54 protein-coding genes, 1 rRNA gene and 1 pseudogene (1 of these 56 only partly in view) are annotated in these 55404 nt (G+C 71.9%); 18 read left to right on the top strand and 38 right to left on the bottom strand.

Annotated elements, in window-relative coordinates:
• Together folP and ACIGZJ_RS34240 are read right to left on the bottom strand one after the other, a co-directional pair.
• Positions 1 to 51: the 5' portion of a dihydropteroate synthase gene (gene folP, locus ACIGZJ_RS34245; protein WP_396460936.1), read on the bottom strand. 855 nt of this gene lie to the left of the window's left edge; the window shows 51 of its 906 coding nt (coding positions 1-51); its start codon is at positions 49 to 51; its stop codon lies beyond the left edge, outside the window.
• 109 nt (positions 52 to 160) lie between these two features.
• A complete protein-coding gene (locus tag ACIGZJ_RS34240) occupies positions 161 to 1999 on the bottom strand; it encodes a phosphatidylglycerol lysyltransferase domain-containing protein (RefSeq protein WP_396460935.1) in 1839 nt (612 codons plus the stop codon).
• A 375-nt stretch (positions 2000 to 2374) separates the two neighbouring features.
• Between ACIGZJ_RS34240 and ACIGZJ_RS34235 the strand changes: the two genes are divergently transcribed.
• Both ACIGZJ_RS34235 and ACIGZJ_RS34230 read left to right on the top strand, forming a co-directional pair.
• Entirely contained in the window at positions 2375 to 3532 is a 1158-nt protein-coding gene (locus ACIGZJ_RS34235) for an alpha/beta hydrolase (protein WP_396460934.1), read from the top strand.
• A gap of 194 nt (positions 3533 to 3726) precedes the next feature.
• Positions 3727 to 4515, top strand: a complete 789-nt coding sequence (locus tag ACIGZJ_RS34230) for a ferritin-like domain-containing protein (RefSeq protein WP_396460933.1) — start codon at positions 3727 to 3729, stop codon at positions 4513 to 4515.
• A gap of 46 nt (positions 4516 to 4561) precedes the next feature.
• Here the strand turns inward: ACIGZJ_RS34230 and folE are convergent, their stop codons facing one another.
• The 6 genes from folE to dacB all read right to left on the bottom strand — a co-directional run bounded on the left by folE (position 4562) and on the right by dacB (position 12489).
• Positions 4562 to 5167, bottom strand: a complete 606-nt coding sequence (gene folE, locus ACIGZJ_RS34225; RefSeq protein WP_380647818.1) for a GTP cyclohydrolase I FolE — start codon at positions 5165 to 5167, stop codon at positions 4562 to 4564.
• A gap of 114 nt (positions 5168 to 5281) precedes the next feature.
• Complete coding sequence (ftsH, locus tag ACIGZJ_RS34220) at positions 5282 to 7339, bottom strand: ATP-dependent zinc metalloprotease FtsH (RefSeq protein ID WP_396460932.1); 2058 nt, start codon at positions 7337 to 7339, stop codon at positions 5282 to 5284.
• A gap of 235 nt (positions 7340 to 7574) precedes the next feature.
• The gene (gene hpt, locus ACIGZJ_RS34215; RefSeq protein WP_030059589.1) at positions 7575 to 8129 is read right to left on the bottom strand and encodes a hypoxanthine phosphoribosyltransferase; all 555 of its coding nucleotides are present in this window, start codon (positions 8127 to 8129) and stop codon (positions 7575 to 7577) included.
• A 71-nt stretch (positions 8130 to 8200) separates the two neighbouring features.
• Positions 8201 to 9328, bottom strand: a complete 1128-nt coding sequence (gene tilS, locus ACIGZJ_RS34210; RefSeq protein WP_392941327.1) for a tRNA lysidine(34) synthetase TilS — start codon at positions 9326 to 9328, stop codon at positions 8201 to 8203.
• Positions 9329 to 9673: 345 nt separating this feature from the next.
• A complete protein-coding gene (locus tag ACIGZJ_RS34205; RefSeq protein ID WP_396460931.1) occupies positions 9674 to 10852 on the bottom strand; it encodes a zinc-dependent metalloprotease in 1179 nt (392 codons plus the stop codon).
• Positions 10853 to 10986: 134 nt separating this feature from the next.
• Positions 10987 to 12489, bottom strand: coding sequence for a D-alanyl-D-alanine carboxypeptidase/D-alanyl-D-alanine-endopeptidase (gene dacB / locus ACIGZJ_RS34200; RefSeq protein ID WP_396460930.1), 1503 nt, complete (start codon positions 12487 to 12489; stop codon positions 10987 to 10989).
• Between the two features lie 76 nt (positions 12490 to 12565).
• On the opposite strand from dacB, the gene ACIGZJ_RS34195 reads away from it, so the two are divergent.
• Positions 12566 to 13057 carry an inorganic diphosphatase gene (locus ACIGZJ_RS34195; protein ID WP_387942415.1) on the top strand — a complete coding sequence of 164 codons (492 nt, stop codon included), beginning with the start codon at positions 12566 to 12568 and terminating at the stop codon, positions 13055 to 13057.
• Positions 13058 to 13256: 199 nt separating this feature from the next.
• Positions 13257 to 13532: pseudogene (locus tag ACIGZJ_RS34190) on the top strand (biliverdin-producing heme oxygenase); the annotation flags it as partial.
• A gap of 50 nt (positions 13533 to 13582) precedes the next feature.
• Here ACIGZJ_RS34190 and ACIGZJ_RS34185 read toward each other — a convergent pair.
• From ACIGZJ_RS34185 to ACIGZJ_RS34175, 3 genes are all read right to left on the bottom strand, one after another.
• Entirely contained in the window at positions 13583 to 13798 is a 216-nt protein-coding gene (locus ACIGZJ_RS34185) for a dodecin (RefSeq protein WP_387942427.1), read from the bottom strand.
• A gap of 132 nt (positions 13799 to 13930) precedes the next feature.
• Positions 13931 to 14551 carry an ABC transporter substrate-binding protein gene (locus ACIGZJ_RS34180; protein ID WP_396460929.1) on the bottom strand — a complete coding sequence of 207 codons (621 nt, stop codon included), beginning with the start codon at positions 14549 to 14551 and terminating at the stop codon, positions 13931 to 13933.
• 444 nt (positions 14552 to 14995) lie between these two features.
• Positions 14996 to 15775 (bottom strand): NAD(P)H-dependent oxidoreductase, encoded by a 780-nt coding sequence (locus tag ACIGZJ_RS34175; protein WP_396460928.1) that lies wholly within the window; start codon positions 15773 to 15775, stop codon positions 14996 to 14998.
• Between the two features lie 139 nt (positions 15776 to 15914).
• On the opposite strand from ACIGZJ_RS34175, the gene ACIGZJ_RS34170 reads away from it, so the two are divergent.
• The gene (locus ACIGZJ_RS34170; RefSeq protein WP_396460927.1) at positions 15915 to 16763 is read left to right on the top strand and encodes a helix-turn-helix transcriptional regulator; all 849 of its coding nucleotides are present in this window, start codon (positions 15915 to 15917) and stop codon (positions 16761 to 16763) included.
• Positions 16764 to 16828: 65 nt separating this feature from the next.
• Entirely contained in the window at positions 16829 to 17269 is a 441-nt protein-coding gene (gene dtd, locus ACIGZJ_RS34165) for a D-aminoacyl-tRNA deacylase (protein ID WP_392941335.1), read from the top strand.
• Positions 17270 to 17331: 62 nt separating this feature from the next.
• Here dtd and ACIGZJ_RS34160 read toward each other — a convergent pair whose 3' ends face one another.
• The 3 genes from ACIGZJ_RS34160 to ACIGZJ_RS34150 all read right to left on the bottom strand — a co-directional run bounded on the left by ACIGZJ_RS34160 (position 17332) and on the right by ACIGZJ_RS34150 (position 19510).
• Positions 17332 to 18294 carry a YgfZ/GcvT domain-containing protein gene (locus tag ACIGZJ_RS34160; protein WP_396460926.1) on the bottom strand — a complete coding sequence of 321 codons (963 nt, stop codon included), beginning with the start codon at positions 18292 to 18294 and terminating at the stop codon, positions 17332 to 17334.
• Positions 18295 to 18304: 10 nt separating this feature from the next.
• On the bottom strand, positions 18305 to 18769 hold the full coding sequence (locus tag ACIGZJ_RS34155) for a Fur family transcriptional regulator (protein WP_396460925.1): 465 nt from the start codon (positions 18767 to 18769) through the stop codon (positions 18305 to 18307).
• A gap of 156 nt (positions 18770 to 18925) precedes the next feature.
• The gene (locus tag ACIGZJ_RS34150; RefSeq protein ID WP_396460924.1) at positions 18926 to 19510 is read right to left on the bottom strand and encodes an FABP family protein; all 585 of its coding nucleotides are present in this window, start codon (positions 19508 to 19510) and stop codon (positions 18926 to 18928) included.
• 283 nt (positions 19511 to 19793) lie between these two features.
• On the opposite strand from ACIGZJ_RS34150, the gene ACIGZJ_RS34145 reads away from it, so the two are divergent.
• Entirely contained in the window at positions 19794 to 20156 is a 363-nt protein-coding gene (locus ACIGZJ_RS34145) for a DsrE family protein (RefSeq protein WP_387942443.1), read from the top strand.
• Between the two features lie 7 nt (positions 20157 to 20163).
• Here the strand turns inward: ACIGZJ_RS34145 and ACIGZJ_RS34140 are convergent, their stop codons facing one another.
• From ACIGZJ_RS34140 to ACIGZJ_RS34110, 7 genes are all read right to left on the bottom strand, one after another.
• The gene (locus ACIGZJ_RS34140) at positions 20164 to 20427 is read right to left on the bottom strand and encodes a DUF3099 domain-containing protein (protein WP_392941344.1); all 264 of its coding nucleotides are present in this window, start codon (positions 20425 to 20427) and stop codon (positions 20164 to 20166) included.
• Between the two features lie 64 nt (positions 20428 to 20491).
• Complete coding sequence (locus ACIGZJ_RS34135; RefSeq protein WP_093861460.1) at positions 20492 to 20782, bottom strand: DUF1416 domain-containing protein; 291 nt, start codon at positions 20780 to 20782, stop codon at positions 20492 to 20494.
• Between the two features lie 40 nt (positions 20783 to 20822).
• Entirely contained in the window at positions 20823 to 21656 is an 834-nt protein-coding gene (locus ACIGZJ_RS34130; protein WP_396460923.1) for a sulfurtransferase, read from the bottom strand.
• A 220-nt stretch (positions 21657 to 21876) separates the two neighbouring features.
• A complete protein-coding gene (locus ACIGZJ_RS34125) occupies positions 21877 to 21957 on the bottom strand; it encodes an Ms5788A family Cys-rich leader peptide (protein WP_353652343.1) in 81 nt (26 codons plus the stop codon).
• 275 nt (positions 21958 to 22232) lie between these two features.
• Positions 22233 to 22937 (bottom strand): DUF2993 domain-containing protein, encoded by a 705-nt coding sequence (locus tag ACIGZJ_RS34120; RefSeq protein ID WP_396460922.1) that lies wholly within the window; start codon positions 22935 to 22937, stop codon positions 22233 to 22235.
• A 169-nt stretch (positions 22938 to 23106) separates the two neighbouring features.
• Entirely contained in the window at positions 23107 to 24444 is a 1338-nt protein-coding gene (locus tag ACIGZJ_RS34115) for a hypothetical protein (RefSeq protein WP_396460921.1), read from the bottom strand.
• A gap of 5 nt (positions 24445 to 24449) precedes the next feature.
• Positions 24450 to 24743: a MoaD/ThiS family protein gene (locus tag ACIGZJ_RS34110; RefSeq protein ID WP_396460920.1), complete on the bottom strand. Its 294-nt coding sequence runs from the start codon at positions 24741 to 24743 to the stop codon at positions 24450 to 24452.
• A 726-nt stretch (positions 24744 to 25469) separates the two neighbouring features.
• Here ACIGZJ_RS34110 and ACIGZJ_RS34105 point away from each other — a divergent pair.
• The 5 genes from ACIGZJ_RS34105 (at position 25470) to ACIGZJ_RS34085 (ending at position 31096) form a co-directional block, all read left to right on the top strand.
• A complete protein-coding gene (locus tag ACIGZJ_RS34105; RefSeq protein ID WP_396460919.1) occupies positions 25470 to 26207 on the top strand; it encodes a response regulator transcription factor in 738 nt (245 codons plus the stop codon).
• A 124-nt stretch (positions 26208 to 26331) separates the two neighbouring features.
• On the top strand, positions 26332 to 27393 hold the full coding sequence (locus ACIGZJ_RS34100) for a LacI family DNA-binding transcriptional regulator (RefSeq protein WP_392941354.1): 1062 nt from the start codon (positions 26332 to 26334) through the stop codon (positions 27391 to 27393).
• A gap of 125 nt (positions 27394 to 27518) precedes the next feature.
• Entirely contained in the window at positions 27519 to 28700 is a 1182-nt protein-coding gene (locus tag ACIGZJ_RS34095) for a S1C family serine protease (RefSeq protein ID WP_396460918.1), read from the top strand.
• 108 nt (positions 28701 to 28808) lie between these two features.
• Positions 28809 to 29582: a response regulator transcription factor gene (locus tag ACIGZJ_RS34090; RefSeq protein ID WP_396460917.1), complete on the top strand. Its 774-nt coding sequence runs from the start codon at positions 28809 to 28811 to the stop codon at positions 29580 to 29582.
• Entirely contained in the window at positions 29579 to 31096 is a 1518-nt protein-coding gene (locus tag ACIGZJ_RS34085; protein ID WP_396460916.1) for a sensor histidine kinase, read from the top strand. The genes ACIGZJ_RS34090 and ACIGZJ_RS34085 overlap by 4 nt, the downstream gene beginning before the upstream one ends.
• Before the next feature lie 77 nt (positions 31097 to 31173).
• On the opposite strand, the gene ACIGZJ_RS34080 is transcribed toward ACIGZJ_RS34085, so the two are convergent.
• The 6 genes from ACIGZJ_RS34080 to ACIGZJ_RS34055 form a co-directional block, all read right to left on the bottom strand.
• On the bottom strand, positions 31174 to 32967 hold the full coding sequence (locus tag ACIGZJ_RS34080) for a bifunctional metallophosphatase/5'-nucleotidase (protein ID WP_396460915.1): 1794 nt from the start codon (positions 32965 to 32967) through the stop codon (positions 31174 to 31176).
• Positions 32968 to 33337: 370 nt separating this feature from the next.
• Positions 33338 to 34687 (bottom strand): ATP-binding protein, encoded by a 1350-nt coding sequence (locus ACIGZJ_RS34075; RefSeq protein WP_387942467.1) that lies wholly within the window; start codon positions 34685 to 34687, stop codon positions 33338 to 33340.
• A gap of 75 nt (positions 34688 to 34762) precedes the next feature.
• On the bottom strand, positions 34763 to 36337 hold the full coding sequence (locus tag ACIGZJ_RS34070) for an SCO6880 family protein (RefSeq protein WP_396460914.1): 1575 nt from the start codon (positions 36335 to 36337) through the stop codon (positions 34763 to 34765).
• 7 nt (positions 36338 to 36344) lie between these two features.
• On the bottom strand, positions 36345 to 37634 hold the full coding sequence (locus ACIGZJ_RS34065; protein WP_396460913.1) for a hypothetical protein: 1290 nt from the start codon (positions 37632 to 37634) through the stop codon (positions 36345 to 36347).
• Positions 37624 to 38352, bottom strand: coding sequence for a hypothetical protein (locus ACIGZJ_RS34060; RefSeq protein WP_396460912.1), 729 nt, complete (start codon positions 38350 to 38352; stop codon positions 37624 to 37626). Before ACIGZJ_RS34060 ends, ACIGZJ_RS34065 begins: the two co-directional genes overlap by 11 nt.
• Positions 38353 to 38602: 250 nt before the next feature.
• Complete coding sequence (locus tag ACIGZJ_RS34055; RefSeq protein ID WP_396460911.1) at positions 38603 to 38953, bottom strand: hypothetical protein; 351 nt, start codon at positions 38951 to 38953, stop codon at positions 38603 to 38605.
• 248 nt (positions 38954 to 39201) lie between these two features.
• Between ACIGZJ_RS34055 and ACIGZJ_RS34050 the strand changes: the two genes are divergently transcribed.
• Positions 39202 to 40371 carry an NlpC/P60 family protein gene (locus ACIGZJ_RS34050; protein ID WP_396460910.1) on the top strand — a complete coding sequence of 390 codons (1170 nt, stop codon included), beginning with the start codon at positions 39202 to 39204 and terminating at the stop codon, positions 40369 to 40371.
• A 184-nt stretch (positions 40372 to 40555) separates the two neighbouring features.
• A complete protein-coding gene (locus tag ACIGZJ_RS34045; RefSeq protein WP_396460909.1) occupies positions 40556 to 41266 on the top strand; it encodes a phosphatase PAP2 family protein in 711 nt (236 codons plus the stop codon).
• 64 nt (positions 41267 to 41330) lie between these two features.
• On the opposite strand, the gene ACIGZJ_RS34040 is transcribed toward ACIGZJ_RS34045, so the two are convergent.
• Entirely contained in the window at positions 41331 to 41522 is a 192-nt protein-coding gene (locus tag ACIGZJ_RS34040) for a hypothetical protein (RefSeq protein WP_392941371.1), read from the bottom strand.
• Positions 41523 to 41684: 162 nt separating this feature from the next.
• Here ACIGZJ_RS34040 and ACIGZJ_RS34035 point away from each other — a divergent pair, with 162 nt between their 5' ends.
• Positions 41685 to 42584, top strand: a complete 900-nt coding sequence (locus ACIGZJ_RS34035; protein WP_396460908.1) for a hypothetical protein — start codon at positions 41685 to 41687, stop codon at positions 42582 to 42584.
• A 244-nt stretch (positions 42585 to 42828) separates the two neighbouring features.
• The gene (locus tag ACIGZJ_RS34030; RefSeq protein ID WP_396460907.1) at positions 42829 to 43068 is read left to right on the top strand and encodes a hypothetical protein; all 240 of its coding nucleotides are present in this window, start codon (positions 42829 to 42831) and stop codon (positions 43066 to 43068) included.
• Positions 43069 to 43090: 22 nt separating this feature from the next.
• Here the strand turns inward: ACIGZJ_RS34030 and ACIGZJ_RS34025 are convergent, their stop codons facing one another.
• Entirely contained in the window at positions 43091 to 43498 is a 408-nt protein-coding gene (locus tag ACIGZJ_RS34025) for a metal-sensitive transcriptional regulator (RefSeq protein WP_396460906.1), read from the bottom strand.
• 305 nt (positions 43499 to 43803) lie between these two features.
• Here ACIGZJ_RS34025 and ACIGZJ_RS34020 point away from each other — a divergent pair, with 305 nt between their 5' ends.
• A complete protein-coding gene (locus ACIGZJ_RS34020) occupies positions 43804 to 44424 on the top strand; it encodes a DUF47 domain-containing protein (protein WP_387942489.1) in 621 nt (206 codons plus the stop codon).
• 5 nt (positions 44425 to 44429) lie between these two features.
• A complete protein-coding gene (locus ACIGZJ_RS34015) occupies positions 44430 to 45425 on the top strand; it encodes an anion permease (RefSeq protein ID WP_396460905.1) in 996 nt (331 codons plus the stop codon).
• Positions 45426 to 45536: 111 nt separating this feature from the next.
• On the opposite strand, the gene pstB is transcribed toward ACIGZJ_RS34015, so the two are convergent.
• From pstB to rrf, 9 genes are all read right to left on the bottom strand, one after another.
• Positions 45537 to 46313, bottom strand: a complete 777-nt coding sequence (pstB, locus tag ACIGZJ_RS34010) for a phosphate ABC transporter ATP-binding protein PstB (RefSeq protein ID WP_392941381.1) — start codon at positions 46311 to 46313, stop codon at positions 45537 to 45539.
• A gap of 69 nt (positions 46314 to 46382) precedes the next feature.
• Positions 46383 to 47459, bottom strand: coding sequence for a phosphate ABC transporter permease PstA (gene pstA / locus ACIGZJ_RS34005; protein ID WP_396460904.1), 1077 nt, complete (start codon positions 47457 to 47459; stop codon positions 46383 to 46385).
• On the bottom strand, positions 47456 to 48436 hold the full coding sequence (pstC, locus tag ACIGZJ_RS34000) for a phosphate ABC transporter permease subunit PstC (RefSeq protein WP_396460903.1): 981 nt from the start codon (positions 48434 to 48436) through the stop codon (positions 47456 to 47458). Before pstC ends, pstA begins: the two co-directional genes overlap by 4 nt.
• A 152-nt stretch (positions 48437 to 48588) precedes the next feature.
• On the bottom strand, positions 48589 to 49722 hold the full coding sequence (gene pstS / locus ACIGZJ_RS33995) for a phosphate ABC transporter substrate-binding protein PstS (protein WP_396460902.1): 1134 nt from the start codon (positions 49720 to 49722) through the stop codon (positions 48589 to 48591).
• Between the two features lie 233 nt (positions 49723 to 49955).
• Positions 49956 to 50405 (bottom strand): NUDIX hydrolase, encoded by a 450-nt coding sequence (locus ACIGZJ_RS33990; RefSeq protein ID WP_396460943.1) that lies wholly within the window; start codon positions 50403 to 50405, stop codon positions 49956 to 49958.
• Between the two features lie 83 nt (positions 50406 to 50488).
• A complete protein-coding gene (locus tag ACIGZJ_RS33985; protein ID WP_396460901.1) occupies positions 50489 to 51574 on the bottom strand; it encodes a CHAD domain-containing protein in 1086 nt (361 codons plus the stop codon).
• A gap of 118 nt (positions 51575 to 51692) precedes the next feature.
• Complete coding sequence (locus ACIGZJ_RS33980) at positions 51693 to 53870, bottom strand: RNA degradosome polyphosphate kinase (RefSeq protein WP_396460942.1); 2178 nt, start codon at positions 53868 to 53870, stop codon at positions 51693 to 51695.
• 311 nt (positions 53871 to 54181) lie between these two features.
• Complete coding sequence (gene mshD / locus ACIGZJ_RS33975) at positions 54182 to 55186, bottom strand: mycothiol synthase (protein ID WP_396460900.1); 1005 nt, start codon at positions 55184 to 55186, stop codon at positions 54182 to 54184.
• A gap of 135 nt (positions 55187 to 55321) precedes the next feature.
• A 5S ribosomal RNA gene (rrf, locus tag ACIGZJ_RS33970) occupies positions 55322 to 55404 on the bottom strand; the annotation flags it as partial.

The raw sequence follows: 55404 nt of genomic DNA, 5'->3' as shown, positions 1-55404 counted from the left end.
GTCGAGCCGCGGCAGCCCGGACGGCAGGGTGAACGACAGCGGAGTGCTCATACGCCCATTATCTGACGACTCACCCGCGCACCGCCGGGGCGGCCCGGCCCGGGACGGCCGCGGGGCCCCGCCGAGGATGCTCGACAGGGCCCCGCGGGGCGGCGGCGGGTCAGGCCGCCTCGGTGACCTCCGGACGCGCCGGGGCGGGCATCAGGCCCTCCCGCTGGCGCTTGCGGCCGAAGCGCGGCATGCCGAGGGTGATGAAGGCCTCGGCCTGCATCGCGGCGAAACCGATCCTGGGCAGGTCCCGGTTGTTCGGGAAGACCAGGAAGCGCGGCTCCCACTCCGGCTGGAACTTCGCGTTGAACTTGTACAGCGACTCGATCTGGAACCAGCGCGAGGAGAACACCAGCAGCCCGCGCCAGGCGCGCAGCACCGGGCCCGCGCCGATCCGCTCACCGCGCGCCAGCGCCGAGCGGAACATCGCGAAGTTGAGCGACACCCGGCGGACCCCGAGCGCGGGGACCGCCTGCAGGGCCGCGACGATCAGCAGCTCGTTCAGACCCGGGTCGGCGGCCCGGTCGCGGCGCATCAGCTCCAGCGAGATGCCGTCCGGACCCCACGGCACGAAGTGCAGCACGGCCTTCAGGTCGTCGCCGCTCTCGCCCTCCTCCGGGGCCTTGTGGGCGGTGACCACCACGCACTCGTCGTCGCCCGGGTCGCCGAAGCGGCCCAGCGCCATCGAGAAGCCCCGCTCGGTGTCGGTGCCGCGCCAGCGGGCGGCCGCCTCGGCGATCCGGTACTTCTCGTCCGGGGTGAGCTCGGAGACCCGGCGCACCTGGCAGGAGTAGCCGTTGCGCTCGATCCGCTTCACCATCTGGCGGACGTTGCGCATGGCCCGCCCGGCGAGCGAGAAGGTGGTGGCGTCGACGATCGCCTCGTCGCCCAGCTCCAGCGCGTCCAGGCCCGCCTCGCGGGTCCAGACCTCGCCGCCGACCTCGCTGCAGCCCATCACGGCCGGTACCCAGGCGTGCTCGCGGGCCTCGGCCATGAACACCTTGATCGCGCCCGGCCAGGCCTCCACGTCGCCGACCGGGTCACCGGAGGCGAGCATCACACCGGAGACCACGCGGTAGGAGATCGCGGCCTTGCCGGTCGGCGAGAACAGCACGCTCTTGTCGCGGCGCAGTGCGAAGTAGCCGAGCGAGTCCCGCTCGCCGTGCCGGGCGAGCAGCGCGCGGACCTTCTCCTCGTCCTCGGCGGTCAGCTCCGGCTTGGGCTTCTCCGGGCGCAGCGCCAGGTAGGCGGTGGTGAAGGCGGTGATCAGGCCCATCGCACCGAGCAGGTAGCCGACCAGGTCGGCCATCCGGTCCGAGGTGTAGTGGACCGGCCCCTCGAAGCCGAACAGCCCGTACCCGACGTGCTCCAGCCGCTTCAGCAGGCCCGGGTGGCCGATCTCGTACCCGGTCCTGGTGCTGACCACCAGCAGGCCGAGCAGCACGCTGACCGAACCGGTCACCACCAGGTTGACGGCCGCCCGCCAGCGGGTGCGCGGGTCGGCCTTGGCGTAGAACTCGCGGCGGTGCACCAGCATCACCACGAACAGCACCAGCGAGACCACCGCCGGGCCGACCTGGTGCCAGCGCAGGATGTGCAGCGCGGCGCCGACCGGCAGCAGCACGCAGACCGCCCGCCAGGCGCGCACCTTGCGGCGGCGCAGCGCGTGGGCGAGCAGCACCAGCAGCAGGCCGACCATCAGCGTGCCGGCCGCGGCCAGCGTCGTCGTCCCGCCGGGCAGCTGCCCGGCGAAGGTGTGCATTTTGGTGTGCCGGAGCTTGGGGAACACCGCGCTCGCGATGTCCACCAGCCCGATCAGCAGGCAGGCGTAACCGACCGCACCGGGGAGCCAGGCCCTCGGGACGGCGGCCGCTTGGGTACGAAGCGCCTGCAGGCCGCGACGGCGGGGCGGCTGCTCGGGGCTCGGCTCAACGGACACGGGAACGCTCATGGGGGTTCAGCGTAGAGGCTTCGGAGCGCTGTCCGGTCACTCCTGAGGAGGAGTTGTGATGGACCTTCATGCCTTTTCCTTCATCAGGCAATGCGCACACCAAGGAACCGGAAACGGAAGGCAACCGGTGCCGATCGCGCGCTGCGATTGAGCCGAGGGGTGGGAGCCGGAGCCCCGGGTGGCGTGGCGCGGCGGGGCGTCGCGCACGCGGTACGTACGGTGGACGCCGCATTCTAGGGCGCCGGTTGCGTACCACTGCCACCGGCCTCCTGGCCCGCCCCGGCGTCCGGACAGCCTAGTCGCGCTGGCCCGGGCTGACGCACCGCCAGACGATGAAGCCTGCACCGACAGCGTCCCACCGGAAGGCCGACGGCAATGGAACTGACCAGCGATGCACTGGTGAACTCACTGCTCGCACTCGGTGCGGCGGCCCTCGTCACCACGCTCTGGATCTGGCCGCGGCTGGGCCGCCAGCGCCCGCTGCCGGTCCTCGGACGGGTCGCCCTGCTGACTGTCATTCAGGTGACGGCCCTGGCCGTGCTGGCGCTGTCCGTCAACAACTCCTTCGGCTTCTACACCTCCTGGGACGACCTGCTCAACCCCGGCGGCACCAAGCTCGCCCTGACCAGCAACGAGAACCAGAAGGGCGCGACCCCCGCCGACGAGCTGCTCCAGCCGACCAACGAGGGCGGCCTGGAGACCATCACCGACCTGCCCAAAGGGGCACCCGAGGAGGTCGGCCGGGTCGAGGCGGTGAAGATCACCGGCACCGAGAGCGGACTGTCCGACCAGCTGTTCGTCTACCTGCCGCCCGAATACTTCAACCCGAAGTACGCAAAAGTTCGCTTTCCCGTCCTGCTCACCCTCTCCGGCTTCCCCGGCACCACCCTGCACCTGCTGAAGGAGCTGCCCGTCCCGCAGACCGCCTGGGAGCTCCAGCGCACCGGCCGGATGGCGCCCACCATCATCGTGATGGCCCGCCCGACCGTCGCCCCGCCGCGCAACACCGAGTGCGTGGACGTGCCCGGCGGCCCGCGCACCGAGACCTGGTTCGCCAAGGACGTCCCCGAGGCGCTGCGCTCCGCCTACCGGGTCAGCCGCTCCGCCGCCTCCTGGGGCGTGCTCGGCTACTCCACCGGCGGCAGCTGCGCCCTGCGGCTGGCCATGCGCTACCCCGACGTCTACCGCAGCGCGACCGGGATGCACGCCGATTTCAAGGTCGCCGAGGACGCCGGCACCGGCGGCAACCTGTTCGGCGGCGACCAGACGCTGACCAACCACAGCGACCTCTCCTGGCGGCTGCACAACCTGCCCGCGCCGGAGCTCTCGCTGCTGGTGGTCTCCACCCGCAAGGAGACCGACTACCCCGAGACGCTGAAGTTCGTCGACCTCGCCCAGCAGGTCGCGGCCGGCAATCCGCAGTTCACCGTCGAGTCGATGTACCTGGACGACGGCGGCCACAACTTCGACAGCTGGGGCCGCGAGCTGCCCGCCGCCCTGGAGTGGATGAGCGCCCGCCTCGCCTGGACGTAGGGCGGCCCTGCAATGCCCCGCCGGGCCCGAAGCGACTCTGCCAACACGCCCAGGCGCCCGTCCGGCCGCCGTCCGGGGTCCGCAGCCGGGTGACTACCGGCCGGTCGGGCGCGGCGCACCCCGCCGCGGGGGAACGTATCGCGACCGCGCCCGCCGAACGGCCGGCGCCGCCCCGGATCAGGGCAGGAGGCCCCATGCTCAGCACCCGATCACTCTTCAACGAGATCTACCAGAACGACGAGGCGTACCAGCTGTTCTGCAGCATCGCCGCGGGCGGCGAGGACCAGGGCGGCTGGGAGAACGAGCGGATCACCGCGCTCACCCGCGATCCGGTGCTCGCCCCCAAGATCGCCCGGCACGGCGCCGACGAGCGCAAGCACGGCCGGATCTTCACCCAGCTGCTGAACAAGCGCGGCCTGCCCAAGGTCGACGTCCCCGCCGAGGCCGACTACTGCATGCTGCTGGAGCGCCGGGGCGTCGGCCTCTCGCACGAGCGGCTGAACGGCGAGGCGCCGCTGGCCGAGCGCGAGATCATCACCTACCTCGTGCACAGCCGGGTCACCGAGCAGCGCGCGGCCGAGCAGATGCGCCAGCTGGTCAAGGTCTACGGGAACAATCCGGACCTCGGCCGGGCGATGCGGATGATCTCGGCCGACGAGGACAACCACCTCGCGTACTGCCACGAGGAGCTGCTGCGGCTCTCCGCCGAGGGCCACGGCCCGTTCATCCGGCACACCCTGGAGCACAGCGCGCGCGGCGAGATCCGCACCCACCGGGACGTCGGCCTCGCGGTCACCGCCCGGATGGCGCGCATCCTGGGGTGGCCGCGCTGGCAGCTGGCGGTGGTCACCGCCGGGGTGCACGCGCTGTACCTCTACGACCTCGCGTACGGCTGGCGGCGGATGGTGCGGCTGCGGATGCCCGCGCGCCGCAACGCCCTGGGCACCCCGGCCCCGCCGCACGCCGCGTTCGACGCGGTCTGACCGGCGCCGCCGGCCGCCCGGCCGCCCTGCCAGGGCTTGGGTCCGGTCAGCGCCCGATGATGAGGCTCATCGCCTCGGCCCGGGTGGCCGGGTCGCGCAGCTGGCCCCGGACACAGGAGGTGATGGTCTTGGCGCCGGGCTTGCGGATGCCGCGCATCGACATGCACATGTGCTCGCACTCGACCACGACGATGGCGCCGCGCGGTTCGAGGATCCGCATCAGCGCGTCGGCGACCTGGCTGGTGAGCCGCTCCTGCACCTGCGGGCGGCGGGCGTAGACGTCGACCAGCCGGGCCAGCTTGGACAGGCCGGTGATCTTGCCGCTGGTGGACGGGATGTACCCGACGTGGGCGACGCCCCGGAACGGCACCAGGTGGTGCTCGCAGACGGAGGTCAGCTCGATGTCCTTGACCAGCACCATCTCGTCGTGGCCGAGGTCGAAGGTGGTGGTGAGGACGTCCTCCGGCTCCTGCCAGAGCCCGGCGAATATCTCCTTGTAGGCGCGGGCGACCCGGGCCGGGGTCTCCAGCAGGCCCTCGCGGTCCGGGTCCTCCCCCACGGCGAGCAGCAGCTCGCGGATGGCGTTCTCGGCCCGCTTCTGGTCGAAGGTCCCGACGGTGGACGGACCGTCGAGCGTCACCGGGTCGATCATGCGAGCCTCGCTAACTAGTGAAACGAACTTGGGCTGAACAGCACGGATGCCGCGCCTCCAGGGTACAAACCCTGGTGACGCGGCATCCATTCCGTACGGTGCCCTGCGGGGCGGTCAGCCCTCGGCGGGCGGCTCGACCGGCAGCGGCGGGAGCTTCACCACGTCGACCGGGGCGGCCTCCGCGGCGATGGCGGCGGCGCCGTTGGTCAGCGCCAGCTCCTTCGGGGACTGCACCGGAGGCCTGGTGGACGGCGTCCGACGGGACGAGCCCGTCCAGGCCGGCCGGGCCGGGCGCTTGACGATGGTCGAGAAGATCTCGGCGATCTGCTCCTTGTTGAGGGTCTCCTTCTCCAGGAGCTCCAGGACCAGGTTGTCGAGCACGTCGCGGTTCTCGACCAGGATCTCCCAGGCCTCGTTGTGCGCGTTCTCGATGAGCTTCTTGACCTCTTCGTCGACCAGCCCGGCGACCTCTTCCGAGTAGTCGCGCTGGTGACCCATCTCACGACCGAGGAACGGCTCCGAGTTGTCCGAGCCGAACTTGATCGCGCCGAGGCGCTCGGTCATGCCGTACTGGGTGACCATGGCCCGCGCGGTGGCGGTGGCCTTCTCGATGTCGTTCGACGCACCGGTGGTCGGGTCGTGGAAGACGAGCTCCTCCGCCGCGCGCCCGCCCAGCATGTAGGCCAGCTGGTCGAGCATCTCGTTGCGGGTGGTGGAGTACTTGTCCTCGTCCGGCAGCACCATGGTGTAGCCGAGGGCCCGACCGCGGGACAGGATGGTGATCTTGTGCACCGGGTCGCTGTTGGGGCACGCCGCCGCCACCAGGGCGTGGCCGCCCTCGTGGTACGCGGTGATCTTCTTCTCCTTCTCGGACATGATCCGGGTCCGCTTCTGCGGTCCGGCCACGACGCGGTCGATCGCCTCGTCCAGCGTGACGTTGTCGACCAGCTTCTTGTCCGAGCGGGCGGTCAGCAGAGCGGCCTCGTTGAGGACGTTCGCCAGGTCCGCACCGGTGAAGCCGGGGGTGCGCTTGGCGACGGCCGAGAGGTCGACGTCCGGCGCGACCGGCTTGCCCTTCTGGTGCACCTTGAGGATGTCCAGTCGGCCCTGGAGGTCGGGGCGCTCGACCGCGATCTGGCGGTCGAAGCGGCCCGGGCGCAGCAGCGCCGGGTCCAGGATGTCGGGACGGTTGGTCGCCGCGATCAGGATCACGCCGCCCTTGACGTCGAAGCCGTCCATCTCGACCAGCAGCTGGTTGAGGGTCTGCTCGCGCTCGTCGTGGCCGCCGCCGAGACCCGCACCGCGGTGCCGGCCGACGGCGTCGATCTCGTCGACGAAGACGATCGCCGGGGCGTTCGCCTTGGCCTGCTCGAAGAGGTCGCGGACCCGGCTGGCGCCGACACCGACGAACATCTCCACGAAGTCCGAACCGGAGATCGAGTAGAACGGCACGCCGGCCTCGCCCGCGACGGCGCGGGCCAGCAGGGTCTTGCCCGTTCCGGGCGGGCCGTACAGCAGCACGCCCTTGGGGATCTTGGCGCCGACCGCCTGGAACTTGGCCGGCTCCTGCAGGAACTCCTTGATCTCGTGGAGCTCCTCGACCGCCTCGTCCGCGCCTGCGACGTCGGAGAAGGTGGTCTTCGGGGTGTCCTTGGTCAGCAGCTTGGCCTTCGACTTGCCGAACTGCATGACGCGCGAGCCGCCGCCCTGCATCTGGTTCATCAGGAACAGGAAGACCAGGACGATGATCACGATGGGCAGCATCGACAGCAGCAGGCTGACGAAGGTGCTCTGCTTCTCCGGGCTGATGGTGTAGCCCTCGGAGAGCGTGCTCTGGTCGTTGTCGTTGATCTGGGCCTGGAGCTTGTCGGCGATCGCAACACCCTGGTCGCCGATGTACGAGGCCTGGAACTTACTGCCGGACGGGGTCTTGCCCGTACCGGCGTTGGACAGCGTGGCGCCGTCCTTCAGCTGGATCTTGATCGTGTTCGAGTCACCGGTGGTGATCTGCGCCGACTTGACCTGCTTGGCATCGATCGCTGCGACGACCTGCCCGGTGTCCACCGTCTTGTAGCCGTTGGAGTCGGAAACGACCTGCATCAGCACGATGACGGCGAGGACGGCCAGCACGATCCACATGATCGGCGCACGGAAGTATCGCTTGACGTCCATCCATGCGGGGCGTTGCCGCCCCGTCCCTCCTGCCACTCAACGGCGCCGCGGGGCCGTGGCCGCCGGCGCATCCGGTCTGTGCTCATGTGAAGAGCGGTTTTATTGGACCGTACCGCAGTCCGACCCGCCCGTGGCGGGAGCACAGCGACACGACGTATTACTTTGTCCCCCGCTCCAACGGGCGGGAACGGCGTACTGTTCCCGCCCGTAACCCGAACGAGGTCCCGGGCCGCCCTCAGCCGCCGTAGACGTGCGGCGCGAGGGTGCCGATGAAGGGGAGGTTGCGAAGCTTCTCCGCGTAGTCCAGGCCGTACCCGACCACGAACTCGTTGGGGATGTCGAAGCCGACGTACTTGACGTCGATCTCGACCTTGGCCGCGTCGGGCTTGCGCAGCAGGGTGCAGACCTCGAGGGAGGCCGGGCCGCGCGAGCCCAGGTTGCCCAGCAGCCAGGACAGCGTCAGACCGGAGTCGATGATGTCCTCGACGATCAGGACGTCCCGGCCGGCGATGTCGGTGTCGAGGTCCTTGAGGATACGCACCACGCCGGAGGACTTGGTGCCCATGCCGTACGACGAGACCGCCATCCAGTCCATGGTCACCTGCGAGTGCAGGGCGCGGGCGAGGTCCGCCATGACCATCACGGCCCCCTTGAGGACGCCGACGATCAGCAGGTCCTTGCCTGCGTAGTCCCGGTCGATGCGCTCGGCCAGCTCCAGGAGCTTGGCGTCGATCTCGTCCTTGCTGATGAGCACCTTCGCGAGGTCAGCGCCCATGTCGTTCTGGTCCACCGGGGATACGTCCTCAAACGTTCGGGGTCTGTGTGGCCGACGGCCCGGCGCCCCCGGGGCATGCCTGCCCGTCAGTCGCCCTGTCGCCGAAAGACCAGCGTGCCACACCTGCGGGTGGCCTCGACGCCCCCGGGTAGGTGCAGCGGCCCCTGGCCGCGCCACCCGGTGACCAGCAGGTCGATCGTTTCGAGGTGCCGCGCGAAGAGGTCCCCGGCCGGACAGCCCGCCCGCAGCGCGGCTCTGCGCAGCACCCGGCGGCGGACCGCCGGAGGCAGTTCGGCCAGTTTCACGGCGTCCAGGGTGCCTTCGCCCGTCCGGAGGTCGCGCTCGGCCAGCACGGCCCACTGGTCCAGCGCGTCGGCGTCGTCCCGGAACAGCCGCGCGGTGCGGGCCAGCGCCTCGACCACGCCGCCGCCCAGGTGCTTCTCCAGCACCGGCAGCACCTCGTGGCGGACCCGGGAGCGGGTGTAGGCGGGGTCGCAGTTGTGCGGGTCGTCCCAGACCGGGATCGCCTGGGCGGAGCAGGCCTGGCGGGTGGCGGCGCGGTCCAGCTCCAGCAGCGGGCGCCGGTAGCGGCCCTTCTGGGCCGGCATGCCGGCCAGCGAGCGGGAGCCGGAGCCCCGGGCCAGGCCCAGCAGCACCGTCTCGGCCTGGTCGTCGCGGGTGTGGCCGAGCAGGACGGCGACCGCGCCGTGGCGCTCGGCGGCGGCGTCCAGCGCGGCGTAGCGGGCGTCCCGGGCGGCGGCCTCGGGGCCGCCCTCCCGGCCCACCCGGACGGGGACGGCCTCGACCGGGTCCAGCCCGAGCGAGCGCAGCCGTTCGGCCACCTGGGCGGCGCGGTCGGCGGAGCCGGTCTGGAGGCCGTGGTCGACGGTGACGGCGCCGACCCGCAGGCCCAGCTTGGGCGCCTCGAAGGCGGCCGCGATGGCCAGCGCCATGGAGTCCGCACCGCCGCTGACGGCGACCAGGACCAGCGGGGAGCCGGGTGCGGCCGGGGTGCGGGGCAGCCCCGAGGGGTGGCGGTGGGCGTTGCCGATCAGGGTGGTCCCGACGGCGGCGACGGCCAGCGGCGCCCCGGTCGGGCGGTCACGGGGGTCGCGCACGGGCGCGGTGAAGGTGGTGCCGGCCTCGCTGGCGAGGTCGGTGAGCGTGCGGCGTACGGCCAGGCGTATCGCTGCGACGGCGGGGTGTGGGCCCACGGCGGACGACTCCTTGGCGGAGGGGAACAGGACGGCGGGGGCGCGGCGGGGCGGCACACATGGTGAGCACCGTGTTACCGGGCGCTCACAGATGGTGGCAGAAAGGAGGCACCCGCTACGCCACCCGCGCCACCGGTACGACCACCGTCCCACGTACGGGTGAATGAAGAAACGTATCTTCACCCGCCATCTGCACGATTGGACCACTCGTACGAACGGGTTTGACCGCTGCCGACCGCCCTTCGGACCAACGCCCCGCGCCCCCGGGCCGAAGCGCCGCGCGCCGGCACCGCGAGGGGGCGGGCCGGGGCGCGACAGCGCGACGGTGCGGCGGGCAGCCGGGCGTCAGCGGGCCACCCGGGCCACCCAGGCGGCCGGGTCGTGGATCTCGTCCTTGGTCGGCAGGGTGTTCGGCGACGTCCAGACCCGGTTGAAGCCCTCCATGCCGACCCGGTCCACCACGCCCCGGACGAAGACCGCGCCGTCCTGGTACTGGCGCAGCTTGGCGTCCATGCCGAGCAGCCGGCGCAGCACCAGGTCCAGCCGGTTGGCGCCGCGGTCGCGGCGCTGCTGGAACTTCTCCCGGATCTCCGCCACGCTCGGCACCACGGCCGGGCCGACCCCGTCCATCACCACGTCGGCGTGGCCCTCCAGCAGCGACATCACCGCCGTCAGCCGGCCCAGGATCTCGCGCTGCGCGGGCGACTGGACGACCTCCAGCAGCGTGCCGGGGGCCGAGCCGTCGCCGCGGCCGCCGAGGCCGGGCAGGCTTCCGCCGAGTGCGCCGGCCGCGTCCCGCAGCCGGTCCAGCAGGGCGCCCGGGTCCACGTCCGTCTCGGACAGGAAGGACTGCACCTCGGACTGGATGTGGTCGCGCAGCCACGGCACCGCGGTGAACTGGGTGCGGTGGGTCTCCTCGTGCAGGCAGACCCAGAGCCGGAAGTCGGCCGGGTCGACGTCCAGCTCCCGCTCGACGTGCACGATGTTCGGCGCCACCAGCAGCAGGCGGCCCGGGCCGGGGCCGTCCGGACCGAGCCGGGGCTTGTCGAACAGCGCGGCCGGGCTGTCCGGCGCCTCCAGCGAGGACTCCGCCGGGGCGAAGGTCTCGTACTGGCCGAGCACCTTGGTGGACAGGAACGCCAGCAGGGCGCCCACCTCGATGCCGGTGGCCTTCTCCCCCACCGTGCCGAAGACGCCGGCCGCGGCGCCGTTCGTCCGGCGCGCCTGGAGCTTCTCCACCAGCGGCTGGACGATGGTGCGAAAGCCCGCCACGTTGGCGCGCACCCAGCCGGGGCGGTCCACGATCAGCACCGGCGTGGCCGCGGCCTCGGTGAGACTGCTGGAGCGCATCCCGGTGAACTCCCGGACGTGCTCCTCGGCCTCCAGGGCGTGGCGGCGCAGCTCGGCCACCACGGCGGCCGCCTCGGCGCGGCTCACCTCCGGCCCGGGCCGCACCAGCCTGGTCGCGGTTGCGACCGCGAGATTCCAGTCGACCATGTCAGCACCGCCGCTCGCGCTCGTCATGCCCTCACCGTACGTGCTCCCGCCCATCGGGGGGAGCCACCGGCGCCCACGTCCTGCGGCGCGCACCGTTCGGCGGCGGGTGCCCGGGCGCGCGGGCGAACCCTCCTGCGGCGTACGGGCGTAGCCCCCCCCGGTCAGTGGCAGCCGCAGGCGGCGAGCCGGGCGACGATGCGGTCCATGGCGGCGCGGGCGGTGTCGACGGGCGCGGCGGTCCTGGTCATCACCGCGAAGGAGAGCTGCCGGCCCTCGGCGTCCACCACCAGCCCGGCCAGCGTGTTGACCCCGCTCAGGCTGCCGGTCTTGGCGCGCACCAGGCCGGCCGCGTCGGCCGCGCCCGAGCCGGAGCCGAAGCGCTTGCCGAGGGTTCCGGTGAAGCCGGCGATCGGCAGGCCGGTCAGCACCGGGCGCAGTTGCGGGTACTGCTCCGAGGCGGCCAGCGCGAGCAGCCGGACCAGCACGGCAGGCGGGATCGCGTTGCCGGGGTGCAGGCCGCTGCCGTCGTTGAGCACCACGCCCGTCATCGGGACGCCGAGCCGGGCGAGTTCCTGGGTGACGGCGGTGGCGGCGCCCTCGAAGCCGGCCGGCTGGTGGGCGGCCAGCGCCGCCTGACGGGCGATCGCCTCGGCGAGCGTGTTGTCGGAGGTGGTCAGCATCCGCTCGATCAGCCGAGTGACGGTCGGCGAGTCCACCCGGCCGAGGACGGGGGCGGTGGCGGCCGACGGCGCCGCGGACGGCTTGGGCGTGCCCTCGACCGTGACGCCCTGGGCCTTCAGCAGGGCGGCGAAGGCCTCGGCGGCCCGCCCGGCCGGGTCGGCGACCCGGGCCGGCGCGTCCTCCCGGCTCTTCGGGTCGACCCGGCCCTCGTCGATCATCAGCGGAACGACCAGGGCGATGTTGGCCGCGTCGTGGTTCTTGTGCTGCGGGCTGCCGGAGTAGAGGGAGAGGTCGTAGTCCAGCTTGACGGTGGTGGTGCCGGCGGCCTTGAGGGCCGCGACGGTCTGCCGGGCCAGCGCGTCCAGCGAGGCCGGGGCGGTGTCGGCGTCGGCGGGCACGCCGCCGATCTGCACCTGGTCGGCGGGCAGCGCGGTGAGGGTCGGGTCGCCGCCACCCACGAGGGTGATCTCGCCGGGGTTCGCGCCCTTGACGACCCGGGTGCTCAGCCGGGTGTCGCCGGGGATCAGCGAGAGCGCCGCGATCGCGGTGGCGAGCTTGGTGGTGGAGGCGGGGGTGGCCGGGGTGTTCTCGCCCGAGCCGTACAGCAGTTGGCCGCCGGCCGGGTCCGCGACGGCGAAGGTCACGGTGCCGAGGCTCTTGTCGGTGAGCACGGCGGCGAGGGCCTGCTGGAGGCCCTGCGCGGTCGGCACCCCGGCGGCCGGACCGGCCTCGGCGGAGGCCAGTACGGCCCCGGCGGCGGGCGCCGGCAGGGCGGCACCGGGCTGGGCAGCCGGCTGGGTACCCGACGGCGCGGCCGAGCCGCCCGGGGCGGTCGTACCGGTGGCGCTCCCGCCCGGCGGCGGGGACGGCTGCGCATACGCACCACCCGAGGTCAGCACGGTACCCGCGACCAGCACCGCCGCTCCGAACAGCCGCGGGGCCGTCCCCCTGCGCCGCCGCCCCACCCCGACCCCAGCTCCCACCGACAGGCCCCTTTCCTGAGCACTCACTCCCGTAGGAGACACTTGGATTCTGTCAGTCCCTACCTTGGAGGAACCGTTGGAGTTCGACGTCCTGATCGAGATCCCGAAGGGCTCCCGCAACAAGTACGAGGTCGACCATGAGACCGGTCGCCTTCGTCTGGACCGGATGCTCTTCACCTCGACCCGCTACCCGGCCGACTACGGCTACGTCGAGGGCACCCTCGCGGACGACGGCGACCCGCTGGACGCGCTGGTCATCCTCGAGGAGCCGACCTTCCCCGGCTGCCTGATCAAGTGCCGCGTCATCGGCATGTTCAAGATGACCGACGAGGCCGGCGGCGACGACAAGCTGCTCTGCGTCCCGGCGACGGACCCGCGCTGGGAGCACCTGCAGGACATCCACCACGTGTCGGAGTTCGACCGTCTGGAGATCCAGCACTTCTTCGAGGTCTACAAGGACCTGGAGCCGGGCAAGTCCGTCGAGGGCGCCAACTGGGTCGGCCGCGCCGAGGCCGAGGCCGAGGTCACCGCGTCGATCAAGCGCCTGGCGGAGTCGGGCGGCCACTGAGCCGTGGTGCCGATCTCGTCCGCCCAGGGCAGTTCGAGGTAGGTCGAGGCAGTCGGAGGCCGGGGTGCCGCGGAGTCTTCCGCGGACCCCGGCCTTCGCCGTGTCCGGGCCCGGTTTTACCGACAGCGTGTCGGCATGACGTTGACTTAGGTTAGCCTAACCACAGCAATCGGGGGTGATCCCGACCCCTGGAGGCCGCATGTCCACGCCCGAGCAGCCCGTCCCGTTCTCCACCGTGCTCCGCACCGCGAGCAGCGAGGAGCACGAGGCGGCGGAGCAGTCCTCATTCATGAGCCACCTGCTCGGCGGACGGCTCGGGGTCGACGCCTACGCGGACCTCACCGGCCAGCTCTGGTACGTCTACCGCGCCCTGGAGGGCCGGGCCGGGGAGCTGGCGGAGCACCCGCTGGCCGGGCCGTTCATCGACCGGGCGCTGCTGCTCGACGAACCGACCGCCGCCCTCGACCTGCGCCACCAGGAGCTGGTGCTGCCGGAGCGCCCTTGGGACCTGGGATCCCGGGCCGGTCAGCCCTCGTCGTCCAGCCGGAAGCCGATCTTGAGGCCGACCTGGTAGTGCTCGATCCGGCCGTCCGCGAGGTGGCCCCGGACCTGCGTCACCTCGAACCAGTCGAGGTTGCGCAGGGTCCGGGAGGCCCGCTCGACCCCGTTGCGGATCGCGGCGTCGATGCTCTCGGTGGAGGACCCGACGATCTCGGTGACCCGGTACACGTGCTCGCTCATGGCGGACTCCTCAGCTGTGCGACGACCCCCGGTCCACCGTGCACCGCGGGCGGGCCGCCCGCACCCCGGCCGCCGCCGACCGGGCCCGGCCAGGTCGGACCGGGCCCGGCCTGGCCGGGCGGCCTCACCCGGTCAGAGCGGGCCGCCCGCGAGCAGGTCGTCAACCCGCGCCTCCCCGTCGCGGTACCGACGGGTGATCTCGGCGCTGCAGCCGTCCGCGGTCCGCTGCAGCCGCTGCCGGCGCCCGGAGACCTCGCGCTCGTGCGCCCGCAGCCGCTCCAGCGCGGCCAGCAGCTCCTCGGCGGGGTGCGCGCCGAGGTCGGCGAGCTGGACGTCGCCCATCAGGGTGTCCGCCTCCACCTGGGACTGCTGGCCGCGTGGCGGCCCGAGCGTGACGTGCCGGGCGGAGAGCCGGACGGAGGACGGCGCGTCGGCGAGGATGGCCGGCAGCCGGTCCAGCAGCGCGGCGCCCGGCCCCTCCGCCCCGGCCGCCGCCAGCACCGGGCCACCGTCGGGGCGCCGGTCCAACTCGGCCCGCAGGATGTCCATCCGGCCGTGCAGCAGCCGCCGGAGATAGGACAGGTCGGCCTCCTGCTCCAGGGTGTCCCGGCGCAGGGTCCGCAGCTGGTCCAGACCCAGCCGCCCCAGATCCGGCTCCCCGCCGCCCGCCGTCGCACAGGAGGGGGCCCCCGCCGGCTCCGGGCTCCCGGGCGCCCGCCCGGACCGGTCCTGTGCCGCGCTGCTCGCGTCCATCAACCAACCACCTGCCGTTGTCCCGAATCCCGCCCGATCCCGCCCGCTCGCGGCACCCCGTCGTCTGCCGCGTTGTCCGGTCCGTCTCCGGCCTGCCGTTGCGCGTACCGCCTGGTGCACGCCCGGGCACCCCCTGAGGGTTCCCGCCCCGCACCGATGCCACCCGCCGGGGCGACACCGCCAGAACGCCTGACCTACCGGCTCGACCGCCCGGCCGACCCGGCCCCGGCGCAGCGTCGAGCGGGTGCCCGGCCCCAGCGTGCCACCCCGCCCGGCGCCCGTGCACCGCCCGTGCACCCGAACGGCCCCCTGGCGAACGGGGGTGGCTGATATGACCAGGGCTTTCCGCAGGGAGATCGGCGCCAGCGGGAGCGCAGGCGCACGCCACCCAGCGCTCGCCAAGCCTGCACGCGCCCCACGGGACCCTCCCCCGGCTGCCGGTGGTCAGCCGCGCACGTGCAGCCCGAAACCCGTGCGGCCCGCGGGCTCCAGCCCCTCCTTCAGGTTCAGCGAGGGGATCTCGTAGTCGCCGAAGTTCTGCCGCCGGAAGGGGATCGGCTCGGTCGACTCCAGGGTGAGCAGACGCTCCTCCCAGGCCTTGGCGACGTCCGGGAAGGCCTCCTCGGTCATCCGGTCGGTGCCGTGCAGCACGAACGGCGGCAGCACCTCGATGCCCGGGTAGTAGAGGATGCCGTGGTGGATCGGGAACAGCAGGTCCTCGATGGGGCCGTTGATCCCGCGGGCGGCGTAGTGCGACTCCGGGCCGCCGACGGTCACCGACAGCAGGGCCCGCCGGCCCGCGAGGGTGCCCTCGCCGAAGCGCTCGCCGTACTTGGTGTCGCTGTGCTCGCCGACGCCGTAGGCGAAGCGGTAGGTGAACACCCGGTCCACCCAGCCCTTGAGGATCGCGGGCATCGAGTACCACCACAGCGGGAACTGGAAGACGATCGTGTCGGCCCACAGCAGCTTCTCCTGCTCGGTGCGGACGTCCGCACCGAGCTCCCCCGCCTCGAAGGCCCGGCCCGAATCCCGGGCGACCCTCAACGGGCTCGACGCGTGCGGGCCGTAGTCCGCGGCGTCCACGACCGCCTTCCAATCCATCGCGTACAGGTCGCTCACCCGCACCTCGTGCCCGGCGGCCTCCAGGGTGGACACCGCGAGGTCCTTCAGCGAGCCGTTGAGCGACTGCGGCTCGGGGTGGGCGTAGACGATCAGCGTCTTCACGGGGACTCCTTCGGATCGGATGCCTCCGATACTGGGCACCGCGGCGCCCGGTGTTCAGGGGCGCCGCTTCCGTCGGACCGGACTTCCTGGTATCGACAGGGCCACCCTCACGGGCGGCGCCGCGGCCATACTGAAGGGCATGGACGATCTTGCGGGCTTCCTGCGGACCAGGCGCTCCCGGGTCGACCCGGCGACCGTCGGCATCCCCGTCGACAGCCGCCGCCGGGTCGAGGGGCTGCGCCGCGAGGAGGTCGCCCACCTGTCCGGCGTCAGCGTCGACTACTACGTACGCCTGGAGCAGGGCCGCGCGACCCAGCCCTCCGAGCAGGTCCTCGACGTGCTCGCCCGCGTCCTCGGCCTCGACGAGACCGAACGCGGGCACCTCTACCGGCTCGCCCGGCAGCGCCGCCGCCCCGCCAAGGCGCCGAACGGACGGATCCGGCCGGAGCTGCTGCGCGTCCTCGGCCTGGTCTCCGGCGCACCCGCGCTGATCATGGACCACCGGATGGACGTGCTCGCCGGCAACCGCCTCGCCGGACTCCTCTACGGCCGGCCGATACCCGGCCTGAACACCGCCCGGCACATCTTCCTGGAGGAGCCCGAGCGCGGCCTCTACGCGGACTGGGAGACGTGCACCCTCGACGTGGTCGGGCACCTGCGCCTGGCCGCCGGAAAACACCCCGAGGACCCCCGGCTGGCCTCGCTCATCGGCGAGCTGGCGATGGGCAGCGAGCGCTTCCGCCGCCTCTGGGCCCGCGCGGACGTCCGGGCCCGCTCCCACGGACGCAAGGCGTACCGGCACCCGCTGGTCGGCCTGCTGGAACTGCACCACGAGAACTTCGCGCTGCCGGACGAATCCGGCATGGAGCTGCTGGTGCTGTCCGCGGCCCCCGGCAGCCCCGCCGAGGACGGGCTGCGCCTGCTCGCGGGCCTCGGCGCGGACAGCGGTGACGCGCACCCCCCGGTGAACGCCAAGGCCCGCGACTAGGCCCCCGCCCCCGCGGGTTCGACGGTGCCTCCGAAGGCGCTACCCGGCTCCGGCACAATGGCCGCATGCGAGCAGTGGTGCAGCGAGTGACCGAGGCCAGGGTGACGGTGGCCGGCGAGACCGTCGGCGCGATCGAGGGGCCCGGGCTCTGCGTCCTGGTCGGCGTGACCCACGAGGACACCCCCGCCAAGGCGGCCCAGCTGGCCCGCAAGCTCTGGACGCTGCGGCTGCTGGAGGCCGACGGGAACGGGGTCGAGCAGTCCTGCTCCGACCTGGCCGCGCCGCTACTGGTGATCAGCCAGTTCACCCTCTACGGGGACGCCCGCAAGGGCCGGCGCCCGACCTGGAACGCGGCCGCGCCCGGCCCGGTCGCCGAGCCGCTGGTGGACGAGGTGGTCGCCCGGCTGCGGGAGCTCGGCGCCAAGGTGGAGACTGGCCGGTTCGGCGCGGACATGCAGGTGGCACTGGTGAACGACGGCCCGTTCACCGTCCTCGTCGAGGTCTGAGCCGCCCCCGACCAGGCCTGCGCCGCCCCGACGAGGTCCGGGCGGCGCCGACCGCGGCGGCGCTACTGCGGGACGATCACGTCCTGCGTCCCCGGGACCCTCCCGGCCAGCAGCACGGCGTCCACCGGGACGTTGCGCTTGACGATCGCCAGCGCGATCGGCCCCAGCTCGTGGTGGCGCGCCGAGGAGGTCACGAAGCCCAGCGCCCGCCCGTCCGGGTCCGAGGCGAGCCGCACCTCCGTCCCGTGCGGGGGCAGCATCTCCTCCGTGCCGTCCAGGTGCAGGAAGACCAGGCGGCGCGGCGGCCGGCCCAGGTTGTGCACCCGGGCGACCGTCTCCTGCCCCCGGTAGCAGCCCTTCTGCAGGTGCACGGCGGTACCCAGCCAGTCCACCTCGTGCGGGATGGTCCGGTGGTCGGTCTCGAAGCCCAGCCGCGGCCGGTGGCCCTCGATCCGCAGCGCCTCGTACGCCCAGACGCCGGCCGCCGGGCCGTACCCCTTGCTCAGCGCCTCCAGCTCGGCGCGCGGAAGGAAGAGGTCCCGCCCGTACGACAGCTCGCGCACCGCCGCCGCGCCCTCCGCCGAGGCGGTGGAGCCGGCCGGCAGGTGGACCAGCGCGTAGCCGGCGGTCGCGTCCGCGACCTCCACCCGGTAGAAGAACTTCATCCGCTCCAGATAGCCGACCAGCTCCGGAGCGGTGCCCGGCTCGACGTGCGCCCAGGTGGTGGTGCCGTCGTCGACCAGGTACAGGGCGTGCTCGACGTGCCCGTTAGCGGAGAGCACCAGTGCCTCGGTGGCCCGCTGCGCCGGAAGCTCGCTGACATGCTGGGTGAGCAGGAGGTGCAGCCAGGTCAGCCGGTCCTCGCCGGTGACGGTGACCACTCCCCGGTGCGAGAGGTCCACGAAGCCGGCGCCCTGCGAGAGGCTCCGCTGCTCGCGGAAGATGTCGCCGTAGTGGGCGGCCACGCCCTCGTCGGTTCCCTCGGCGGGGACGGCACCGGGCAGGGCAAGCAACGGGCTCTTCATACCGGCCAGCTTACGACCGCTCCGCGGCGTGCTTGGCGGCGCAGTCGGCGCAGCGGCCGAAGATGGCGAAATGCTTGAGGTCGGTGTCGAAGCCGTGCTTCTCGCGGAGGCTGTCGATCAGCGGCTGGGCGATCTCGGTGTTGGTCTCGGTGACCTTCTCGCAGTCCCGGCAGACCAGGTGCAGGTGGTGGTGGCGCCCGGCCAGGTGGTACGTCGGGGCGCCGTGCCCCAGGTGCGCGTGCGAGACCAGGCCCAGCTCCTCCAGCAGCTCCAGCGTCCGGTAGACGGTGGAGATGTTGATGCCGCTGGCGGTCTGCCGGACGTGGCAGAGGATGTCGTCCGGGGTGGCGTGGTCGAGCACGTCGACGGCCTCCAGGACGAGCTGCCGCTGGGGCGTGAGGCGGTACCCGCGCTCGCGCAGGTCGGCCTTCCAGTCGCCGGAGAGCTGCCAGTCGGTGGTGCCGGTGTCCGCCACGGTGCTGTCCCTGCCAAGGTCGGGGGTCCTGAGGCAAGTGTAGGGACCGACCCGCGGCCGGTCCCTACCTCATGCGCGATGAGCCGTGCCCACCGAAGGCTGCGCGCAGCCGAAGGCCGTGCTCAGCGGAAGGCCGTGCTCAGCGGAAGGCCATGCTCAGCGGAAGAACGCGATGCCGTCGTCCGGCAGGTCGTTGATGTCCTTGATCAGCTGGGCGGGGCTGAGCACCTTCTTGAGCTGCGCGGACATGTACGGGCGCAGCGGCACGTTCGGCGCGGACTTCTCGCCGACCCAGAGCAGCTCCTCGTTGACGAAGCCGAAGAGGCGCTTGCCGCCCGAGTACTCCGGCGAACCCTCGATCCGGGCCACCGCGTCGGTGGAGACGTCGATCTGCGGCTTGCCGTCGGCCAGTTCGCCGTACCAGATCTCCACGGTGCCGTCGTCACGGACGGAGGAGATCTCGATCCCGCGCGCACCGCTGGTGCCGTGCGGGTTGCTGGTGATGCGCCAGAAGGCGTGCTCGTTCTCCAGCGGGCGGACCTTCTCGCCCTCGCTGTCCAGCACCCAGGTACGGGAGCGGAACTCCAGGAAGGGCCGGCCGTCGTGCCGGATGACGATCTCCTGGCCGAAGTTGCACTTCTCGGTACCGGGGAAGTCGTAGACGCCCGCGCCCTCCCAGGTACCGAGGAGGAAGGCGAGCGGGACGACGTCCTTGTGGAGGTCAGAAGGGATCTCGATCATGTTCCTGGTTGCTGTCGTCGGTGTGGGGCTGCTTCAACCGTACGGCAGCTGCTCAGCGCTGGCCCTGGTACAGCTTCATCACCGAGAAGATGGCGAACCAGGTGATCAGCACGGCCATGAGGGCCAGCAGACCGTCGAAGAAGATTTCCAGACCGGACACGGGGGGCTCCCAGGGCGGCGACAGTGTGGTGGATTTTGCTGTCGCTCACTCTATCCGCCGGGCGTCGGCGGGTCTCGGTGAGCCCCACCACGTCGGGATTTTCCCGGGATCTAGGGTGGCGCCATGTCGAAGAAACTGGTCATCAAGGTCACTGCCGGAGCCGACGCTCCGGAGCGGTGCTCGCAGGCGTTCACGGTGGCGGCGGTCGCCGTCGCCAGCGGGGTCGAGGTCTCGCTCTGGCTGACCGGGGAGTCGTCCTGGTTCGCGCTGCCCGGGCGCGCCGCGGAGTTCGAGCTGCCGCACGCGGCGCCGCTGCCGGATCTGCTGGAGTCGATCCTGGCGGCCGGGACGGTCACCCTCTGCACCCAGTGCGCGGCGCGGCGCGGGATCGAGCAGCAGGACACCGTCGAGGGTGTCCGCATCGCGGGCGCCCAGGTCTTCGTCAGCGAGATCATGGCGGACGGCGTTCAGGCGCTCGTCTACTAGGCCCCGCCTAGGGTCTGTCGGGGTGGTCCCGGTCGTGGCCGGGCTCGTCCCACTTCGGGTCCTCCCAGCGCGGGTCGTTCCACCAGTCGTCCTCCGGGTCCCGCTTGTTGGCGAAGACCGCGGCGGCCGGGGGGATGACCATCGCGAAGAGGCAGAGCCCGATGGCCGCCGGGACGGACCAGAACCGCACCACACCCCAGGCGAGCACGAACAGGCCGATGCAGACGCCCATCATGGCGAAGTAGTAGCGATGCCTCCGGCGTGCCTGCACCCCTCCACGGTATGCCTGAGGGCCCCTGCGCGGCAGGGGCCCTCGGGTGTGTCCACCGGGTGGATCAGACGGCGATCGCGACCTCGGTCAGGTTGCCCTGGGAGGCGACGACCTGGCGGTCCACGGTCTGGCCCGGGACGAGCGCGCGCAGCGTCCACTTGCCCGGGCGGGCGAAGAACCGGAACTGTCCGGTCGCCGAGGTGGGCACCTCGGCCGTGAACTCGCCGCCCTCGTCGAGCAGACGGACGTAGCCGTTGACCGGCTCTCCGTCGCGGGTCACGGAACCCTGGATGATCGTCTCGTTCGCCACGTCAACTCCTGCCAGGTCCGGGCCGCCGGCCTTCGCACCGCACATAGTGTGTCTTCCCTTCTGACTTACGGATGGAGCCGGCGGCTCAGTTGCCGAGCTCGATCGGCACGCCCACCAGGCTGCCGTACTCGGTCCACGAACCGTCGTAGTTCTTCACGTTCTCCTGGCCGAGCAGCTCGTGCAGCACGAACCAGGTGAGCGCGGAGCGCTCGCCGATGCGGCAGTAGGCGATGGTGTCCTTCGCCAGGTCGACGCCCTCGGCCTCGTACAGGGCCTTGAGCTCGTCGTCGCTCTTGAAGGTGCCGTCGTCGTTGGCGTTCTTGGCCCACGGGATGTTGCGGGCGCTCGGCACGTGGCCGGGGCGCTGCGACTGCTCCTGCGGGAGGTGGGCCGGGGCGAGCAGCTTGCCGGAGAACTCGTCGGGCGAGCGCACGTCGACCAGGTTCAGGCTGCCGATGGCGGCGATCACGTCGTCGCGGAAGGCGCGGATCGAGGAGTCGACGGCCTGCGCCTTGTACTCGGTCGCGGTGCGGACCGGCACCTCGGCGACCAGGTCGCGGGAGTCCAGCTCCCACTTCTTGCGGCCGCCGTCCAGCAGGCGGACGTCGCCGTGGCCGTACAGCTTGAAGTACCAGTAGGCGTACGAGGCGAACCAGTTGTTGTTGCCGCCGTAGAGCACCACGATCTGGTCGTTGGCGATCCCCTTGGCGCTGAGCAGCGCCTCGAAGCCGGCCTGGTCGATGAAGTCGCGGCGGACCGGGTCCTGGAGGTCGCTCTTCCAGTCGATCCGGACGGCGTTGCGGATGTGGTTCTTCTCGTAGGCGGAGGTGTCCTCGTCGACCTCGACGATGACGACCTTCGGGTCGTCCAGGTGGGCCTGGACCCAGTCGGCGTCGACCAGGACGTCGCTGCGGCTCATGGTGATGTTCTCCATCCGGGGGCGGTTTGCGGAAGGTGCTGCTGCTGGCTGCTCGGAGTGACCGGTCCGAATCTCTGTCCGAATACTGGGACGGACAGGAGGAGCGCATGGTACCGAGCAATGGTCTGCGGTGTGCGATGGCGGAGACCGGCGTCAACTGCCGGGCCAGGTCACCGGGGAAATCGGCGGCGGGGGTGAACTGCCCCGCAAAAACGCCGAGTTAGCGCATTCGACACAGACAGGCGGACACGCGGCACAGGTCTACCGCCCGCCGCTTCGTGAGGTCCGTCTGTCGCTTCATGCCGACGATGCTAGGGACCCGGGGCGCCTGCTGTCATTAGCGTATCGAATGTTGAGACCAGATGGCTCGAATACCGAGATTTGGCCCTTTCCCGGCCGACCGGAATCGGTCGGCGGCCCAACGGGGGCCCGTACGGCGCCGCCCCGGACCGGAAACGACACCGCTCCGCGGGCGGCGCTGGACAGCGCGTCTCGCGGAGCGGAACGGACGGAGCGGAACGGAGTGGAGTGGTACGGAGCCGGATCGGGGGTACGGCGCGGGCCCGGGCGGCCCGATCAGCCGATCAGGGTGAAACCGTCGCCCTGGAAGGTCAGCTGGAGGCCGTCCTCCTGCGGTGTCACGCCGGACAGCTGGAGCCCGGCCGGGAGCCGGTCCAGGGTGAAGCTCACCGGTTCGATCTTCTGGTTGGCCAGGCCGGCCACCATCGAGGCCACCCCGCTGAGCTGGAAGCCGTCCGCCGTGACGGTGTTGCCCTGGCTGTGCACCGACCCCTCGCCGACCGCGAGCGGCCCCAGCGACGCCTTGATCTTGCCCGGACCGCCGTACGACAGGCTCAGCCGGGTGTTGGCGCCCACCGGCAGCCGGCCCGCGCCGGGCATCATCTGGGACGCCGGCGGCAGCAGCTGGGCGAGGTCCGCGTACGAGATCAGGCCGCTGCCGCTGCCCTTGGCCACCTTGGCGCTCCGCAGGCTGTCGCTCGCCGCGACCCCGGACAGCTTCGCCTTGAAGGAGTGCAGCGCCACCTGGCGGTTGCCGTCGCCGACGGTCAGCCCGTCGGCGGAGATTCTCAGGTCGTCCACCTTCATCGAGACCAGGTCGGTGAGGAACGGGAAGTCGCCGATCGACACGTCCGGGCGCTGGCTCATCCGGCCGCTCTTCACCAGCTGGTCGGCGACCTCGTCCTCGGCCAGGCCGACGGCGATCCGGTCGGCCCCCACCAGGAGGCCGGCGAGCACCGTCAACCCGATCGTCGCCTTCACCCAACCGCGCATCGCTCTCCCCCGTCGTCGCCTGTCGCCGCCGTGGGCGCCCCGGCTCTCGCCCGGCCCGCCCGCGTACGGCCGCTCCCGCACGACCGTACGACGTCCCGCCCCGGAGCATGGTTCCGGGGCGGGACGCCGGTGCCGCGCAGGCCCGGTCCGGGCGGCGTCAGCCCGCCAGCAGGCGGGTGGCGATCCAGATCAGCGGCGAGGCCACCGCCAGCGGCAGCGCCACGCCCGCCGTCATGTGCACGAACCGGGACGGGAAGTCGTACCCGGCCACCCGGCGCCCGACCAGCGCACCGAGGCCCGCCAGCACGCCCAGCGCCGGGGGCGCGCCCACGGCCAGGCCGAACACCACGGCCGCGACCAGGCCCAGTACCGGGCCCAGCTGCTTCGGCCCCGGCAGCGGCGCCGCGGCCAGCACGGTGGCCAGCGCGACCGCGCCGACCGCCGCCGGCACCCGGTCGGCCAGCAGCAGCGCGGTGCAGAGCACCGTCACCACCGAGGCGGAGCCGAGCACGGTGAGCGCGTAGAACCGCTCCTTCGGGTCCGAGGGGCGGAACGTCTGCAGCACCAGGACCAGCAGGAAGAACCCGCCGAGGGTGCCGACCACGGCCGCCGCACCGCCGCCGGAGCCGGCCAGCAGCACCGCCGCGTCCGCGGTCAGACCGGCCAGTGCGGCGAGGGCGATGCCCTGCCGGGCCGGCCACATGCCGTTCAGCCGGAACCAGCCGGCCGCGGTGAGCCCCTGGAGCAGTACGACCACCACGGCCAGGGCCACCTGCCCGAGCGCCGCGCCACCGGCCAGCAGCGCGGCCGCGCCCGCCGTGATCAGGGCGGGCTGCAGGCCCGGGTCGATGATCGGCGAGCCGGTCCGGGCGGGGGGAACCGCCGGGGCCGCCTGTGCGAAACCGGGCTGCGCGGGACCGGACCGTGCGAAGCCGGGCTGCGCCGGAACGGGCGGTGTCGGACCAGGCCTGGCCGGACCGGTCGCGCGGCGGCGGCCGGTGCCGGGCGGCACGGCGGGGGCACCCGGCGGAGTCGGGAGTGTCGGGCGCTTGAGCGTCATGGTCGGCGGGTCGAAGACGGGCACGGGAGCGGGAGCCGGCCCGGGGCCCGTGGCCGACACCGGGGGGATCAAGGCGGTCGGCGCGTCCTCGGCCGCGGGCACCGGGGGGATCAGCGCCGTCGGCGCGTCCGCTGCGGGCGGCCGCCCGTACGGCTCGTAGCCCTGCCCGGGGCCGTGGGGCTGTCCGCCGTACCCCTGCTGCGGGTACGACTGCTGCGAGTACGACTGCTCCGGCGCGTGGGCCGGCTGCGGGGCGTACGGGTGCTGCGGCTGCGCCGGTCCCTGCTGCGGGTACTGCGGCTGCTGCGGCGGCTGGGCGTGCTGCCGGGGGTGCTGTGCGGGGTTCGGCCAGCCGCCCTGGCCCGCGCCCTGCGGGTCGGCCGGGGCGGGCCGGTGTCCGCCGAAGCCGTCGTTCGCGTCGCTCATGTCGGTCACGGCGCTCACCCTCCCGCGAACGGCGGGAGCACCTCGACCGTGCCGCCCTGACTGAGGGCGACGGTCGCGTGGTCGCGGCCGCCGACGGGGGAGCCGTCCACCAGGTACGAGCAGTGCCCGAGCAACCGGACGAGCTTCGGCCGGTCGGCGTGCCGCTGCCTGGCCGCCGCCAGCGCCTCCGCCAGGGTCGCGGCCTCGTACGGCTCCTCGGCCAGTCCGGCCTCGGACTTCGCCGCCGCCCAGTAGCGGATCGTCCCGCTCACCCGCGCGGCGTCCGCCGGCTCGGTGGTCGCACCCATGGCAACCCCTTCTCCTCGTCGTCGCCCGGTCCGGTACCCGGTCCGGGTCCACATCGGAACCGCCACACAATCACTCGAAAGGTGTATGCGCACGGTGGCGCCGATGTGCGTCCCATGATGGCGGGTCCGCCGCCGCGACCGGCAACCGCCCTGGCCGGAGCGGTGCCGACGGGCGGCCGAAGCTGTGGCCAGGCTCACCCGGGTGGCGCCCGGTATGGCCGAAGCGCCGCATTCGAGCCCTCCCGGTGCGGGACCTGGTCGGCTATCCTCGACGCCTAAGGGATCCGGGCAGAGTCGCCCCCGGGTCCTTTTGTGCTTTCAGGACGCCAGTACGGACGTCCTTGCGATTCGTCGGCCCACCCCCGGCGCGGAGCAGGGACCGCCCCGCCATCTCTCGGCACAACGAAGTGCCCGGACCAGGCGGGGTGTCGGAACCCGGCGCCGGGCCGCCGCCCGGCACGGGACAGACCGGAGGGTTCACGGGATGAGCAGGGCAGAAACGGTGCATCAGGGGTTGCGGGACCTCCGGCACGCTCCCGGTTCCGTCGTGCACGCCGGCGAATCCCCCGGTCCGGGCCTGGCGCCCGCCGTCTTTCCCCCACCCTCGCCGCCCGCCGCCGCCCCTCCCGGGGCGCGCCGCGAGCGGCACCTCCTCGAACGTGCGCCAGCCGGCTGTGGCGGCAGCCGTACAGCGACCGCGACGACCCGGAAAGGGGACTACCGGGTATGAGTTCTCTGCTCCTCCTCACCAACGCACTGCAGCCCTCCGCTGAGGTGCTGCCGGCCCTCGGCCTGCTGCTGCACTCCGTGCGGGTGGCACCGGCCGAGGGATCGGCCCTGGTCGACACCCCCAGCGCGGACGTCATCCTGGTCGACGGCCGGCGGGACCTGCCGCAGATCCGCAGCCTCTGCCAGCTGCTGCGCTCCACCGGCATCGGCAGCCCGCTGATCCTGGTGGTCACCGAGGGCGGCCTGGCCGCCGTCACCGCCGACTGGGGCGTCGACGACGTCCTGCTGGACACGGCCGGCCCGGCCGAGGTCGAGGCCCGGCTGCGGCTGGCCCTGGGCCGGCTCCAGGTGGTCACCGACGACAGCCCGATGGAGATCCGCAACGGCGACCTCTCGGTCGACGAGGCCACCTACTCCGCCAAGATCAAGGGCCGGGTGCTCGACCTCACCTTCAAGGAGTTCGAGCTGCTCAAGTACCTCGCGCAGCACCCCGGCCGGGTCTTCACCCGGGCGCAGCTGCTCCAGGAGGTCTGGGGCTACGACTACTTCGGCGGCACCCGGACGGTGGACGTGCACGTCCGGCGGCTGCGGGCGAAGCTCGGCGTCGAGCACGAGCAGCTGATCGGCACCGTGCGCAACGTCGGCTACCGCTTCGTCGTCCCGGACAAGTCGGACAAGGCCGAGCGGGCCGACCTCGGCCAGCGCTCCGCCGCACCGACCGCCCGCGAGAGGTGACCGGAGGCCGGGCGGGCGACCCCCGCCCGGCTTGTCCGCATTCGCCTGACCGCCCTCCGCGCCCTACCGCGCGGTAGCCACGTCCCATCTGCCCGGCCGCACGCCACACGCGTAGACTCCCCCCGTGGCCAAAGTGACGCGCGACGATGTAGCCCGGCTGGCTGGTACCTCGACCGCGGTCGTCAGCTACGTCATCAACAACGGACCCCGCCCGGTCGCGCCCGCGACCAAGGAGAAGGTCCTCGCGGCGATCGAGCAGCTCGGCTACCGGCCGAACAGCGTCGCCCAGGCGATGGCCTCCCGCCGCACCAACCTGATCGGCATGGTCGTCCCCGACGCCCGCCAGCCGTTCTTCGCCGAGATGGCGCACGCCGTGGAACGGGCCGCCTCCGAGCGCGGCAAGCTCGTGCTGATCGGCAACTCCGACTACGTGGACGACCGCGAGGTGCACTACGTCCGCGCCTTCCTCGGCATGCGGGTCTCCGGCCTGATCCTGGTCAGCCAGGGCCCCTCGCAGCGTGCCGCCGAGGAGTTCGCCGCGATGGAGGGCGCCAAGGTGGTGCTGCTGCACCGCCGGCCCGAGGCGATCGACGACGTCGCGGTGGTCACCGACGACGTGGGCGGCGCCGAGGCGGTGGTGCGCCACCTTCTGGAGGTGCACGGGCACCCGTACGTGGCCTGCTTCGGCGGCCCGGTCGAGTCCCCCGCCCCCGGCGACCCGGTGATCGACCACGTCGAGGGCTGGCAGCGCGCCATGGACGCCCACGGCCTGCCCGCAGAGCCGCACCTGATCGACGCCCCGTTCCACCGCTACGGCGCCTACGAGGTCGCCCTCGGCGTGCTCGGCTCGGCGGACCGCCCGCCGGCGATCTTCTGCTCCACCGACGACCAGGCGATCGGCGTGCTGCGGGCCGCCCGCGAGCTCGGCCTGCGGGTGCCGGACGACCTCGCGGTGGCCGGCTTCGACGACGTGCCCGAGGCCGCGCTCGCCGACCCGCCGCTGACCACCGTCGCCTCCGACCGCGACGCGATGGCCCGGGCCGCCGTAGACCTGGTCCTGGACGACTCGCTGATGGTGCCGGGCTCGGACACCGAGCGGGTCCGGAAGTTCCCGTCCCGCCTGGTCATCCGCCGCTCCTGCGGCTGCTCCGGCCCGCAGCCCGAGGCCGGCACCGAAGCGGAATAGCCCACTCCGGCCCCGGGCCGCCGGCAGGCCGCCTGACCAGGCTTTATGAGAAGTCAACGGGCTTCTCTCCCCCTTCTGAGCCCGCTCTCATCGAATCCTCATCCGCCGGGCGGACGTTGGTCGGCATGAGCGATCAGCAGCGCGGAGACCAGTACGACCGGCACCACCAGGACGGCCTCCCCGGCGGCTACCCGCCCCCGGGCGCCCACCCGCACCGGGACCGGGTGATCGAGGGCACCGTCGTCGAGAGCGGCCCCGCCTACCGCGAGGAGCACTCCGGCGGCTTCGACGGCCCGCCCGCTCCGCCGGCCGCGGCTCCCCCGGCGCCCCCCGCACCGCCGATGCCTCCCGCCCCGCCGGTACTGCCCGAGGCCGGCGGACCGGCCCTGCACGGCGGCCACCGCGGCCGCGGCCGACGCGGGCTGCTGCGCGGCCGGCTCGTCCTGGTCACCGCCGTCGCGGCGGTCGCCGCCGTCCTCGGCGGGGTGACCGGCGGGGTCGTCGCCGCCGAGCAGCACGGCTCCGGCAGCCGGACCGCCACCGTCGCCAGCCCGATCTCGGCCCGCTCCGACGGCAGCGCCGACGTGGCCGCCATCGCCTCCGCGGTCTCGCCGAGCGTCGTCCAGATCACCGTGAAGAGCGCGAACGGCACCGCCACCGGCACCGGCGTGGTGCTCACCAAGAGCGGCCAGATCCTCACCAACTACCACGTGGTCTCCGGCGCGGTCGACGGCGGCCAGCTCTCCGTCACCTTCCAGGACGGCTCCACCGCCAAGGCCACCGTCACCGGCACCGACAAGGCCCTGGACGCCGCCGTGATCACCGCGAGCGGCGGCGGCAACCTCACCCCGGCCACCCTCGGCGACTCCGCCGCCGTCTCGGTCGGCGACCCGGTCGTCGCCATCGGCAACCCCGAAGGCCTCACCGGCACCGTCACCTCGGGCATCATCAGCGCCGAGAACCGCGAGGTCACCGTCCAGGTCGACGAGGGCAGCACCAGCGGCAACGGCGGCTTCGGCTTCCCCAATTTGCCCGGCCTGCGCGGCAGCACCCCGCAGAACAACGGCGACACCACCACCTACAAGGCCTTCCAGACCGACGCCGCGCTCAACCCCGGCAACTCCGGCGGCCCGCTGATCAACGCGAGCGGCCAGGTGATCGGCATCAACTCGGCGATGTACTCGGCGACCGGCTCCAGCTCCACGGCCGACAGCAGCACCGCCGGCAGCGTCGGCCTCGGCTTCGCCATCCCGATCAACGACATCAAGCAGGTGCTGCCCAAGCTGCAGGCCGGCCAGAACATCTAGACGGACAATTACTCCGAGCAGGTGCTCCTCCCACAGGCGCTCCTCCGCAGGCCCCCGACGCTGGCCCCCGACGCAGGCCCTCCGACGAATGAGAAAGGGCAACCGCCCATGATCCCGTCCGCCGACGACCGCACCTCCGCCGAGCCCGGGCAGGCCACCGCCCGGCTCCTCGTGGTCGACGACGAACCCGCCCTCCGGGACGCCCTGGAGAGCAGCCTCGCCTTCGAGGGCTACGAGGTCGCCACCGCCACCGACGGCTACGAGGCCCTGGAGTCCGTCGAACGCGACAAGCCCGACCTCGTCCTGCTCGACATCATGATGCCCCGGATGGACGGCCTCACCGCCGTCCGCCGGATGCGCTCGCGCGGCGACACCGTCCCGGTCCTGATGCTCACCGCCCGCGACGCGGTCGGCGACCGGGTCACCGGCCTGGACGTCGGCGCGGACGACTACCTCGCCAAGCCCTTCGAGCTGGACGAACTGCTGGCCCGGGTGCGCGCCCTGCTCCGCCGCAACGCCCTCGCCACCGAGGCCGCCGCCCGGGCCGCCGCCGTCGAGGACGACAGCGAGGTGCTGTCCTTCGCCGACCTGCGGATGAACACCGCCACCCGCGAGGTCACCCGGGCCGGCAAGCCGGTCGAACTGACCCGCACCGAGTTCATGCTGCTGGAGATGTTCCTCTCGCACCCCCGCCAGGTCCTCACCCGCGAACAGATCCTCAAGGCGGTCTGGGGCTTCGACTTCGAGCCCTCCTCCAACTCCCTGGACGTGTACGTGATGTACCTGCGCCGCAAGACCGAGCAGGGCGGCATGCCGCGGATCATCCAGACCGTCCGCGGCGTCGGCTACGCGCTGCGCCCGGCCGCCGGCACCCCCGCGTGAGCGACACCGCCGCCCCGCCGCCCCCGCTGGTCCCGCCGCGCGGCCCCCAGGGCCCGCGGCTCGCCCACTGGTACCGGGCGCAGTCCCTGCGCAGCCGGCTGACGTTCCTGACGGCCGCGGCGGTCGCGGTGGCGATCGCGCTGTCGGCGCTGGCGTGCTGGTTCCTCGTCGAGAAGCAGCTGTACGGACAGGTGCGGCACGACCTGGAGAACGTGCCGCCTCCCCGCGTGGCACCTCTGCCCGTCCAGCTCCCGTGCGCCACGACGCCGGAGGCCGCCCTGAAGAAGGTCCAGGAGAACCAGGCCGCCGGCACACTGCCCGAACCCCCGGGCGGCGGTCCCGCAGCCCGGGACACCCAGTTCGTCTGGACCGACCCGGCCTGTGTCACCCTCCCCGCCTCCGCCACCAAGGCCATCAGCATCCAGCCGGACGACGCCCAGGCGCTCGCACTCAGACCGAATCAGTCGATCGTCCGCGACGGCCACTTCACCAACGGCGAGCCGGCCATGGTCAAGATCTCCCTCGCCCGCGCCACCAACCACTCCTCCGTGCTCATCATGGTCGCCTCGCCGACCAAGGCCACGGAGGACTCCCTCAACCAACTCGCCCTGGTCCTCGGCGGCGTGGCCCTCGGGGGCGTCATCCTCGCCGGCGTCGCCGGCCGGCTGGTCGCCCGCTCGGCGCTCAAGCCCGTCGACCAGCTCACCGACGTGGTCGAGCACATCGCCCGCACCGAGGAGGTCGGCAGCACCATCCCCGTCCACGGCAGCGACGAGATCGCCCGGCTGTCGGCGTCCTTCAACTCCATGAGCACCGCGCTCGCCAACTCCCGGGACCGCCAGACCCGGCTGATCGCCGACGCCGGGCACGAGCTGCGCACCCCGCTCACCTCGCTGCGCACCAACGTCGACCTGCTGATCCGCAGCGACGACACCGGCCGCCCGCTGCCCCCGGCGACCAAGACCAAGCTGCTCGGCAACATGAAGGCGCAGATGCAGGAGCTGACCGTGCTGATCGGCGACCTGCTCCAGCTCTCCCGCCCCGACACCCCCAGGCCGGAGCGGGTCCTCGCCGTGGTCGCCCTGCACGAGCTCGCCGACCGGGCGGTGGCCCGGGCGAAGCTGCGCGGTCCGGGGCTGGTCTTCGAGACGGCCGTCGAGCCCTGGTTCGTCCACGGCGACGCCGCCGCCCTCGAACGCGCCGTGATCAACCTGCTGGACAACGCCGTCAAGTACAGCCCGCCCGGCGGGGCCATCGACGTCGACCTCCGGCAGGGCGTGCTGACCGTCCGCGACCACGGTCCGGGCATCCCCTCGGACGAACTGCCCTACGTCTTCGACCGGTTCTGGCGCTCCCCGTCCTCCCGCCAGCTCCCCGGCTCCGGGCTCGGCCTGTCGATCGTGGCGCAGAGCGTCCGGGAGGTCGGCGGCGAGGTCGCGCTCGGCCCGGCCCGGGACGGCGGACCGGGTACCCAGGCCACCGTGCGGCTGCCGGGCGGACCGTCCCCGGTGTAGGCCGTGTCCGACGGGGAAGCGGAACGGGCGGGGCGCCCCGACAGCGCCCCGCCCGTTCCCCTACTGTCGGCTCTCGGTCAGTCGAGGTCGCTGCCCGGGCCGAGGACCTTGATGCGATCCTGCGCGGGGGCCTTCAGCGGCGCGGCGGCCGTGCTGTGGGCACCCAGGTAGGCGGCGAAGACGTCCAGGTCGGAGGCGCCGACCAGCTTGTCGGTGCCGGCCGCGAAGGCCGGGAAACCGTCGCCGCCACCGGCCAGGAACTCGTTGGCCGCGACGCGGTACTTGGCGGCCGGGTCGACCGGCGCGCCGTTCAGCCGGATCGAGTCCACGAGCACCCGGTCCGCACCGGCCTTGCGCATGTCCAGGGTGTAGGTCAGGCCCTTGGAGGACTGCAGGACCTTCGGCGAGGCCGCGTTGGAGCCGCTCACCTGCTGCTGGAGCAGCTGGACCAGCTGGGCGCCGGTCAGCGTCTTGACCTGCATCATGTTGGTGAACGGCTGGACGGTGAACGCCTCGCCGTAGGTCACCACGCCGTCGCCCTCGGCACCGGTGGCCTTGTAGACCAGGTCCGAGCGGATGCCGCCGGGGTTCATGAAGGCGATCTGCGCGCCGCCCTTGTCGGCGGGCGCCAGGCCCTCCAGCTGGGCGTCGGCGATCACGTCACCGAGCGGCTTCTCCAGGTCGCTGTTGCCGCGGCCGTTGATGTCCGAGGCGATGAAGCCGAGCGGACGGTTGGCGATCGGGGCGGCCAGCTTGGAGTAGCGGTCGATCAGCGCCGTCATGTCCGGGGCCTTCTCGACCGTGCGGCGCACGACGTGGTTCTCGGCCTTGACCGAGGGGCGCACGATGCTGCCGGTGGTCTTGTCGAGCTTCAGGTCGATCTCGGTGTAGAGCCGGCCGAAGGAGGCGGCGCTGGTCACCGAACGCGGCACGCCCTGCGGGTCGGGGATGCTGCAGGCGTACGCGTTGTGGGTGTGGCCGGTGACGATGGCGCCGATCGCCGGGTCCAGGTTCTTGGCGATGTCGACGATCGGGCCGGAGATGCCCTGGCCGGCGGCGCCGCAGTCGTAGTTGTAGGTGCTGCTGGCCGGCAGCCCGCCCTCGTGGATCAGGGCGACGATCGAGTTCACGCCCTGCTTCTTCAGCTCGGCCGCGTACTTGTTGATCGTGGTGACCTCGTTGCCGAACTTCAGGCCCTTGACGCCCTCGGCGGTCACGATGTTCGGGGTGCCCTCCAGGGTCACACCGATGAAGCCGACCTTCACGCCCTGCGACCTGGTCACCCAGTACGGGGCCAGGATCGGCTTGCCGGTCTTCTCGTTGGTGACGTTGGCGGCGAGGTAGTTGAAGTTGGCGCCCTTGAACTTGCGCCCCGCCTCGTAGCAGCCGTCCACCGGGTGGCAGCCGCCCTCCTGAAGGCGGGTGAGCTCCTTGGCGCCCTCGTCGAACTCGTGGTTGCCGACGGCGGTGACGTCCAGGCCGAGCTTGTCCATCGCCTCGATGGTCGGCTCGTCGTGGAAGAGCGCCGAGGTCAGCGGGCTGGCACCGACGATGTCGCCGGCCGCGACGGTGATCGAGTCGTCGGCCGGGATCCGGGCCTGGCGCAGCGCGGTGGCCAGGTACTCGATACCGCCGGCCGGGGTGGAGACCACCTGGCCGGTCGCCGGGTCGATCTCCCGGATGGTGCCGGACGAACCGGCCGGGGGCTCCAGGTTGCCGTGGAAGTCGTTGATCGCCAGCAGCTGGAGGTTGACGGTCTTGTGGCGGTTGGCATCCGCGGCCTGGGCCGCGGTCGGCACGGCCACCGAGCCGAGCAGCCCGGCGGCGGCGACCGCGGCCAGGCCCGCACGTCGGGATCTGACGGTGAACATTCTGAGGGTCCCCTACCCCTAGAGCGCCCGGGCTGTGGTCGACCGGCGGGCGCTGGCAGCTGTCATGAGTGACCCGTGCAGCCTAGGGTCAACGCGCGTAGCTGTCAGGGTCCCGCACGTAACAAGAGGGTTTCCGGCAGCTGACGATCCGTCCATCTCTCGACAATGCGGCAAGTTGAACGCGTTCAAAACATCTGCACGGATGAAACCACCGGGCTGCCCACCCGTCCGGAGCACCTCGGGGGGACCAGGAGGACCGCGAGCGGCCCCCAGCCCGTCAAGTTCGTCGGCGCCCCGGACGGGTGCCGGCGCCACGTCCTGACCAGGACCGGCTGAGCACCCATCGCCCCGGCCCCGGGGGTCCCACGCGCTAGACCCCGGGCTCGGCCGCCAGGTACCGCTCGGCGCGCACCCGTTCGGCGACCGCGTCCTCCGTCATCGCCCGGTCGGTGTACACCAGCGGCCGCTCGGCCTCCGTGATGATGTGCTTCACCACCTGGACGTTGCCGTTCACGTCCCAGACCGCGATGCCCGGCGACAGGGTGGGGATGATCTCCACCGCCCAGCGCGGCAGGCCCAGCACCCGGCCGGTGGCTCTCGCCTCCTCGGCCTTCTGCATGTAGATCGTCCGGGTGGAGGCCATCTTCAGGATCGCCGACGCCTCCTTGGCCGCCGCGCCGTCCACCACGTCGGACAGGTGGTGGACCACCGCGACGAAGGAGAGGCCGAGCCGGCGCCCGAACTTCAGCAGCCGCTGGAACAGCTGCGCCACGAACGGGCTGTTGATGATGTGCCAGGCCTCCTCGACCAGGAAGATGCGCTTCTTCCGGTCCGGCCTGATCCAGGTGTGCTCCAGCCAGACGCCGACGATCGCCATCAGGATCGGCATCGCGATCGAGTTGCGGTCGATGTGCGACAGGTCGAAGACGATCAGCGGCGCGTCCAGGTCGATGCCGTCCGTGGTCGGCCCGTCGAACATGCCGCGCAGGTCACCGTCGACCAGCCGGTCCAGCACCAGCGCCACGTCCAGGCCCCAGGACTGCACCTCGTCCACCGCCACGCCCAGCGACTCCAGCGAGGACAGCTCGGGGCTGCGCAGGGTGTCGATGATGTCGTCCAGCACCGGCTGGCGGTCGGTCACCGTCGCCACCACGTGGGCGTGCGCGGCCTTCAGCGCGAACCCGGCCCGCTCCTCCAGCCCGCGCCCCATCGCCACCTCGATGATGGTGCGCAGCAGCGACAGCTGACCGGTCTGGGTGATCGCCGGATCCAGCGGGTTGAGCTTCACCCCGCCGTCCCGGGCCGCCATCGGGTCGAGCCGGATCGACTTTATGCCCAGCGCGTTGGCGATCAGGTTCCACTCGCCGACGCCGTCCTCGCCCTGCGCGTCCAGCACCACGACCTGCCGGTCGCGGAACCTCAGCTGGCGCAGCACGTACGTCTTCTCCAGCGCCGACTTGCCGTTGCCGGACTCCCCGAGCACCAGCCAGTGCGGGGCCGGCAGCTGCTGGCCGTACAGCTGGAACGGGTCGTAGACGTACCCCTTGCCGCTGTACACCTCCCGGCCGATGATCACACCCGAGTCGCCGAGCCCCGGTGCGGCGGTGGGCAGATAGACCGCCTGCGCCTGGCCGGTGGAGGTGCGCACCGGCAGGCGGGTGGTCTCCACCTTGCCGAACATCAGGCTGGTGAACGCGTCGGTGAGGTTGCCGAGCGCCATGGGCGGCCTCCTGGTGTGTCAGCGGTGCGGTGGATCAGCGGGTGGGCCGGCGCGGTGGACCGGCGGCCGGACGGCTCAGCGGCGGATGCCGGTGGCGAACGGCAGGGTGTTGACGAACGCCCGGTGGTGCTCGCGGTCGCACCACTCCAGCTTGAGGTAGCTCTTGCCGGCCGAGGCGCGGATGGTCCGCTTGTCCCGGGCCAGCGCCTCGGGGCTGCGCGAGGAGACCGTGATGTAGCCGACCAGGTTGACCCCGGCCGCGCCGGACGCCAGGTCGTCACCGCGCTGGTCCACCCGGCCGGTGTGGGCCAGGTCGCGCGGGTCGACGGTGCGGTTCATCTTGGCGGCGCGGCTGGCCTCCGCCTCGTCGTTGGTCTTCTCGGTCAGCATCCGCTCGATCGCGACGTCGGTCGGCTCCAGGTCCATCGTCACGGCCACCGTCCGGATCACGTCCGGGGTGTGCACCAGCAGCGGCGCCAGGAAGTTGACGCCCACCGGGGTCAGCGGCCACTCCTTGACCCACGCGGTGGCGTGGCACCACGGCTCGCGGGTCACCGACTCCCGGGTCTTCGCCTCCAGGTACTGCGGGTGGGTCGCGTCCAGCTCGGCCGGCCAGGCGTTGCGCCGGGACATCGCCTGGATGTGGTCGATCGGGTGGTCCGGGTCGTACATCGAGTGCAGCAGCGAGGAGAGCCGGGCCTGACCGAGCGGCTGGCGCACCCGGATGTCCGCCTCGGCGAGGCGGGCGCAGATGTCGGTCAGCTCGCGGGCCATCACCGCGGCCAGCCCCTCGTCGTCCCGGGCCCGCCGCCCGGTCGCCGTCCGGCCCATCGCGTGCGCCTCGGCGGCCAGGTCACGGGTGTAGTGCATACAGGCGACCAGGTACGCCCGGTGCTGCTCCGAGGACGTCGACACCATCGACTGCAGCTGGTCGTACGAGTCCTGCAGCCAGCGCGGCGCGTCGTGGTCGCCGCGCCGCTCCACGTCCTTGGCGTGCGCGTCCGGGTCGGCCGGCAGCGTCCGGGCCAGGATCTGCAGCCGGGTCACGAAACCGTCCCCGTTGGCGACGTGCTTCAGCAGCGTGCCGAACCGGTCGACCAGGGCCTCCTGGTCCTCGGAGTCCCGCAGGCCGACGCCCGGGCCCTCGATCTCGATCGCGGCCGTCACCGTGCGCCGCTCCAGGTGCATCAGCACCCCGACCTCGTCCGGCCCGAACGGCGCCGCCAGCCAGCGCAGCCGCCCCACCCCGGGCGGCGGACCGACCTCCACCTCGCGGCCGTCCAACCGGGTGCCGGCGTCCATCACGTCCGACTTCCACACCGCCCGGCCGCTGCGGACCGTCCGGCGGTAGGTGCGGTTGATCTCCGCCCACTTGTAGAACGTCCGGCGCCGGTAGGGCACGTAGACCGCCGCGATGGCCAGCGCGGGCAGACCGACCAGGCCGGCGATGCGCAGCGGCAGGATCGGCATCATCAGGCCCCAGACCATGCCGAGGAACGCCCCGAAGATGATCAGGACGATCTCGCCGGACTCCCGGTTGCGGCCGATCGGCGCGTTCGGGCGGGCCTTGCCGATCAGGTAGGTGCGGCGCTGGTGCACGTACGGCTGGGCGTACTGGGCGCCGTACTGGCCGAGTGGTTCGCTGCTCACTTACCCGTCACCCTCCCTTCGCTGGATTGCTGTCGCGGATCGGAACCGACGCCGGGGGCGCGGCCTGCTTCGGTGGGGCGGGGGTCCGCGCGGCGTGCGCGGCGATGCCGGGCGCGACCGAGCCGCCGCCCGCACCCGGGCTGCCCCCGCCGCCCTGCGGGCCGCGGTCGCCGTGGGTGCTGATGCCCTGCTTCATCAGGTTCGCGGTGCCGTTGATCATCGCCGAGCCGGCCGAGACCGCGCTGGCCCGGGCATGGCGCATGTTCATGATCTCGTCGCCGAAGCCCGGCACGAAGCGGTAGACCGCCGCGCTCGCGAAGATCGACAGGAAGAGGATCGCCAGGCCCGAGAGCACCCGGGCGAAGTCGTCGGTGGCCCCGGCACCGGTCGCCACCGCGCCGGCCAGCCCGAGGATGATCACGATGATCGGCTTCGCCAGGTCCACCGCCACCATCACCCCCGCCCAGCGGCGCACGTGCTTCCACAGCTGCTTGTCCACCAGTCCCGCGTACACGGCGGTGCCCAGCAGGGCGCCCACGTAGAGCATCGCGGCCCGGATCAGCAGCTCGATCCAGAGCACCGCCGCGGCCAGCACGGCCACCAGCGACACGATGATCAGGATGAGCGGCCCGCCGCCCATGTCGCCCTTCTCCAGGGTGTCCGCGAACCCGCCCAGGTACGTGCCGGTGTCCGACTTCGTCCCCACCGCGATCGCCTTGGTCAGCCCGTCCGTCGCGCTCACCACGGTGTACAGGATCAGCGGGGTGAACGCGGACGCCACCACGGTCAGCCACAGGAAGCCGATCGCCTCCGAGATCGCCGTCGTCAACGGCGCCCCGCGCACCGCCCGCTTCGTCACCGCCAGCAGCCAGAGCACCAGCGTGATGATCGTCGACCCGGCGAACACCACGGCGTACTGCTGCAGGAACGATGCGTTGGTGAAGTCCACCTGCGTCGTCCCGTCGATGGCACCCGACAGCTTCCGCACCACCCACGCCGCCGCCTGCGCACACCCCTTGGCCAGCGAGCCCAGCGGATCGGTGACACTGCCGACGGTGCCGCTCCCGGGCAGCGAGGCGCCGCCTCCGCCTCCGGGCTTGGAGGCGCAGTACACATCGCTTCCGGGGAGGGGCAGCACATCACAGTTGCTGCCGCTGGGTGATGCGCCGGAGCTCGGCGAGGGTTCGGCGAACGCCCGGGAGGCCAACAACAATCCGGCGGTCTGCACGGCCACCAGCACGCCGACCACACTGCCGGTTCGCGACAACCCTGTGCTTCTAGCGGCATCAGCGCGCATAGCGGAACCCTCCGAAGTGCTCGACTGCGCCGGTGATCTCCTCGGCGGTGGCGGCCTGCTGGTCACCCGGCATGGGCGCAGGGCCTGCTTTACGTGCGAAGTCGGTGAGCTTCCAGTCGCTCCCCGTCCAGTGGAGGGTCAGCGTGATGGTGTACCAGTTCTCCACCACCGGCTGGACGGAGCGCTCGCCCGCCAGGCCGGTGAGGCCGGTGCACCAGACCTCGACCTTGGCGTCACCGTCGCTGTAGCCGACCGACTTGGTCCCCACCGGGACGGTGCGGCTGACGAAGGTGAGCCCCTTGGGCGCCCGCCCCTGGGCGTCGAGGCCGTAGCGGGCCGCCGTGTCGCCGCCGAACCCCTGGTCCAGCCTGCTCTGGAGGCCCGCCACCGCGCCCGGGTCGGCGACCGTGGCGACGATGGTGTGGCGGCTTTCGGTACGGAACATCTCTGCCGAGCCGATGGCGACGGCGTAGTTGGCCGCCGCCGACTGGGCCCCCTGGTCGGTGTGCGGGAAGCCGCCGGCCACGCCGCTGGTGGTGGTGCTCACCGGCTGGTCGCCGCTGGGCGCGGGGCCGGCCCCGGAGGTGGCGGTCGCGGTGGCGCCCGCGCCGTCGGCGGAGCGGGGGGCGCCGCCCGGGTCGGCCTTGCCCCGGTTGGCGATGGAGATCGCCACGACCAGCAGGGTGACGACCACCAGGACCGTCAGCAGCGTCCGCATCGGGCGAGCCTGACGCGTACTCATCTGGGACGAGGGCTGTTCGCCGACCGGCAACCGCGTACGGGTGTGCGGCTGGTCGTCGGACAACGGCACGGCGGCCCTCCTGGTGCAGGGAGCCGGCTGGCGGCTCCAGGGGCCCCTCCGCCCGTGGGCGGGCGCGGAGGGAGGGGTGGTGGGTGGACTCCTGGCGGGACTCCGGCCGGTCCCGGCGGCCGGACCACAGGCGGACGTCCCGCCTGCTGTCCGATCGTCAGATGGCCATGCCGTAGACAATGGTGAACAGAGTGCCAAGTGATCCAATGATGAACACGCCGGTCAGCCCGGCGATGATCAGCCCCTTGCCCTGTTCGGCGCCGAAGCTGTCACGCATCGCGGTGGCGCCGATCCGCTGCTTGGCCGCGCCCCAGACCGCGATGCCGAGGCACCCCAGGATGGCCACGGCCATGACGACCTCCACCATCACCCGGGCCTCCGACCCGAGGCTGGCGAAGGGACCCCAGTCCGGGGCGATCCCACCGATGATGGTGTCGATATTCGGTTTCTTTGGAGGTTCTTCGGCCAGGTGGCCGATCGCGATGCTGTCCACGCTGCTCAGGTTCATTTCCATCTCACCGCCCGATCAGGCAAATTCAAGAGCCCCGACCCCGCCCGCGCGAAGGGCCGGTACCTATTCTTGGCCAGATCTGATGTCGACTTGGCTGCTTCTCGCGGATTGGTCGTGAGGCATCGGACACGTAGGCCAGGATGTCCACCGTACGAAGGATAGCGCTCACTCTTTGTATCTCTGATGATTGCGGTGAGCAACGCCTTCCGGGACACTTCGACTGACGACTCGTCGGGATGGTGCTGATGGTACTCCGGAAGGCCGGTACGGCCGCCTCCGCTGCGGGAGTTGTCGCGATCGGGTTCCTCGGTCTGGTGACCGTCGGGACGTATGCGGCGAGTGGTACGCCGCAGCAGTCCGCCAATCGCGCCGAGCTCTCCCCGGGCACGGTCCCGGCCGCCTACCAGGCGCCGATCCGGCAATGGGGCGCGCTCTGCCCGGACATCTCGCCGCCGATGCTCGCGGCCCAGCTCTACCAGGAAAGCGGTTTCGAACCGGGCGCCCGATCACCCGTCGGAGCACAGGGAATGGCGCAGTTCATGCCGGGCACCTGGGCAACGTACGGTACGGACGGCAACAATGACGGCAAGAAGGACATCTGGGACCCGGTCGACGCGATCGCCTCGGCGGCGACCTACGACTGCGCACTCGCCCGCGACGTCTCCAAGGTGCCGGGCGACCGCCAGGCCAACGTGCTGGCCGCCTACAACGCGGGCCCGTACGCGGTGGAGAAGTACGACGGGGTGCCGCCGTACAAGGAGACCCAGGGCTATGTGAAGAACATCAAGGCGCTGGCCATGAGCTTCGCCGCGCCGACCGCGCCGGTGGAGGTCTCCCAGCAGTCGGCGGCCGCGATCTACTTCGCCCAGACCAAGCTCGGCTCCCCGTACCTGTGGGGCGGCGAGGGCCTGCCCTCGCAGGGCGGGCGGTTCGACTGCTCGGGGCTCACCCAGGCCGCGTACGCCAGCGTGGGCATCGCCCTCCCCCGGGTCGCCAACGACCAGTGGTACGCCGGCCCGCACCCCTCGCGCGACCAGCTGCGCCCGGGCGACCTGGTGTTCTTCGCGACGGATCTGAACGACCCGCGCAGCATTCACCACGTCGGCATCTACGTCGGCGGCGGCTACATGATCAACGCGCCGCACACCGGTGCCGTGATCCGCTACGACAAGATCGACACCAGGGAGTACATCGGCGCCACCCGGGTCACCTCGGACGGCGCGGCGGCGCTGCCGGTGCGCAACGCGGACGGCACCATCACCGGCAAGGGCGGCCCGACCGCGCCGGACGCCCCAGCCTCGCCCTCCGCCACCTCGGCCCCGGCCGCCGCAGCGGCCGCGCCCCCGGCGCCGACCGCTCCCGCCCTGGCCCGGGCCACTCCGACAGGTCCAGGTCAAACGCCCGCAAAGAGTTGAGCCTCCCCGGGGCGCCGGGTGTGAGCGCGCTGTGGACGCTCAGTCAAGTTTCGATAACCGCGCGTTTCCGTGGAACGCTGTACCCCGGTTATGACGTTGTGTCCGATGGCCCCGCGTCAGCTTTCCGAGCCGGGCGGGCCCCGGCCGGAACGACCAGGTGCAACGGACCAGAAGGAGGTACGGCGTGTCGACGCCGCTTGCCGACACGACCAACCCCGACCTCGGACTGCTCTACGCGGTCAACGGCCTGGCCAAGCACGCCCCGGAGTGGCTGGACCACCTGGTCTCCTGGATCGGCGAGTACGGCATCCTGATCGGCCTGGCCCTGCTGGGCCTGGTCGGCTGGCTGCAGGCCAGACGCCGCCCGGACGCCCCGGTGGCGGTCGCCGGACTGCTCTGGGCGCCGCTCTCGGTCGCGATCGCCGAGCTGGCCAACCTGCCGATCGCCGCCATAGTGGACCGCCCCCGCCCCTTCGTCGACCACACCGGCCTGGACGTGCTGGTGGAGGGCAAGGAGGGCACGCACTCCTTCGTCAGCGACCACTCGACGATGTCGATGGGCATCGCGGTGGCGCTGTTCCTGGTGAACCGCAGGCTCGGCTGGATCGCGGGCGGCCTCGCCCTGCTGCAGGGCTTCTGCCGGATGTACATGGGCGTCCACTACCCCACCGACGTGGTCGGCGGCTTCGCGCTCGCCACGGCGGTCGTGCTGCTGCTGGCGCCGATCGCGATGGCCGTCCTGGTACCGCTCTGCCACGCGCTGAGCCGCACCGTCGCCGCGCCGCTGATCCGGGCCCCCGCCGGCGGCCCGCGCCCGCGCCGTCGCCGTCGCGGCGACGAGGGCGGCACCGTCCGCGCCGACGACCAGCCGCCGGAGTCGGACCTCGCGGCATAGGCCCACCCGGCCCGGGAGGCGCCCCGGGCGCCGCTGTGGGGGCTACCTCGTCGCCGACCCGCCGCTACCTCGTCGCCGGCCCGCTCTCGGCAAGGTGGTCGGCCGCCTCGCGCCTCGTCAGGTCCCGGGAGCGCCGGGCCGGGGAGAACCAGCCGCAGCTGCAGATCGCGTAGCAGAAGGAACCGCGCTCGCTGATCGCCACGCGGTGCTCGGGCATCGGGGCGGTGCCGGGGGCAGCCGGCAGCTCACTGTGCACGTGCTTCACCGTAACGCGCCCGGCACCCGGCGCGCGACGCCCTGCGCGCGCCGGTTCCGCGTAACCCTTCCCAGCCCAACTCGTTTGCCCGGAAAGAGCTCTGCCCACCGGGGTGGTGGTGGCGGGGCAGTCGGGCCCGAGGGGGTTGTCGCGAGGATGAAGATGACCGACCAGCAGCGCGACGGGCGGCGATCGCGCCGCCCGCTGCCGCACCTGCGCTCGGCGGCCGGGGCCGCCCTGCTCGCCGCCGCCCTGGCCGCACTGGCCGGCTGCTCGGGCGCGGCCACCGGCGGCAGCTCCGCCGACCGGCAGGCGGCCGTCCCCGACCAGCTGTCCGCCGACCCGGTCACAGCCGTCCGCAACGCCCCCGACATCACCGGTCGGACGGGCTCCGCACACTCCGCCACCGAGCTGGTCACCGAGTCCGCCGAGAAGAAGGCCGTCTTCAGCGGCACCGGCGGCTACGACTACGTGAAGCGGATCGGCCGCCTGGAGGTGCAGGTGCCGCCCGGCGCGGCCACCACCGGGAAGATCGTCGAGGTGGTCCTTCCCGGCACCGTCTACCTGCAGAACAGCGGCGCCAAGGTGCCCGAGGGCAAGTGGGTCAAGCTGGACGTGCGCCAGCTGCCCGACGGCAACCTGGTCAGCAGCGGCGCCACCGATCCGGCCTCCGCCGCGGGCGCGCTGCGGGGGGCGCAGAAGGCGGACCTGGTCGGCACCGAGACGGTCAACGGCGTGGCCCTCAAGCACTACCGGGGCACCCTGGACCTCGCCAAGGCGGCCGATGCCACCGGCGGCCGCGGCGGCGACGGCCTGCGGATGGCGGGACAGACCTTCACCGTCCGGGACGTCCCGTACGACGCCTGGCTCGACGAGCAGGGGCGGCTGCACAAGGTGGTCGAGGTGTTCACCTTCGCCGGGGTGGCCGGGTCCAAGGAGGCGAAGGACCAGGTGAAGGTGACGTCGACCACCTCGCTGACGGACTTCGGCAAGCCGGTCGAGGCGGCCGAACCGCCCGCCTCGGACATCTACGCGATGAAGCCCACGGAGAGCCCGAAGTAGGAAGTGGACCGCAGTAGACCGCAGTAGACCAGCAGCAGAGCGGAGCGGCCCCGGGACCGGCCGGGAGCCGGTCCGAGGAGGGGCGCCGCCGGTCCGGGTGGGACGTCCGACGGTCGAGGCCCACCCGTTTCGGCGGCGCCGAGATGACCCGTCCGTGCCATGTGGGCGGGCTCCGGAGTGCCTAGGCTGGACGTCGGGTGGCTGCCGCCCGGGCTGGCAGGGCGCTGAAGGGGTGGTGCAGGTGGTGTCGTCCACGGATGGCCGCAGCGGCGGCCACGACGACGCGGCCCTCGACGAGATCGACCTGGCCGGCGAGCTGATGATCGCCGCGACGGCCAGCGCCGGCGAGCGGCTGCCGACCGAACGGATCGACGAGGTGCTGCTGGACCGGCCCGACGGCGGCTCGGCCGCCGGGCCGCCACTCGGACAGGCCCGGAGCGAGGCCTCGGAGCGGGCCCGGCAGGATCCGCCGGACGGGGTCTGAAGGCCCCCGCGGCGGCGGGCGGTCAGCTGCGCAGCAGCCGACCGATCGCGGCGGTGGCCTCCGCCACCTTGGCGTCCAGCTCCGCCCCGCCCTGCTCGGCGGCCGCCGCGACGCAGTGCCGCAGGTGCTCCTCCAGCAGCGAGAGCGCGAAGGACTGCAGCGCCTTGGTGCCGGCCGAGACCTGGGTGAGCACGTCGATGCAGTAGACGTCCTCGTCGACCATCCGCTGCAGACCCCGGATCTGGCCCTCGATCCGGCGCAGCCGCTTGAGGTGGGCGTCCTTCTGCGCGCTGTACCCGTGCGGCCCGTGACCGCCGTGCTGGGCCTCCGCCCCGGCGGCGTCCCCGGCAGCGGCCTCGGCGGCGGGGTCGGCGTGCGGCTCGTTCCCGGGCGCGTGGTCCGGCTCGGTGCGCGCTTGCGTCGTGGTCATCGGCCCGCCTTCGTCTGAGTGCCTTGGTGGCTGCGTCGGCCTCCAGTGTCCAACACAAGGGCCCTCCGTGGTGTTCCCCCGTACGGGCGGCCACCCGGTCTTCGGCGCTCCGGACGGGCGCAATCCGGCGAGGTTCCGTCAGACTGGGGACTCATGTCCGCACATGGGTGTGCGGGCCGGGCCCGCTGGTGCGTCGACCAAACGGAAGGGGAGCCTCCGGCTCCTCCGTCACCACCCCGTTTGCACAATTGCGCTTGGTTGCACCTAGCATCGTTCAGTCCCTACCCCGCACATCGGAGATTTCCGTGCGTTTTAGCCTGACCCCGAAGGAGACGAGCTTCTACGACATGTTCTCCGCAGCCGCGGAGAACCTCGTCGTCGGATCGAAGCTCCTGCTGGAACTGCTGGGATCAGACGTGTCGGCCCGCGCGGAGATCGTCGAGCGCATGCGCGCCGCCGAGCACGCCGGGGACGACACCACCCATGCGGTGTTCCACCAGCTGAACTCCTCCTTCATCACGCCCTTCGACCGCGAGGACATCTACAACCTCGCCTCGTCGCTGGACGACATCATGGACTTCATGGAGGAGGCCGTCGACCTGGTCGTCCTCTACGACATCCAGACCCTCCCCAAGGGCATCGAGCAGCAGATCGAGGTGCTCGCCCGGGCCGCCGAGCTCACCGCCGAGGCGATGCCCAACCTGCGCACCATGTCGAACCTGACCGAGTACTGGATCGAGGTCAACCGCCTGGAGAACCAGGCCGACCAGATCCACCGGAAGCTGCTCGCCCACCTGTTCTCCGGCCAGTACGACGCGATCGAGGTGCTCAAGCTCAAGCAGGTCGTGGACGTTCTTGAGGAGGCGGCCGACGCGTTCGAGCACGTCGCCAATACGGTGGAGACCATCGCCGTCAAGGAGTCCTGACCCCCGTGGACATGGCAGCACTCATCGCCGTCCTCGGCGTGGCGTTCTTCTTCACCTACACCAACGGCTTCCACGACTCGGCGAACGCCATCGCCACCTCGGTCTCCACCCGGGCGCTGACGCCGAAGGCCGCGCTCGCGATGGCCGCGGTGATGAACCTGGCCGGCGCCTTCCTCGGCAGCGGGGTGGCGCACACCGTCTCCAGCGGCATCATCGCGACCCCGGTCGGAAACCAGGGCATGGCGATCCTGTTCGCGGCCCTGGTCGGCGCGATCACCTGGAACCTGGTCACCTGGTACTTCGGCCTGCCGTCCTCCTCCTCGCACGCGCTGTTCGGCGGCATGGTGGGTGCGGCCCTGGCCGGCGGCACCGAGGTGATCTGGAGCGGCGTCGTCGACAAGATCATCATCCCGATGATCGTCTCGCCGATCGTCGGCCTGTTCGGCGGTTTCGCGGTCATGCTGGCGATCCTCTGGATCTTCCGGAAGGCCAACCCGCACCGCGCCAAGCGCAACTTCCGGGTCGCCCAGACCGCGTCGGCCGCCGCCATGGCCCTCGCACACGGTCTGCAGGACGCCCAGAAGACGATGGGCATCGTGGTGATGGCCCTCACCATCTCGGGCCACCAGACCACCAGCGACATCCCGGTCTGGGTGAAGATCTCCTGTGCCACGATGCTCTCGCTGGGCACCTACGCGGGCGGCTGGCGGATCATGCGGACCCTCGGCCGCAAGATCATCGAGCTAGACCCGCCGCAGGGCTTCGCCGCCGAGGCCACCGCCTCGACGGTCATGTACATCACCTCGTTCGTCTTCAAGGCGCCGATCTCCACCACCCACGTGATCACCTCCGCGATCATGGGTGTCGGCGCCACCAAGCGGATCCGCGCGGTCCGCTGGGGCGTGGCGAAGAACATCGTGCTCGGCTGGTTCATCACCATGCCGGCGGCGGCCGTCGTCGCCGCGCTGATGTACTGGTTCGTCCACCTGTTCTGGGGCTGACCCCGCGACGGCAGAGGAAAGGGCCCGCCCCCACATCTCGGGGGCGGGCCCTTCTCATACTCCGCGGCGGCACCGCCATGCAGCACCGCGAAGCAGCTCGCGGACTCCGGTCTAGCCGAAGCGGCCGGAGATGTAGTCCTCGGTGGCCTGCACCGACGGGTTGGAGAAGATCCGCTGGGTGTCGTCCAGCTCGACCAGCTTGCCCGGCTGGCCGACGCCGGCCAGGTTGAAGAAGGCGGTGCGGTCGCTGACGCGGGCCGCCTGCTGCATGTTGTGGGTGACGATGACGATGGTGAACTGGGACTTCAGCTCGCCGATCAGGTCCTCGATGGCCAGGGTGGAGATCGGGTCGAGGGCCGAGCAGGGCTCGTCCATCAGCAGGACCTGCGGCTCGACCGCGATGGCGCGGGCGATGCAGAGGCGCTGCTGCTGACCACCGGAGAGGCCGGCACCGGGCTTGTTCAGCCGGTCCTTGACCTCCTTCCAGAGGTTGGCGCCCTTGAGGGACTTCTCCACCACGTCGTCCAGGACGGACTTCTTGCGGACACCCGCGAGCTTCAGCCCGGCGACCACGTTGTCGTAGATCGACATGGTCGGGAACGGGTTCGGGCGCTGGAAGACCATCCCGACCGAGCGGCGGACGGCGACCGGGTCGACCGAGGCGCCGTAGAGGTTCTCGTCGTCCAGGAGGACCTTGCCCTCGACTCGGGCGTTGGGGATCACCTCGTGCATCCGGTTGAGGGTCCGCAGGAAGGTGGACTTACCGCAGCCGGAGGGGCCGATGAAGGCCGTCACCGAGCGGGGTTCGATGCTCATCGAGATGTCCTCGATGGCCTTGGTGGAGCCGTAGAAGGCGGACAGTCCGCTGACGTCGATGCGCTTGGCCATGATCTTTCGTCTTCTCTCGCCCGCGGCCCGGGGCCGCTGATGAATTCTGGTCGTACGTCAGTCGGAGGTTCAGTGTCCGCCCTTGGGCGAGCGCCAGCGCGCGATGCCGCGGGCGATGAGGTTGAGCCCCATCACGAAGCCGATCAGCACCAGTGCGGCGCCCCAGGCACGGGCGTAGCCGTAGTCGTTGTTCACGATGGCGTACTGCTGCCAGATGTACATCGGCAGCGACTGCTGCGGCCCGTCGAACGGGTTGCTGTTGATGTAGTCGGCACCGAACACCAGCATCAGCACCGGGGCGGTCTCGCCCGTGACACGGGCGACGGCCAGCATCAGACCGGTGGTGATGCCGCCGATCGCGGTGGGGAGGACGATCCGCAGGATGGTCTTCCACTTCGGCACACCGAGCGCGTACGACGCCTCGCGCAGCTCGTTGGGGACCAGCTTCAGCATCTCCTCGGTGGAGCGGACCACCACGGGCATCATCAGGATCGCCAGGGCGAGGGAGCCCGAGAAGCCGGAGTAGTTGAAGCCGAGGGCGATGTTCCACAGCGAGAGGACGAACAGACCGGCGACGATCGACGGGACACCCGTCATGACGTCGACGAAGAAGGTGACCGCCTTGGCGAGCCGGCCGCGGCCGTACTCCACCAGGTAGACGGCGGTCAGCAGACCGATCGGGGCGGCCATCGCGGTGGCCAGCAGGACCTGCTGCAGGGTGCCGAGCAGCGCGTGGTAGATACCACCGCCGGGGCCCGCCTGGAGAACGCCCTTCATGGAGTGGGAGAGGAAGTTGCCGTCCACCACCCCGATGCCCTGCTGGACGGTGTAGACCGTCAGCGCGACCAGCGGGATCACGGCCAGGATGAAGGCGACCCAGACCACCGAGGTGGCGAACCGGTCCTTGGCCTGGCGGCGGCCCTCGACCCGGGCGGCGAGCCCGTAGCTGATCGCCAGGAACAGCAGCGCGGAGATCAGGCCCCACTGCAGGTGGCTCTCCAGGCCGCCGAGCGCGCCGATCGCGCAGCCGAGGGCGATCGAGCCGGCGGCGACGGCGGCCGGGGCCCACTTGGGCAGCCGGTTCGCGGTCAGCGGGCGGCCGATCGGGCGGGCGTCCGCCGGAACGGACGTGGTCGCGGCGCTCATGCGTTGGCCCCCGAGTACTCCTTGCGGCGGGCGACGATCAGCCGCGCGGCGCCGTTCACCAACAGGGTGATCACGAACAGGACGAGACCGGAGGCCATCAGCGCGTCCCGGCCGAAGGGCTGGGCCTCGTTGAACTTCAGCGCGATGTTCTGCGCGAAGGTGCCGCCGCCCGCGTCGAGCAGGTGCAGCGAGAGGACGTTGTTGGAGGAGAGCACCACCGCGACCGCGATGGTCTCGCCGAGCGCGCGGCCGAGGCCGAGCATCGAGGCCGAGATGATGCCCGGGCGGCCGAACGGCAGCACCGCGGTGCGGATCATCTCCCAGCGGGTCGCGCCGAGCGCGAGCGCCGCCTCCTCGTGCATCCGCGGCACCTGCCGGAAGACCTCGCGGCTCACCGCGGTGATGATCGGCAGGATCATGATGGCCAGCAGGATGCCGACGGTGAACAGGGTGCGCGGCGCGGCGCCGGTCCTGGACTGGTCGAAGATGTACGTCCAGCCGAGGTACGTGTCCAGCCAGCTGGTCAGCCCGTACAGGTGCGGCACCAGGAAGAGCGCGCCCCAGAGGCCGTAGATGATGCTGGGAACGGCCGCCAGCAGGTCCACCAGGTAGGCGAACGGCTGGGCGATCCGGCGCGGCGCGTAGTGCGAGATGAACAGCGCGATCCCGATGGCCACCGGCACGGCGATCGCCATCGCGATGAGCGCGCTGACGATGGTGCCGAACGCGAGGACGGCGATGCCGAAGACCGGCTTCGGGGCGTCCGGCGTCCACTCGAAGGTGGTGAGGAAGTTGCCCTCGTTCTTGCCGAGGGCGATGCCGGACCGCCAGGTCAGGAACCCTGCGATGGCGGCCATGATGACCAGCAGCAGAATGCCCGAGCCTCGCGCGGCATTCATGAAGATCTTGTCGCCGACCCGGCTGTCGCGCTTGCGGCGTTCCCTGCCTCGCGGGGCGACAGGGGAGGATGAAGTCATTGGTCTACTCCGGTCTGGTGGTGCTGCCCCGAGGGGGCGGCACCCTGGCGGCGGTGCCCCGGACGTGCTACTTCGGACGTGCTTCCCGGTGGGGGCGACCCCGGCCCCCCTCGTTCACGGGGCCGCCCTCACCGGGGAGGGGTGCTACTGGATCAGGCGAGCGTCGGGATGACGGCGTTGACCTTGTCGGTCAGCTCCTTGGGGAGCGGCACGTAGCCCTTCTCGCCGATCGCCTTCTGGCCGGCGTCGCTGATGCCGTAGGCGAGGAAGGCCTTCAGCGTGTCGAGGGTGTCGGCCTTGTTGCCCTTGTCGCAGACGATCTCGTAGGTGACCAGGACCAGCGGGTAGGAGCCCTCGTCCTTGGTCGCGTAGTCGAGGGTCAGCGCCAGGTCGCTGCCGGTGCCGGCGATCTTCGCCTTGGCGAAGGTGGTGGCGGCGTTGGCGGCGGTGGCCTCGACCGGCTTGGAGGCACCGGTGTTGATCGCGGCGCTCTTCAGGTTGTTGGTCTGGGCGTAGGACAGCTCGGCGTAGCTGATCGAGTTCTTGACCTGCTTCACCTGGGCCGCGACACCGGCGGAGCCGTTGGCGCCCTGGCCACCCTTGCCGGCCCAGGCCTTGGCGGGCGCGTAGCTCCAGGCGCCGCCGGAGACCTTGGCGAAGTACTTGGTCAGGTTCTCGGTGGTGCCCGAGTCGTCCGTGCGGTGGACGGCCTGGATGTCGGCGTCCGGGAGCTTGGCGCCCGGGTTCAGCGCGGCGATCGCCGGGTCGTTCCACTTGGTGATCTGCGAGTCGAAGATCTTGGCGATGGTCGGGCCGTCCAGGACCAGGTTGTCGACGCCGTCCACGTTGTAGACGATCGAGACGAGGCCCGCGACGAGCGGCAGGTTGATGCCCTGGCCGCCGGTGCAGACCTTCTTGCTGTCCTCGACCTCGGCCGGCTTCAGCGCCGAGTCGGAACCGGCGAACTGGATCTTGCCCTGGTTGAACTGCTGGACACCCGCGCCCGAGCCGCCGCCACCGTAGTTGACCGAGGCCTCCTTGCAGGCCGCGCTGAAGTTGGTCTTCAGGACGTCGATCGCGGTGCCCTGCGCGGTGGAGCCCGCGGAGAGCAGGGCGGTGGGCTTGCTGCCACAGTTGATGGCCGCCGGGGCGGACCCGCTGGAGCCGCTGCCGGCGGTGTTGTTGTTGTTCTCGTCCGAACCGCAGGCGGCGAGCGACAGCGAGCTGACGAGCGCCATGGCACCGATGGCGAGGGCCTTGGAGCGGCCGTTCCGCTGGAGCTTCACAGGGGTGTCCCTTTCTGTGGCATTGCCCGGCGCGCGGGCCGTGCGAACACGGCGGAGCGCGGGTTTTGCTGTGGTCCGGGGCCCGTTCGGCCCTCCGGTAACCCCGAAGTTAGGCCGGGTAAGTGACACGTCAGCCGGTCAGAAGTGAACGGAGAGTGAACCTCGAACGGATGGCAGGAAACTACGCCAGGTAGTAACGGTTGCGTCACGGCAAGAACGCGACGAGATCACTTCTACCGTTCCTTCACCGGGCCGGTCACCGGCCGGGCGCCCAGCAGCTCAAGCAGCGCGTCGACCAGCACGCGGTCCCGGTGATGGGTCAGCCGGGCCCTCGCCTTCCCGGCCGGCAGCCACTCCAACCGGTCCACCTCACGGTTGGGACGGAACGCGCCACCGGACGGCACCGCCGCCCAGTACCTGACCTCCTTGGGCCGCCCCTGCGCCAGATAGTGCTGGGTCGGCAGCTCCGGGCCCAGCACACAGCCGAAGCCGGTCTCCTCCCGGACCTCGCGAAGCGCCGCCTCCACCACGCCCTCGCCCGGGTCGAGCTTGCCCTTCGGCAGGCTCCAGTCGTCGTACTTGGGCCGGTGGATCACCGCGATCCGCGGCCGGCCCAGCCGACCGCTCTTCTTCGGCCGGCCCGGCAGCCACAGCACCGCACCCGCGGCCAGGACCACCGGCATCCGCCCGGCACCCGCCCCGCTCGTCCTCTGACCTTCGCCCTGCTCGGTGCTCAGGCGGTTGCGCACGTCATGCCATCCGTCGTTCATGCCATCCGGGGTGCGGGGGCCTGCCCCCAGCCCTCGGCCGGGGGTACCTCCACCCAGCCGTCCAGGCCGGGCGGGAGCTCGGGCCACCGGCGGCCGAAGGCGTACCGCGCCGCCTCGACCTCCAGTCGTTGATCAGCATGCACCACCCCGAGCACGTACGCGGTCGCCGGGGTGATCCTCGGCGTGCGCGCCGCCGTGGCCGCCGTGACCGCGGCGTCCGCCGCCTCCTGGTGCCGGCCCAGCACCCCGTCCAGCTCGTCGAGCTCGGGGGCCGTCCCCCCGCACACCTCCAGCGCGTACCGGGCCCGCTTCACCAGGATCCGCATCCGGTGCCACGGCGCGTCGTCCGCCGCCAGCGCCGCGTCCGCGTCCACCGCCCCGCGGGCCGAGGGCACCGCCCCCAGCCGGCGCAGCCCGTCCCCGCCGTACGCCCTCGCCGCCCGGTGCAGCGGGAGCTGCTGGGCGCTCGCCGACAGCGCCGTGAACGCGGTGGCGGCCTGCGGCAGCAGCACCGCACCGGCCGACCCGCCCGCCGACTCCAGCAGCGGTGCGTCGCCGACCAGCAGGGTCATCCGGTCCGCCAGCGCGTGCAGCCGGGCCGACCGCAGCTCCTGCAGCACCGTCGAGTGCGCCCTGGTCCGGGCCAGGGTGAGCTGGCGGTCCAGCAGGGCCCGCGCCTTCGGCGCCCCGGCGTGCCCGGCGAGCATCCCCGGGCCGTCCGCCTCGGAGCCGGTCAGCGAGTCCAGTGCACCCAGCAGCCGGGCCGAGCGCCGGACGTACCCGGGCTCCAGCGCCAGCAGGTTGAGCAGCCAGCGCAGCTCGGTCCGCGACTCCTGCGCCCACAGCGGGTCGAACGACGCACCGAAGGTGTGCAGCAGCCCGCCGACCCGCCGTACCGTCCGCAACAGGTCGGCCGTCCCCGCGGACGGGACGGCGACCGTCCCCGGTCTTGCGCCGACCTCGCCCACCGCCAGCGGCAGGGCGCGCAGGAACGCACCGGCCTGGGCGGTGAGATGGCTGGAGAGGATGTCCCCGGCGGTCGCGGTGGACGCCACCTGGGCCGTCATCGGCGCATCGGTCATGACTGGATAGATCCCCGTTCCCCCGGGGCCGTCCCCCGGGGCTGGTGGCCGACCGCTGGAGCGGGTCCCCCGACCGCTCAGCGGCTCGCGTCAGTGAATCGTGGTCGGCGCGTCGCGGTCAGCGGGCGGCTGAGGCCCGACGGCGCTGGCGCGAGTCGATCAACAGGTCCTGGACGTGCCGCAGCCGCTTCCCATCGGCGTCCTGCGCACGCCTGGTCCAGGTGCCGTCCGCCCCGAGGTGCCAGGACTCCGTCTCGTCCGACACCCCGAGGTCGATCAGCCCGGACAGCTCGGCCCGGTGCGCGGGGTCGGTGATCCGCAGCAGCGCCTCGATCCGGCGGTCCAGGTTGCGGTGCATCATGTCGGCACTGCCGATCCACACCTCGGGATCGCCGTTGTTGCCGAACACGAAGATCCGCGAGTGCTCCAGGAACCGGCCCAGGATGCTGCGCACCCGGATGTTCTCGCTCAGCCCCGGCACGCCCGGGCGGATCGCGCAGATCCCGCGCACCCAGACGTCCACCGGCACACCGGCCTGCGAGGCCCGGTACAGCGCGTCGATCACGGCCTCGTCGACGATCGAGTTGACCTTCAGCTTCACGTAGGCCGGACGGCCGGCCCGGTGGTGGACGATCTCGTTGTGGATCCGGGAGATCAGCCCGTCCCGCAGGCCTCGCGGCGCGGTCAGCAGCCGCCGGTAGGACTCGCGGCGCGAGTAGCCGGACAGCCGGTTGAACAGGTCCGAGAGGTCCGCGCCGACCTGCGGGTCCGAGGTCAGCAGGCCGATGTCCTCGTACAGCCGGGCGGTCTTCGGGTGGTAGTTGCCCGTCCCCACGTGCGAGTAGCGGCGCAGGGTGTCGCCCTCCTGGCGCACCACCAGCGACAGCTTGCAGTGCGTCTTCAGCCCGACCAGGCCGTAGACCACGTGGCAGCCGGACTCCTCCAGCTTGCGGGCCCACTTGATGTTGGCCTGCTCGTCGAAGCGCGCCTTGATCTCGACCAGGACGAGGACCTGCTTGCCGGACTCGGCGGCGTCGATCAGCGCGTCGACGATCGGCGAGTCACCGGAGGTCCGGTACAGCGTCTGCTTGATCGCCAGCACGTCCGGATCGGCCGCGGCCTGCTCCAGGAAGGCCTGCACCGAGGTGGAGAAGCTGTCGTACGGGTGGTGCAGCAGTACGTCCCGCTCGCGCATCGCGGCGAAGATGTCCGGCTGCGAGGCCGACTCCACGTCGGTCAGCCCGCGGGCCGTGCCCGCCACGAACTTCGGGTACTTCAGCTCGGGGCGGTCCAGGTCGGCGATGCCGAACAGGCCGGTCAGGTCGAGCGGACCGGGCAGCGGGAAGACCTCCGCCTCGGTGATGTTCAGCTCCCGTACCAGCAGGTCCAGGATGTAGGGGTCGATCGACTCCTCGACCTCCAGCCGGACCGGCGGGCCGAAGCGCCGCCTCATCAGCTCCTTCTCCAGGGCCTTGAGGATGTTCTCGGTGTCGTCCTCCTCGACCTCGAGGTCCTCGTTGCGGGTCACCCGGAAGGCGTGGTGCGCGAGCACCTCCATCCCGGGGAACAGCTCCTCCAGGTGCGCGCCCATCACGTCCTCCAGCGGGACGTACCGCTGCGGCGACGCCTCCAGGAAGCGGGCGAGGGACTGCGGCACCTTCACCCGGGCGAAGTGCTTGTGCCCGGACACCGGGTTGCGCACGACCACCGCGAGGTTGAGGGAGAGCCCCGATATGTACGGGAAGGGGTGCGCCGGGTCCACCGCCAGCGGGGTGAGCACCGGGAAGATCTTCTGCCGGAAGAGGGTGTGCAGCCGGGCCTGCTCCTTCTCGGCCAGCTCCGGCCAGCGGACCAGCTCGATGCCCTCGCTCGCGAGGTCCGGCAGCACCTCCTGCTGGAAGGCGGCGGCGTGCCGCGCCATCAGCTCGCGCGAGCGGGTCCAGATCAGGTCCAGCACCTCGCGCGGCTGGAGGCCGGACGCGCTGCGCTGGGCGACGCCGGTGGCGATCCGGCGCTTGAGGCCGGCCACCCGGACCATGAAGAACTCGTCCAGGTTGCTGGCGAAGATCGCGAGGAACTTGGTCCGCTCCAGCAGCGGGATCCCCGGGTCCTCGGCCAGCTCCAGGACGCGTTCGTTGAAGGCGAGCCAGCTGCGCTCGCGGTCCAGGAAGCGGCCTTGCGGCAGTTCGTCGAAATCCTGCTCGTCCGCGGCCGGCAGCTCCGGCGGTATGCCCAGCGCACTGGACATCCGGGCCGGCGGGGACAGCGGGGCAGAGACAGGGCGAGGAATGCTCATGGGCTCCAGCTCCTCCAGCAGGACGGCGTCCGGACGCGATGGGCTCTGCGGGCCGTCGTCCTCGCCCAGCGCCAGCGCCCAGCCACCCGGCGCGGTCTGCACAGGACCGGCCGGCAGGTGTCGGTCAGCGCTGCACGAGCGAGACACTACGGACTTCATCCTGTGATCTTCGCGGCAGCAATTGAATCCACGGTAAACACCGCATGGCCAGGAGGAAAGCTGAAACGGTCGGGGCCGGAGGAGTCCGCCCACTGCGGTTGCCCCGGCGCCGCCGCTCCGCTAGGCCGTTTCTGACCTAGGCCGTGTCCGACCTAGACCGCCCGGTCCGCGCGGTACTGAACGCGGTACATCAGGTCCACCTCGTGAATGGCGAACCCCAGTCGTTCATATACCCGCACAGCGGCCGGGTTGTCGGCATCCACGTAAAGAAGTACGGTCTCCAGCCCGCGCTCGCCCGCGCCGGTCCCGGTGAGGTGCCGAAGACCGGCCGCGGTCAGCGCGCGGCCGAGGCCGCTGCCCTGCTCCGCCGGATCGACCCCGACCACGTAGACCTCGCCGAGGGCGGGCTCGGTGGCGGTCGCCGGGTGCACCTTGGTCCAGTGGAAGCCCACCGCCCGACCGTCCCGGGTGGCGAGGAAGAAGCCGGCCGGGTCGAACCAGGGCTCGGCGAGCCGGTCGGCGAGGTCCTGACCGGTCCAGGTGCCCTGCTCCGGGTGGTGCGCGAAGGCCAGCGCGTTCAGCCGCAGCCATTCGGCGTCGTCGGCGCCCGGGCGGAAGGTGCGGAGCTCGATCCCGTCCGGCACCGGGACGGCCTCGGTCTGCGGGCCGGTGCGGCGCATCTGCCGCAGCTCGCGGACCAGCTCGGCCCCGTACGACTGGGCCAGGTGGCGGGCCGCCGGGTGGCCACCGTGTACCCAGAAGTCGACGTGCTCGCCGCCGGCGGCGTGGGCCTCGGCGAGCACCGCGTCCACCAGGGGTCGGCCGAGGCCGCGCCCGCGGGAGTCCGGTGCCACCACCAGTTCGGCCGACGGGTTGCCCCCGCCGCCCTGCGGCACCTCCAGCTGCCCGTAACCGAGCGTGCCCGCGCCCTGGACGAAGTGGACCACTCCCGGGCGGGCCGTCTCGGAGGACCGCAGCCGGAGTCGCCCCTGCTCGGAGACCGCCTCCCGGCCGTCCACCGCCTGGGCGTCCGCCAGGACGCGCAGTGCCGCGTCGCGCCACTCGGGCCGCAGAGCCCCGTGGGCAACGACCGAGCCCTCCTCCGCCGCCGGCGTTCCCTTGTAGACCCGTCCCTGCTGAGCGTCCTGATCGTCCATGCCCCTGACGATACGTCAACGGGCCGGGCGATTCGCGTCCCGGAAATCAGCGCCCGGGAAAGCGTCCGGGAATCAGCGTCCGGAAATGCAGAGAAGCCCTGACCGGTGACCGGTCAGGGCTTCTCTGGAATGATTGTTCGGCGGCGTCCTACTCTCCCACAGGGTCCCCCCTGCAGTACCATCGGCGCTGTGAGGCTTAGCTTCCGGGTTCGGAATGT

It is taken from the genome of Kitasatospora sp. NPDC052868, from assembly GCF_044547105.1.
GTDB lineage: Bacteria > Actinomycetota > Actinomycetes > Streptomycetales > Streptomycetaceae > Kitasatospora.
The sequence above is the reverse complement of the archived record's forward strand: the minus strand, read 5'-3'. Positions and strand labels throughout refer to the sequence as shown.

Bases quoted from the DNA above. Each gene is read 5' to 3' on its own strand.
- ACIGZJ_RS34230 (WP_396460933.1), top strand. From the start codon at position 3,727: ATGCTCAGCACCCGATCACTCTTCAACGAGATCTACCAGAACGACGAG.
- pstC (WP_396460903.1), bottom strand. From the start codon at position 48,436: ATGACTTCATCCTCCCCTGTCGCCCCGCGAGGCAGGGAACGCCGCAAG.
- dtd (WP_392941335.1), top strand. From the start codon at position 16,829: ATGCGAGCAGTGGTGCAGCGAGTGACCGAGGCCAGGGTGACGGTGGCC.
- ACIGZJ_RS34235 (WP_396460934.1), top strand. From the start codon at position 2,375: ATGGAACTGACCAGCGATGCACTGGTGAACTCACTGCTCGCACTCGGT.
- ACIGZJ_RS34095 (WP_396460918.1), top strand. From the start codon at position 27,519: ATGAGCGATCAGCAGCGCGGAGACCAGTACGACCGGCACCACCAGGAC.
- ACIGZJ_RS34080 (WP_396460915.1), bottom strand. From the start codon at position 32,967: ATGTTCACCGTCAGATCCCGACGTGCGGGCCTGGCCGCGGTCGCCGCC.
- ACIGZJ_RS34130 (WP_396460923.1), bottom strand. From the start codon at position 21,656: ATGAGCCGCAGCGACGTCCTGGTCGACGCCGACTGGGTCCAGGCCCAC.
- ACIGZJ_RS34025 (WP_396460906.1), bottom strand. From the start codon at position 43,498: ATGACCACGACGCAAGCGCGCACCGAGCCGGACCACGCGCCCGGGAAC.
- ftsH (WP_396460932.1), bottom strand. From the start codon at position 7,339: ATGGACGTCAAGCGATACTTCCGTGCGCCGATCATGTGGATCGTGCTG.
- ACIGZJ_RS34050 (WP_396460910.1), top strand. From the start codon at position 39,202: ATGGTACTCCGGAAGGCCGGTACGGCCGCCTCCGCTGCGGGAGTTGTC.
- ACIGZJ_RS34125 (WP_353652343.1), bottom strand. From the start codon at position 21,957: ATGAAGCGACAGACGGACCTCACGAAGCGGCGGGCGGTAGACCTGTGC.
- ACIGZJ_RS34180 (WP_396460929.1), bottom strand. From the start codon at position 14,551: ATGGACGCGAGCAGCGCGGCACAGGACCGGTCCGGGCGGGCGCCCGGG.
- ACIGZJ_RS33985 (WP_396460901.1), bottom strand. From the start codon at position 51,574: ATGACCGATGCGCCGATGACGGCCCAGGTGGCGTCCACCGCGACCGCC.
- ACIGZJ_RS34065 (WP_396460913.1), bottom strand. From the start codon at position 37,634: ATGCGCGCTGATGCCGCTAGAAGCACAGGGTTGTCGCGAACCGGCAGT.
- ACIGZJ_RS34205 (WP_396460931.1), bottom strand. From the start codon at position 10,852: ATGACGAGCGCGAGCGGCGGTGCTGACATGGTCGACTGGAATCTCGCG.
- ACIGZJ_RS33990 (WP_396460943.1), bottom strand. From the start codon at position 50,405: ATGCCGGTGGTCCTGGCCGCGGGTGCGGTGCTGTGGCTGCCGGGCCGG.
- ACIGZJ_RS34110 (WP_396460920.1), bottom strand. From the start codon at position 24,743: ATGGGTGCGACCACCGAGCCGGCGGACGCCGCGCGGGTGAGCGGGACG.
- ACIGZJ_RS34060 (WP_396460912.1), bottom strand. From the start codon at position 38,352: ATGCGGACGCTGCTGACGGTCCTGGTGGTCGTCACCCTGCTGGTCGTG.
- ACIGZJ_RS34055 (WP_396460911.1), bottom strand. From the start codon at position 38,953: ATGAACCTGAGCAGCGTGGACAGCATCGCGATCGGCCACCTGGCCGAA.
- ACIGZJ_RS34105 (WP_396460919.1), top strand. From the start codon at position 25,470: ATGAGTTCTCTGCTCCTCCTCACCAACGCACTGCAGCCCTCCGCTGAG.
- ACIGZJ_RS34160 (WP_396460926.1), bottom strand. From the start codon at position 18,294: ATGAAGAGCCCGTTGCTTGCCCTGCCCGGTGCCGTCCCCGCCGAGGGA.
- ACIGZJ_RS34150 (WP_396460924.1), bottom strand. From the start codon at position 19,510: ATGATCGAGATCCCTTCTGACCTCCACAAGGACGTCGTCCCGCTCGCC.
- pstA (WP_396460904.1), bottom strand. From the start codon at position 47,459: ATGAGCGCCGCGACCACGTCCGTTCCGGCGGACGCCCGCCCGATCGGC.
- ACIGZJ_RS34240 (WP_396460935.1), bottom strand. From the start codon at position 1,999: ATGAGCGTTCCCGTGTCCGTTGAGCCGAGCCCCGAGCAGCCGCCCCGC.
- ACIGZJ_RS34185 (WP_387942427.1), bottom strand. From the start codon at position 13,798: ATGAGCGAGCACGTGTACCGGGTCACCGAGATCGTCGGGTCCTCCACC.
- ACIGZJ_RS34090 (WP_396460917.1), top strand. From the start codon at position 28,809: ATGATCCCGTCCGCCGACGACCGCACCTCCGCCGAGCCCGGGCAGGCC.
- ACIGZJ_RS34035 (WP_396460908.1), top strand. From the start codon at position 41,685: ATGACCGACCAGCAGCGCGACGGGCGGCGATCGCGCCGCCCGCTGCCG.
- pstB (WP_392941381.1), bottom strand. From the start codon at position 46,313: ATGGCCAAGCGCATCGACGTCAGCGGACTGTCCGCCTTCTACGGCTCC.
- mshD (WP_396460900.1), bottom strand. From the start codon at position 55,186: ATGGACGATCAGGACGCTCAGCAGGGACGGGTCTACAAGGGAACGCCG.
- ACIGZJ_RS34170 (WP_396460927.1), top strand. From the start codon at position 15,915: ATGGACGATCTTGCGGGCTTCCTGCGGACCAGGCGCTCCCGGGTCGAC.
- ACIGZJ_RS34135 (WP_093861460.1), bottom strand. From the start codon at position 20,782: ATGTGCGGTGCGAAGGCCGGCGGCCCGGACCTGGCAGGAGTTGACGTG.
- folE (WP_380647818.1), bottom strand. From the start codon at position 5,167: ATGATCGACCCGGTGACGCTCGACGGTCCGTCCACCGTCGGGACCTTC.
- ACIGZJ_RS34145 (WP_387942443.1), top strand. From the start codon at position 19,794: ATGTCGAAGAAACTGGTCATCAAGGTCACTGCCGGAGCCGACGCTCCG.
- ACIGZJ_RS34075 (WP_387942467.1), bottom strand. From the start codon at position 34,687: ATGGCGCTCGGCAACCTCACCGACGCGTTCACCAGCCTGATGTTCGGC.
- ACIGZJ_RS33980 (WP_396460942.1), bottom strand. From the start codon at position 53,870: ATGAGCATTCCTCGCCCTGTCTCTGCCCCGCTGTCCCCGCCGGCCCGG.